The sequence below is a fragment of the Streptomyces sp. CY-1 genome (genome assembly GCF_047218265.1).
Taxonomy (GTDB): Bacteria; Actinomycetota; Actinomycetes; order Streptomycetales; family Streptomycetaceae; genus Streptomyces; species Streptomyces niphimycinicus.
This window is the reverse complement of sequence record NZ_CP178393.1, coordinates 9,366,621-9,424,291: the sequence shown is the minus strand read 5'-3', so window position 1 is coordinate 9,424,291 and position 57,671 is coordinate 9,366,621. Positions and strand designations below refer to the sequence as shown.

At 71.8% G+C, this 57,671-nt stretch carries 38 protein-coding genes (2 of these 38 cut by a window edge); 14 read left to right on the top strand and 24 right to left on the bottom strand.

Features of this window, described 5'->3' with window-relative positions; translation table 11 throughout:
* The 3 genes from ACK1X7_RS40520 to ACK1X7_RS40510 form a co-directional block, all read right to left on the bottom strand.
* Nucleotides 1-1,194: the beginning of a sensor histidine kinase gene (locus ACK1X7_RS40520; protein ID WP_390793419.1), read on the bottom strand. The gene continues 1,653 nt to the left of window position 1, outside the view; the window shows 1,194 of its 2,847 coding nt (coding positions 1-1,194); the start codon lies at nucleotides 1,192-1,194; its stop codon lies beyond the left edge, outside the window.
* Between the two features lie 144 nt (nucleotides 1,195-1,338).
* A complete protein-coding gene (locus tag ACK1X7_RS40515; protein WP_413116947.1) occupies nucleotides 1,339-1,425 on the bottom strand; it encodes an MFS transporter small subunit in 87 nt (28 codons plus the stop codon).
* A 61-nt stretch (nucleotides 1,426-1,486) separates the two neighbouring features.
* Complete coding sequence (locus ACK1X7_RS40510; protein WP_385152104.1) at nucleotides 1,487-2,872, bottom strand: L-lactate MFS transporter; 1,386 nt, start codon at nucleotides 2,870-2,872, stop codon at nucleotides 1,487-1,489.
* Nucleotides 2,873-3,432: 560 nt separating this feature from the next.
* On the opposite strand from ACK1X7_RS40510, the gene ACK1X7_RS40505 reads away from it, so the two are divergent.
* Both ACK1X7_RS40505 and ACK1X7_RS40500 read left to right on the top strand, forming a co-directional pair.
* Entirely contained in the window at nucleotides 3,433-3,828 is a 396-nt protein-coding gene (locus ACK1X7_RS40505; protein ID WP_216347570.1) for a DUF485 domain-containing protein, read from the top strand.
* Nucleotides 3,825-5,420: a solute symporter family protein gene (locus ACK1X7_RS40500; protein ID WP_385152107.1), complete on the top strand. Its 1,596-nt coding sequence runs from the start codon at nucleotides 3,825-3,827 to the stop codon at nucleotides 5,418-5,420. Before ACK1X7_RS40505 ends, ACK1X7_RS40500 begins: the two co-directional genes overlap by 4 nt.
* Nucleotides 5,421-5,457: 37 nt before the next feature.
* Here the strand turns inward: ACK1X7_RS40500 and ACK1X7_RS40495 are convergent, their stop codons facing one another.
* The 10 genes from ACK1X7_RS40495 to ACK1X7_RS40450 all read right to left on the bottom strand — a co-directional run bounded on the left by ACK1X7_RS40495 (nucleotide 5,458) and on the right by ACK1X7_RS40450 (nucleotide 15,879).
* On the bottom strand, nucleotides 5,458-5,970 hold the full coding sequence (locus tag ACK1X7_RS40495; protein ID WP_385152110.1) for a hypothetical protein: 513 nt from the start codon (nucleotides 5,968-5,970) through the stop codon (nucleotides 5,458-5,460).
* Nucleotides 5,954-6,445, bottom strand: coding sequence for an RNA polymerase sigma factor (locus ACK1X7_RS40490; RefSeq protein WP_385152113.1), 492 nt, complete (start codon nucleotides 6,443-6,445; stop codon nucleotides 5,954-5,956). Before ACK1X7_RS40490 ends, ACK1X7_RS40495 begins: the two co-directional genes overlap by 17 nt.
* Nucleotides 6,446-6,529: 84 nt before the next feature.
* Nucleotides 6,530-7,144 (bottom strand): class F sortase, encoded by a 615-nt coding sequence (locus ACK1X7_RS40485; protein ID WP_413116442.1) that lies wholly within the window; start codon nucleotides 7,142-7,144, stop codon nucleotides 6,530-6,532.
* Nucleotides 7,141-7,551, bottom strand: a complete 411-nt coding sequence (locus ACK1X7_RS40480; RefSeq protein WP_383144970.1) for a sortase-dependent protein — start codon at nucleotides 7,549-7,551, stop codon at nucleotides 7,141-7,143. The genes ACK1X7_RS40485 and ACK1X7_RS40480 overlap by 4 nt, the downstream gene beginning before the upstream one ends.
* Nucleotides 7,552-7,770: 219 nt before the next feature.
* On the bottom strand, nucleotides 7,771-9,999 hold the full coding sequence (gene katG / locus ACK1X7_RS40475; protein WP_390793421.1) for a catalase/peroxidase HPI: 2,229 nt from the start codon (nucleotides 9,997-9,999) through the stop codon (nucleotides 7,771-7,773).
* Between the two features lie 33 nt (nucleotides 10,000-10,032).
* Complete coding sequence (locus ACK1X7_RS40470) at nucleotides 10,033-10,470, bottom strand: Fur family transcriptional regulator (protein WP_059143305.1); 438 nt, start codon at nucleotides 10,468-10,470, stop codon at nucleotides 10,033-10,035.
* A gap of 114 nt (nucleotides 10,471-10,584) precedes the next feature.
* Nucleotides 10,585-11,646 (bottom strand): NlpC/P60 family protein, encoded by a 1,062-nt coding sequence (locus ACK1X7_RS40465; RefSeq protein ID WP_413116441.1) that lies wholly within the window; start codon nucleotides 11,644-11,646, stop codon nucleotides 10,585-10,587.
* Between the two features lie 21 nt (nucleotides 11,647-11,667).
* The gene (locus ACK1X7_RS40460; protein ID WP_014056460.1) at nucleotides 11,668-12,150 is read right to left on the bottom strand and encodes a poly-gamma-glutamate biosynthesis protein PgsC/CapC; all 483 of its coding nucleotides are present in this window, start codon (nucleotides 12,148-12,150) and stop codon (nucleotides 11,668-11,670) included.
* Nucleotides 12,147-13,697, bottom strand: a complete 1,551-nt coding sequence (gene pgsB / locus ACK1X7_RS40455) for a poly-gamma-glutamate synthase PgsB (RefSeq protein ID WP_385152125.1) — start codon at nucleotides 13,695-13,697, stop codon at nucleotides 12,147-12,149. The genes ACK1X7_RS40460 and pgsB overlap by 4 nt, the downstream gene beginning before the upstream one ends.
* Nucleotides 13,698-13,707: 10 nt before the next feature.
* Entirely contained in the window at nucleotides 13,708-15,879 is a 2,172-nt protein-coding gene (locus ACK1X7_RS40450; protein ID WP_385152128.1) for a HAMP domain-containing protein, read from the bottom strand.
* A gap of 298 nt (nucleotides 15,880-16,177) precedes the next feature.
* On the opposite strand from ACK1X7_RS40450, the gene ACK1X7_RS40445 reads away from it, so the two are divergent.
* Nucleotides 16,178-17,140 carry a hypothetical protein gene (locus ACK1X7_RS40445; protein ID WP_390793423.1) on the top strand — a complete coding sequence of 321 codons (963 nt, stop codon included), beginning with the start codon at nucleotides 16,178-16,180 and terminating at the stop codon, nucleotides 17,138-17,140.
* Nucleotides 17,141-17,636: 496 nt separating this feature from the next.
* Here ACK1X7_RS40445 and ACK1X7_RS40440 read toward each other — a convergent pair whose 3' ends face one another.
* Complete coding sequence (locus tag ACK1X7_RS40440) at nucleotides 17,637-19,910, bottom strand: hypothetical protein (RefSeq protein WP_413116440.1); 2,274 nt, start codon at nucleotides 19,908-19,910, stop codon at nucleotides 17,637-17,639.
* Between the two features lie 418 nt (nucleotides 19,911-20,328).
* Between ACK1X7_RS40440 and ACK1X7_RS40435 the strand changes: the two genes are divergently transcribed.
* From ACK1X7_RS40435 to ACK1X7_RS40425, 3 genes are read left to right on the top strand one after another with little or no spacing between them, the layout of a single operon-like run.
* On the top strand, nucleotides 20,329-21,477 hold the full coding sequence (locus ACK1X7_RS40435) for a hypothetical protein (protein WP_413116439.1): 1,149 nt from the start codon (nucleotides 20,329-20,331) through the stop codon (nucleotides 21,475-21,477).
* Nucleotides 21,477-23,057 carry a substrate-binding and vWA domain-containing protein gene (locus ACK1X7_RS40430; RefSeq protein ID WP_413116438.1) on the top strand — a complete coding sequence of 527 codons (1,581 nt, stop codon included), beginning with the start codon at nucleotides 21,477-21,479 and terminating at the stop codon, nucleotides 23,055-23,057. The genes ACK1X7_RS40435 and ACK1X7_RS40430 overlap by 1 nt, the downstream gene beginning before the upstream one ends.
* A complete protein-coding gene (locus ACK1X7_RS40425; protein ID WP_385139062.1) occupies nucleotides 23,047-23,835 on the top strand; it encodes a hypothetical protein in 789 nt (262 codons plus the stop codon). The genes ACK1X7_RS40430 and ACK1X7_RS40425 overlap by 11 nt, the downstream gene beginning before the upstream one ends.
* Nucleotides 23,836-23,917: 82 nt before the next feature.
* Here ACK1X7_RS40425 and ACK1X7_RS40420 read toward each other — a convergent pair whose 3' ends face one another.
* Together ACK1X7_RS40420 and ACK1X7_RS40415 are read right to left on the bottom strand one after the other, a co-directional pair.
* Nucleotides 23,918-24,805 carry an AurF N-oxygenase family protein gene (locus ACK1X7_RS40420; protein ID WP_413116437.1) on the bottom strand — a complete coding sequence of 296 codons (888 nt, stop codon included), beginning with the start codon at nucleotides 24,803-24,805 and terminating at the stop codon, nucleotides 23,918-23,920.
* Between the two features lie 47 nt (nucleotides 24,806-24,852).
* Nucleotides 24,853-32,748 carry an SDR family NAD(P)-dependent oxidoreductase gene (locus ACK1X7_RS40415; protein WP_413116436.1) on the bottom strand — a complete coding sequence of 2,632 codons (7,896 nt, stop codon included), beginning with the start codon at nucleotides 32,746-32,748 and terminating at the stop codon, nucleotides 24,853-24,855.
* A 452-nt stretch (nucleotides 32,749-33,200) separates the two neighbouring features.
* On the opposite strand from ACK1X7_RS40415, the gene ACK1X7_RS40410 reads away from it, so the two are divergent.
* A complete protein-coding gene (locus ACK1X7_RS40410; protein WP_413116435.1) occupies nucleotides 33,201-34,358 on the top strand; it encodes an SDR family oxidoreductase in 1,158 nt (385 codons plus the stop codon).
* 103 nt (nucleotides 34,359-34,461) lie between these two features.
* Here ACK1X7_RS40410 and ACK1X7_RS40405 read toward each other — a convergent pair whose 3' ends face one another.
* Complete coding sequence (locus tag ACK1X7_RS40405) at nucleotides 34,462-36,057, bottom strand: WS/DGAT domain-containing protein (protein WP_413116434.1); 1,596 nt, start codon at nucleotides 36,055-36,057, stop codon at nucleotides 34,462-34,464.
* 248 nt (nucleotides 36,058-36,305) lie between these two features.
* Here ACK1X7_RS40405 and ACK1X7_RS40400 point away from each other — a divergent pair, with 248 nt between their 5' ends.
* Entirely contained in the window at nucleotides 36,306-36,902 is a 597-nt protein-coding gene (locus ACK1X7_RS40400; protein WP_413116433.1) for a hypothetical protein, read from the top strand.
* Here the strand turns inward: ACK1X7_RS40400 and ACK1X7_RS40395 are convergent.
* Nucleotides 36,879-39,173 carry an MMPL family transporter gene (locus ACK1X7_RS40395; protein WP_413116432.1) on the bottom strand — a complete coding sequence of 765 codons (2,295 nt, stop codon included), beginning with the start codon at nucleotides 39,171-39,173 and terminating at the stop codon, nucleotides 36,879-36,881. The two genes, ACK1X7_RS40400 and ACK1X7_RS40395, sit on opposite strands and share 24 nt — an antisense overlap.
* A 420-nt stretch (nucleotides 39,174-39,593) precedes the next feature.
* Between ACK1X7_RS40395 and ACK1X7_RS40390 the strand changes: the two genes are divergently transcribed.
* Both ACK1X7_RS40390 and ACK1X7_RS40385 read left to right on the top strand, forming a co-directional pair.
* On the top strand, nucleotides 39,594-40,451 hold the full coding sequence (locus ACK1X7_RS40390) for a VC0807 family protein (protein ID WP_385139036.1): 858 nt from the start codon (nucleotides 39,594-39,596) through the stop codon (nucleotides 40,449-40,451).
* A gap of 118 nt (nucleotides 40,452-40,569) precedes the next feature.
* Nucleotides 40,570-41,367, top strand: coding sequence for an SAM-dependent methyltransferase (locus ACK1X7_RS40385; protein WP_385139033.1), 798 nt, complete (start codon nucleotides 40,570-40,572; stop codon nucleotides 41,365-41,367).
* 20 nt (nucleotides 41,368-41,387) lie between these two features.
* Here ACK1X7_RS40385 and ACK1X7_RS40380 read toward each other — a convergent pair whose 3' ends face one another.
* The 3 genes from ACK1X7_RS40380 to ACK1X7_RS40370 all read right to left on the bottom strand — a co-directional run bounded on the left by ACK1X7_RS40380 (nucleotide 41,388) and on the right by ACK1X7_RS40370 (nucleotide 48,458).
* Complete coding sequence (locus tag ACK1X7_RS40380; RefSeq protein ID WP_385139030.1) at nucleotides 41,388-42,977, bottom strand: ABC transporter substrate-binding protein; 1,590 nt, start codon at nucleotides 42,975-42,977, stop codon at nucleotides 41,388-41,390.
* A gap of 6 nt (nucleotides 42,978-42,983) precedes the next feature.
* Nucleotides 42,984-45,044 (bottom strand): ATP-binding protein, encoded by a 2,061-nt coding sequence (locus ACK1X7_RS40375; protein ID WP_390793429.1) that lies wholly within the window; start codon nucleotides 45,042-45,044, stop codon nucleotides 42,984-42,986.
* A 195-nt stretch (nucleotides 45,045-45,239) separates the two neighbouring features.
* Nucleotides 45,240-48,458, bottom strand: a complete 3,219-nt coding sequence (locus tag ACK1X7_RS40370) for an NACHT domain-containing protein (protein ID WP_385139024.1) — start codon at nucleotides 48,456-48,458, stop codon at nucleotides 45,240-45,242.
* A gap of 146 nt (nucleotides 48,459-48,604) precedes the next feature.
* Between ACK1X7_RS40370 and ACK1X7_RS40365 the strand changes: the two genes are divergently transcribed.
* The 4 genes from ACK1X7_RS40365 to ACK1X7_RS40350 all read left to right on the top strand — a co-directional run bounded on the left by ACK1X7_RS40365 (nucleotide 48,605) and on the right by ACK1X7_RS40350 (nucleotide 51,864).
* Nucleotides 48,605-49,333, top strand: coding sequence for a WHG domain-containing protein (locus tag ACK1X7_RS40365; RefSeq protein WP_390793430.1), 729 nt, complete (start codon nucleotides 48,605-48,607; stop codon nucleotides 49,331-49,333).
* Nucleotides 49,334-49,363: 30 nt separating this feature from the next.
* Nucleotides 49,364-50,518, top strand: coding sequence for an MAB_1171c family putative transporter (locus ACK1X7_RS40360; protein ID WP_390793431.1), 1,155 nt, complete (start codon nucleotides 49,364-49,366; stop codon nucleotides 50,516-50,518).
* A gap of 322 nt (nucleotides 50,519-50,840) precedes the next feature.
* Nucleotides 50,841-51,281 carry a helix-turn-helix domain-containing protein gene (locus ACK1X7_RS40355; RefSeq protein WP_014056442.1) on the top strand — a complete coding sequence of 147 codons (441 nt, stop codon included), beginning with the start codon at nucleotides 50,841-50,843 and terminating at the stop codon, nucleotides 51,279-51,281.
* Between the two features lie 13 nt (nucleotides 51,282-51,294).
* Nucleotides 51,295-51,864: a toxin gene (locus tag ACK1X7_RS40350; protein WP_216345503.1), complete on the top strand. Its 570-nt coding sequence runs from the start codon at nucleotides 51,295-51,297 to the stop codon at nucleotides 51,862-51,864.
* 22 nt (nucleotides 51,865-51,886) lie between these two features.
* Here the strand turns inward: ACK1X7_RS40350 and ACK1X7_RS40345 are convergent, their stop codons facing one another.
* The 3 genes from ACK1X7_RS40345 to ACK1X7_RS40335 all read right to left on the bottom strand — a co-directional run.
* Complete coding sequence (locus ACK1X7_RS40345; protein WP_385139013.1) at nucleotides 51,887-55,288, bottom strand: aminotransferase class I/II-fold pyridoxal phosphate-dependent enzyme; 3,402 nt, start codon at nucleotides 55,286-55,288, stop codon at nucleotides 51,887-51,889.
* Between the two features lie 71 nt (nucleotides 55,289-55,359).
* A complete protein-coding gene (locus ACK1X7_RS40340) occupies nucleotides 55,360-56,301 on the bottom strand; it encodes an NAD-dependent epimerase/dehydratase family protein (RefSeq protein WP_385139010.1) in 942 nt (313 codons plus the stop codon).
* Nucleotides 56,302-56,445: 144 nt separating this feature from the next.
* Nucleotides 56,446-57,671: the 3' portion of an amidase family protein gene (locus ACK1X7_RS40335; RefSeq protein WP_390793516.1), read on the bottom strand. Its footprint extends 355 nt past the window's final position; only the last 1,226 of its 1,581 coding nucleotides appear in the window; the start codon falls outside the window, past its right edge; the stop codon is at nucleotides 56,446-56,448.

The following is a 57,671-nucleotide window of genomic DNA, read 5'->3' as shown; positions in this document are numbered from 1 at the left end:
GATCGACGTGGTGGCCATCTCGCCCTCGCGGATGCTCGACACCGCCTCGGGCAGCCGGCGCTCGGCCACGTCGAGCGCGGTGGAGCGCAGCACGGTCAGCGACCGCAGCAGATGCCGGGCGATGGCGATGCCGATGGCGAAGGCGAGCAGGAGCACGGCGAAGAGCAGCACGGACTCGGCACCGGCCCGGTCGCTCGTCTCGTCCTGGAGCTTGGCGGAGGTCACCCGGAGCCGGTCGGCAAGCCGCTTCTCCACGGTGTTGATGAGCGTTCCGGTCGCCTCCGAACTGCGGTTCCAGTCGCGGACGGAGAACTGCGCGGCATCGGCGCCGCTCCGTCCGGAGCTCTGCGAACCCGCCTGGGACAGCACGGTGTCCAGCAGCCGGGTGCGTCGCTCGACCTCGGGGCCGGTGACCGTCCGCTGGTAGGCGCGCTGGTCCCCCGCGGTGGCCACGGCCCGGAAGTCGCCCAGCTTGTCCCGCAGACGGATGTCGGACTCCTGGAGCGCCCTGATGAGCTTGGGGTCCTTCAGCGTGCCGGGGTCGGGCGCGCCCATGACGATCACATGCTGGAGGTGGACCTGTTCCTGGACCAGCTCCAGGTCGTACAGCGCGGTGGCCGGTCCGGAGAGCTGGGGTTCACCGAACCGGCTGCCCAGCGCCTGGTCCAGGTCGAGCAGACTGTTGATGATCTTGCTGTACTCGGTCACCGCGGTCCACGAGCCGATGTCCGTGGACGTCACCTTCTTGCGCAGCTCGGGCAGCCCGTCCAGCAGCTTGAACGCGTCGCGGTAGCGGTTCGCCGTAACCCCTTCGAGCCCCTGTGCCCGCTTGGTGGTGCGGGCGACGGCGGCCTGTGCGCGGTCGACGCGCTGATTCTGCTGCCGGAGCATGGCCGGATCGGCGGCCGCGCGGTCTCTCAGCCGCGCGGCCGACATCGTCCGTTCCATCTGTAGATCGCCGATCAACGGCATCAGCCCACCGCGCAGTCTGACCAGCCGCTGCACGTCCGCGTAGGTGTTCGCGCGCGCGACGTCGCGCTGGATCTGCACGACGCCCAAGGCGACGGCGAGCAGGGCGGGCACCACCAGAACGGCACCCAGCTTCACGGGCAGCCGCCAGTTGCGCCACTCCACGACGCCGGCCCACCACGACGGTGAGCGATCGCGCGCGGCCGCATGCCTGCCCGGGGTCATGAGGCGCGCTCCGCGCTCGGACCGGCTTGCCCACAGGGATGTATCACGATGCCGTTTCTCCTGGGATTTCCCCGGCTGGGGAAAGTCGAACGCCCGGCAGCGCGCCGCCACATCGCTTTCGGCGATGCGTCGGCGCGCCTGCCTTTACTCGAACAACTTGCTGCTCTTCTCCGCCAGTTGGTATAGACCGTACAGAAACGGCACAGCCACCCACAGCCATGCCACGACCATGACCACGGGAGAGCCCGCCTTGGCCACGTCCGGCGAAGGGCTGTCTGCGTCAGTCACCGGCTTACCGCCTCTCTGCCGGAAGGGGGTCGGGGGTGTCCTCCGGGGACGCCGACTCCGCCTGGACCGGCTCGGGTTCATGGAACTTCGGATTCACCGGCCGCACCAGTTCGTTCGCGATGAAGCCGATGACAAGGAGCCCCATCATGAGGGTGAACGAAAAGGTGTAGAGGGCCGGGCCGGTGTCCCCGGACTCATGCGCGGAATCCGCGATGGAGTCCACGATGAGCGGTCCGGCGACTCCGGCGACCGACCACGCGGTCAGCAGCCGGCCGTGGATCGCGCCGACCTGGTAGGTGCCGAACAGATCCTTGAGGTAGGCCGGAACGGTGGCGAATCCACCGCCGTAGAACGACAGGATCACCATGGTCGAGGCGACGAACAGCGCGGTGCTGCTGTCCTTCTCGAGCATGATCGTGAGGTAGAGCAGGGCACCGGCGCCCAGGTACAGGCGGTAGATGTTCTTCCGGCCGACCAGGTCGGAGACCGAGGACCAGACGAAGCGACCTGCCATGTTGGCCAGGGAGAGCAGCGCGACGAAGCCGGTGGCGGCGCTCGCGCTCACCGGACTGTCCGTGTCCTGGAAGAAGTCCTGGATCATCGGGGCGGCCTTCTCCAGGATCCCGATACCAGCAGTAACGTTCATGCACAGCACGATCCAGAGCAGCCAGAACTGGGGCGTGCGCACCGCGTTCTTCGCCGACACGTTCGCGGTGGTGACCAGCGGCTTGGCCGCGTCGTCGCTCGGCGTCCAGCCGGCCGGCCGCCAGCCCTCGGGTGGCACCCGCACCAGCACCACGCCCAGCGACATGAAGGCGGCGTAGGCCAGGCCGTGCACCAAGAAGGTCTTCGCGATGCCGCTGGTGTCGCTGCCGAACGCCTTGAGCATCTCCGTCGACCAGGGAGAGGCGATCAGCGCACCGCCGCCGAACCCCATGATCGCCGTACCGGTGGCCATGCCCGGCCGGTCGGGGAACCACTTCATCAAGGTGGACACCGGCGCGATGTAGCCGATGCCGAGCCCGACCCCGCCGATGCCGCCGTATCCGAGAACGACCAGCCAGTAATTGCGCGTGGCGACGCCGAGGGCGGCGACCAGGAAACCGGTGGAGAAGGCCACCAGCGAGACGAACATGGCCCAGCGCGGGCCTTTTCTCTCGACCAGCGTTCCCCCGAACGCGGCAGAGAGCCCCAGCACCAGAATGCCGATCTGGAAGGGGAGGGCGCTAGCCGTCCCCGAGATGTCTAGGGAATCTTCCAGAGGTATCTTAAAGACGCTCCAGGCATACGCCTGGCCGATGGAGAAGTGGATCGCAAGCGCCGCCGGTGGAATCAGCCAACGATTCCACCCCGCCCCTGCGATGATGCGAGAGCGATCGAGGAAACCCACAGATCAACCTACCTCCGGCTTCTTGAGAGCACCCCCGCAGACTGCATTCTTGAACCTATCCAAACACCTCGGGGGAGGCAGTGGCGAGCACCGGGCTGCCGTCATATGCCAGTGGCAGACTCACTGCACAGCGGCACGCTCGCAGCACTCATGCTCGCGCACGATGGGACGTTCTACCCGAGGTGAGGTTCTACCAGTGGCGACACTTGGGACACAACGCCGGGTGCCGAAATGTCCTCAAGGCGCAACCCTCGGCGGCCATAAGGCGCAACCCTCAGCGGCCATCGCCAACCTGACACTGCGTCAAAATGGACAACACGGGAAGGAGAGACAAAGTGTAGGTTCAGCGACCACTCCTGCCATATTCGATTGTGCGCCGACGCCCGACGTCCACCCTGACGCCCGCCCACCTGCACCGGTGAGAGCCGGGGGCGACGTTGACTGCGCCCGGCACCTCACTACACTTGCGGCGTCAAGGGCCCGCCGGTCGCCCCTCCTTCCACCGCTCGAGCGCGGGCGCTCCGAACCGACGCCTCGTCAGAAACACCCCGGAGAAGACCATGAATAAATCGGTGCGACCGCCCGCTTCCTTGCCATCCGAGCGGGCCACCGGACCGGGGTTCACCGATCGCGGTGCCGACATCGGGGAGCCCGATTTCGAGGCGATTCAGCAGAGCCCGGAGTTCAAACTTCTCCGTAAGAGACTGCTCTGGTTCATCTTCCCGATGAGCGCCTTCTTCTTGTGCTGGTACATGACCTTCGTGCTCTTCTCGGCCTATGACCACGAGTTCATGAGCCGCAAGCTGTTCGGCGCGGTCAACACCGGCACCGTCTTCGGTCTGCTTCAGTTCGTATCGACGATGGCGATCGTCCTGACGTACCGGCGCTTCGCGCGCAAGAAACTTGACCCGCAGGTGGACACGGTCCACGAGCTGGCGGGAGTCGGCAAGGAATGACATTGCAGATCGCAGCCCGCACGACCGGCAGCCCGATAATCAACCTGAGCGTCTTCTTCGCTTTCGTCATCATCACGCTGTTCGTCGTCTACAAGGCCACCAACAGAAATTCGACGACCTCCGACTACTACGCCGCGGGCAGCGCCTTCACCGGCGTCCAGAACGGCATCGCCCTGTCCGGCGACTTCCTCTCCGCGGCCTCGTTCCTCGGCATCTCGGGGGCCATCGCGGTCCATGGCTACGACGGGTTCCTCTACTCCGTGGGGTGGCTCGTGGCGTGGCTGGTCGCCCTTCTGCTCGTCGGGGAGCGGCTGCGCAACACCGGCCGGTTCACGGTCGGCGATGTGATGGCCTACCGCATGAAGCAGCGCCCGGTGCGCGCGGCGGCGGCCAACTCCACGCTGGTCATCACGTTCTTCTACATGCTCGCCCAGATGGCCGGCGCGGGTGGTCTGATCGCCCTGCTGCTCAATGTGAACAGCAAGGGCGGGCAGGCCCTCATCATCACCGGCGTCGGCCTCGTCATGGTCTTCTACGTCCTGGTGGGCGGCATGAAGGGCACGACCTGGGTGCAGATCATCAAGGCGGGCCTGCTGCTGATCTGCGTGACCTTCATGAGCGTGTTCCTGCTCGGCAAGTTCGGATTCAGCTTCTCGGCGATCCTCGACCAGGCGGCGCAGAACAGCTCGCTGGGCGCGGATCTGCTCAACCCCGGTGGCTGGTACGGCGAGAACTCGATGACCAAGCTCGACTTCGTCTCGCTGTCGCTGTCACTGGTCCTCGGCATCTCCAGCCTGCCGCATGTGCTGATGCGCTTCTACACCGTGCCCGACGCCAAGGAGGCCCGGCGTTCGGTGGTCTGGTGCTCCTGGTCGATGTTCATCTTCTATCTGTCGATCCTGATCGTCGGGTACGGCGCCACCGCGCTGGTCGGCTCGGACCGGATCGTGAGCGCCCCCGGCGGCGAGAACTCCGCCGCTCCCCTGCTCGCCTTCGAGATCGGCGGCGCGATGCTGCTGGGCGTCGTCTCCGCGGTGGCCTTCGCGACGATCCTCGCGGTGGTGGCCGGACTGACCCTGGCCGCCTCGGCCTCGTTCGCCCATGACGTGTACGCCAACGTGATCCGCAACGGCAAGGCCGACCCGCGCTCGGAGATCCGGGTCGCGCGGCTCACGGCGCTCGTGATCGGTTTCATGGCCATCCTCGGCGGCATCGTCACCAACGGCCAGAACGTGGCGTTCCTGGTGTCGCTGGCGCTGGCGCTCGCCGCGTCGGCCAATCTGCCGACGATCCTCTACACGCTGTTCTGGAGGCGGTTCAACACGACCGGGACGCTGTGGAGCATCTACGGCGGTCTGGGATCCGGCCTGATCCTCATCATCTTCTCGCCGGCGATCTCGGGCAGCTCCACGTCGATCATCAAGGGCGTGGACTTCCACTGGTTCCCCCTCACCAACCCCGGCCTGGTGTCGATTCCGCTCTCCTTCCTCTGCGGATTCCTCGGCACGGTCCTCAGCAAGGACCCCTCGGACCGCAAGAAGCAGGCGGAGATGGAGGTCCGGTCGCTGACCGGCATCGGTTCGAAGGCGTAGGCCGGACCCCGCTCCGGGCGGCCCCGAGCGGGGCCGCCTACGGCCGGCGAATGGCGTCGGGGAGGGCGTCCCTGCGACTCTCCGACGGCTCGGCCCGCGCCGAGGAGCTTGGTGCCGTCGACCGCCCGGGGAAGGGGACATCCCCGCTGTCCCGGGGGCCCGTCGTCTCGCCTCGGGGCCCACGGGTGGCACGCTGCTCCGGGGCCTTGGACGGCGCCAACGGGGTGGGTGACGCCGAGGGACGACCGGTGGGCGCCGAAGGGAGCGGGGGCGTCGTACGGCCCGTCGGGGGCGGCGGGGCGAGCGGCACGGTCGGGCGCGCGGGTGTCTCGTGCGCGGTCAGCCGGAGCGGCAGCGCGATGAGGGCGGCGACGGCGCAGGACACGCCGACCCCGGCCGCGGTGCGCAGCAGCCGACGGCGGGCCGCGGCGCGGCGGATCGCCTCGTACCGGCCGGGGGGCGGGCCGAGGTAGTCGGAGGTGGGCCGCAGGATCACCGCGAGGGGGTCGTCGGGTTCCAGCTCCGGGCCGTCGTCAGAGTGTCGGGTCAAGGCTTCTCCTCAGGTGGACGCGGAGCAGTTCTCTGGCCGCGTGGAGGTCGGCCTTGACGGTTCCTTCCTTGCGCCCGGTCAGTACGGACACCTCCCGGATCGGCATATCAGCGTAGTAGTGCAGCAGGATCGGAACGCGCAGTCGTTCCGGCAGCGACTGTACGAGCAGCCGTACCGACGGGTCGGACTGTTCGGCGTGGGGGCGGAGGGCGGCTTCGGAGGTGGCCCGGCGCATGGCCTTGCGCTCGCGCTCCATCTTGCGCCAGTGGTCCCGGACGATATTGGCCGCGGTGACGTAGAGGAAACCACGGGGCTCCTCCACGGACGTCCAGCGGGCCCAGAGCCGGGTGAACGCCTCGGAGGCGATCTCATGGGCCGTCTCGTCGTCGTCGACGAGCCGGCGGCACCAGCCGGCGAGGCGTGGGTAGAGGGCGGCGAACAGCTCGGACGCCGCCCTGTCACGGGACCGTTTCAACGCACTCCATGGTCGTGATGGCACTCGGAGGGGAAGACCCCGGGCCGCCGGTGTGGGTTCCGTCGGCCCGGGATCCAGGGGTGGTCAGGAGCCGGCGGAGGTCAGCGCGGCGAAGACAATCACGTTGTCGAGGTAGCCGTCGCCGGAGCGGGGGCCGCCACAGGTGATCAGCCGCAACTCCGGACGGCCCACGTCCCCGTAGACGTCGTCCGCCGGGAAGTCCGCCTTGGCCACCGTCCGTACGGCGGTGATGGCGAACACCGCCGCCGTGCCGTTCTCCAGGCGCGCCACGATCCGGTCGCCCCGGCGCAGCCGGGCGAGGTGGCGGAAGACCCCGTCACCGTATTCGCCGACCGTGACATGGCCGAGGATGACGGATGGGCCCCTCTGCCCCGGTGTCGGCGAGTGCCGGTACCAGCCCGCCTGGTCGTGCTCCGTGACCGGCGGCACCCGCACACTTCCGTCCGGCGCCAGCCCCAGCCGCATGACCGGGGTGTCGACGCCGATGGCCGGGATCTGGATCCGGACCGGGACCGAACGCCCCAGGGGACGCGTCGCCTTCACGGGGGTCGGGTAAAGCGGTGACGTCGTCCCGGAGCCTGACGCGGCCGTGGTCCGCCGGGCCGGGTGGCCGCCGCAGCCCACGAGCAGCGAGGCCATCGCCGCGGTGGCGAACGCGCGCCTGGAGAACGGGGTCATGCCCCGGTCGCCCGCCGGCGACGGACGACGAAGACCGCCGCGCCGCCCGCGACGAGCGCCGCGGCGGCGCCCCCGCCGATCAGTTGGCCCTCGGCGTCGGAGCCGGAGGACTCGGCCGTCACGCCGGTGTTCGGCGCGCCCCTCGGGATGACGCCGACCTGGCCGCGGTCCCGCGTCTTGGTCGGCTCCTCCTTCGGGACCGGGGTGGCGGCGCCCGGCCGGGTCCGCTGCTGGCTGGGGACCGGGCTGGCGGCCGGGCCGCGGGTGGGTTCCGCGCTCTGGGCCGGGGTCGCGGCGGACGAGGGGTCGCGGGGGGCCGGAGTCTTCCCGTCGGCGAACGCGGGCGCGGTGCTCACCAGGACGGCGGTACACGCGAGTGTCATCGCGCTGAGGACAGTTCGGCGCATGGATCGCTCTCTTTCGTCGGTCCGCCCGCTGTGCGGCGGGCGGGTTACGGATCGAGCGGAGAGACGAGGCAGCGGCGCGGTGCGTTGTAAAGAGCCGGCAAAGTGTGTCGGTCGGCCCTGTCCGGGCCGGAGTTCGGGCTGACCAACAAGGTGAACGCCGGGCGCAAAAACGTCCAGGCCGGCCCGTGCGGGCCGGCCTGGACGTCGTGCCCAGATGGGTCAGACGAGGTCGAACCGGTCGAGGTTGGAGACCTTGACCCAGGCGGCGACGAAGTCCTTCACGAACTTCTCCTTCGCGTCATCGCTCGCGTAGACCTCGGCGAGCGCCCGCAGCTCGGAGTTGGACCCGAAGACCAGGTCGGCCCGGGTGCCGGTCCACTTGACCGCACCGGTGGCGCCGTCGCGGCCCTCGAAGGTGCTCTGGTCCTCCGAGGTGGCCTTCCACGTCGTGCCCATGTCGAGCAGGTTGACGAAGAAGTCGTTGGTGAGCACCCCGGGCGTCTCGGTGAGGACACCGGCCGCCGACTGCTGGTAGTTGGCGCCCAGCACCCGCAGGCCACCGACGAGGGCGGTCATCTCCGGAGCGCTCAGGGTCAGCAGGTTGGCCCGGTCGAGCAGCAGGTACTCGGCCGGGAGGCGGTTGCCCTTGCCCACGTAGTTGCGGAACCCGTCGGAGGCCGGCTCCAGCGCGACGAAGGACTCCGCGTCGGTCTGCTCCTCGGTCGCGTCGACACGGCCCGGGGTGAAGGGCACCTCGATGTCGTATCCGGCGTCCTTGGCGGCCTTCTCCACGGCGGCCGCGCCGCCGAGCACGATCAGGTCGGCCAGCGACACCTTCTTGGCACCGGAACCGGCGTTGAACGCCTGCTGGACGCCCTCGAGGGCGCGCAGCACGGTGGCCAGCTCACCGGGCTCGTTGACCTCCCAGTCGCGCTGCGGCTCGAGGCGGATGCGCGCGCCGTTGGCGCCGCCGCGCTTGTCGCTGCCGCGGTAGGTGGAGGCCGACGCCCATGCCGTGGAGACGAGCTGGGCGACGCTGAGGCCCGCGTCCAGGAGCTTGGCCTTGAGGGCCGTGATGTCCGCGGCGTCGATGACCTCGCCCTCGGCCTCCGGCAGCGGGTCCTGCCACAGCAGGGTCTCCGCCGGGACCTCCGGGCCCAGGTACAGCGACTTGGGGCCCATGTCGCGGTGGGTCAGCTTGAACCAGGCGCGGGCGAAGGCGTCCGCGAACTGGTCGGGGTGCTCGTAGAACCGGCGGGAGATCGGCTCGTAGACCGGGTCGAAGCGCAGCGCCAGGTCGGTGGTGAGCATGTTCGGGGCGATCTTCTTCGAGGAGTCGTGGGCGTGCGGCACCGTGCCCTCGCCCGCGCCCTCCTTCGGCCGCCACTGGTGGGCGCCGGCCGGGCTCTTGGTCAGCTCCCACTCGTAGCCGAAGAGGTTCTCGAAGAAGTTGTTGCTCCACCGGGTGGGCGTGGTGGTCCAGGTGACCTCCAGGCCCGAGGTGATGGCGTCCGCGCCCTTGCCGGTGCCATAGGTGCTCCGCCAGCCCAGGCCCTGCTCTTCGATGGAGGCGGCCTCGGGGTCCGCGCCGACGTTGTCGGCCGGGCCCGCGCCGTGGGTCTTGCCGAAGGTGTGGCCGCCCGCGATCAGCGCGACCGTCTCCTCGTCGTTCATCGCCATCCGGCGGAAGGTCTCACGGATGTCGCGGGCCGCCGCGATCGGGTCCGGGTTTCCGTTCGGGCCCTCCGGGTTGACGTAGATCAGACCCATCTGGACGGCGCCGAGCGGGTTCTCCAGCTCGCGGTCACCGGTGTAGCGCTCGTCCCCGAGCCAGGTGCTCTCCGGGCCCCAGTAGACGTCCTCCTCGGACTCCCAGACGTCCTCGCGGCCGCCGCCGAAGCCGAAGGTGGTGAAGCCCATGGACTCCAGGGCGACATTGCCGGTGAGGATCATCAGGTCGGCCCAGGACAGCGCCTGGCCGTACTTCTTCTTCACCGGCCACAGCAGACGGCGCGCCTTGTCCAGGTTGCCGTTGTCCGGCCAACTGTTGAGCGGGGCGAAGCGCTGCTGACCGGCGCCCGCCCCACCGCGGCCGTCGCTGATCCGGTAGGTGCCGGCGCTGTGCCACGCCATACGGATCATGAACGGGCCGTAGTGGCCGAAGTCGGCCGGCCACCAGTCCTGCGAGGTGGTCAGCACCTCGGCGATGTCCTGCTTCACCGCCGCGAGGTCGAGCCCCTGGAACGCCTCCGCGTAGTCGAACCCCTCATCCAGCGGGTTCGCCACGGCGGGGTTCTTGGCCAGGATCTTCAGATTGAGCCGCTCCGGCCACCACTGACGGTTGCCGCCCCCCTGAGTCGGATGCGGAGCGCGCTCGTGCGCGACCGGGCAGCCCCCCGCCTCCTCCGTCTTCGCGTCTACGACGATTGCCTCATGGTTCTCGGACATGGGAATCCTTCCAAGCTGGGCGGATCATGGTGCTCAGGAACTCGTGGCGGTGGAACAGTCGGAGCACAGGCCCCAGTAGATGACCTCGGCCTCGTCGATCGAGAAGCCGTGGTCGTCGGACGCGGTCAGGCAGGGCGCCTCACCGGCGGCACAGTCGACATCGGCGACGGCACCACACGACCGGCACACGACGTGGTGGTGGTTGTCCCCGACGCGTCCTTCGAACCGGACGGGGTTGCCGGCCGGTTCGATGCGGCGTACGAGGCCCGCCGCGGTCATCGCGTGGAGGGCCTCGTACACGGCCTGAAGGGAGATGTGGCCGACGCGATCGCGTACCCCGGAGGCGATCGCCTCGACACCGAGATGGTCACCGTCCCGGACGGTTTCGAGCAGCGCGACACGGGCGGCCGTCACCCGCAGGCCGGCACCGCGCAGCTCCTCGGCAGTGGTCGGAGTCTGGGATGCGGTCATGGCGCTAGAACCTACCCGCATAAACGCGAACGCTACAAGGAAACGAGGCGTTAAAGTCTGCTGCGACGCGGAAAAGTTTTGCCCGTTTTTCGCGTATTTTCTCCTCGCGGGTCCTCAGAGCCGCTTGGCGCTGCGGAAGAGCCCGGCGTAGAAGCCGTTGCCGTCGATACGGGAGACACCGCCGTTGTCGCCGATGGTGGGGCCGTTCTGCTCCTTGCGGCTGGAGACGAAGACCCGGTGGCCGTCGGTGTCCAGCCCCAGGTACAACGCGACATGGTCCATATGGTTGCCGGTGCGGTGATCCATCTTGAAGAACAGCAGGTCACCGGGTTGCAGAACGTCGATGTTGGTGGGCCGGGTGTACCAGGGGGCGGGGCCCCGCATCTTGATGACGTCGACCCCGGTCTTGGAGCGGGCCATGCCGTCGGCGGTGCGCGGCAGCCCGTCGCCGAGGGCGTTGGTCGCCATCAGGGGGAAGCGGGCGCGATAGCCCATCACCATGCGGATGAAGCCGGAGCAGTCCAGCGCCCGGTAGCGGTCCTGGCGCGGGGCCAGCGTGGTGCCGTCGCGGAAGGTGTAGGAGATGCCGAGGTAGTCGTAGAAGTCGTTCTGCTCCAGACGGTCCACGCCGTCCGCCTTGAACGGTCCGAAGACCGCGTCGCCCGCGTACGGGATGCCCTGGGCGTCCTTCTTGACCGGCGCGCCCTGCACATACTGGAAGGCGATCGCGAAGAGGTCCTCCTTCTCGCTGCCGTAGTTCTCCTTGAACCAGCTCTTGAACCACTGCTCCTTCTCGGCGCCCGCGGTCCACGCCTCCGGCATCAGCCGCACCCAGTCCTCGGTGATCACCTTGGACTTGGTGTTGGCGGGCTCGCTGAAGGTGCGGGAGGGGCCACGCAGGGTGGCGGTGCGGGCGCGGTCGGTGAAGGTGGCGAGGATCTGGCCGTTCTCCCCGCGCAGGATGGTGCGCGCGGGGTTCTTCAGCCGCTCCCAGGTCTGCTTGCCGCCCGGCCGCCCGGTGCCGCCTTCCTGGTTCAGCTCGTCGATGACCGCCTGGGTGGCGGGCGCCTTGGCCTGCTCGTCCTTCCTCAGCTCCACGGTCAGATAGCCGCTGGCGCCGAGCAGCGCGAGCACGGTGGCGGCGTGCAGGACGGGGCGTTTCTTCTTGGGTGGCATGGGATCGGCTCCGGTCGTGGGTCAGGCGGACGGCATGACGCCGAGGAGGATTCCGGCGGTGAGGACGACATAGGCCATCAGCGTCACCGACCCGGTGGACAGCAGGGTGGCCCCCCGGGGCTGGCGGACCAACTGGTAGGCGATCAGTCCGGGGACGATGAAGCCGAGGGTCTGGTTCGCGTACATCAGCGGGAACTCCAGCGACAGGATGATCATCACGGTCGCCTGGAGCGTCACGCCGAGCAGCACGACCGCGGCGAACAGCCGCTTGCCGTAGAGGATCACGAACTTCTGCATCAGCAGCGTGCCCACATAGGTGAGCACGGTCACGCCGACCACCATCGCGGCCCGCTGGAGATCCTCGACGAGGGTCAGCGCCAGCCAGCCCGGGGTGATCATGCCGCCGGGCGAGAGGTTGGTGGTCAGATAGCAGACCAGCGAGAAGAGCAGCCCGATCGCGATGCCGATGGCGGCGATCTCAGGGGTGAGGACGGCGGGGATCAACGGTGCTGCTCTCCTGGGTTCTGCCCCTGCTGGGAGTCGTCGGCGGGCGGGGCGGGCGGGACACGCGGCTCGAACAGGCCACGGGGCTGCGGGGATTCGCGGGTGGGTGCCACCGCCGCGGATCCGGGGGTGGGCAGCACCGCGGGCCAGGGCTCCCGGGAGTCCTGGTCGTACGGGTGCTCGGAGGTGCGCTGGTGCGGCACCTGCGCCTGGGGCGCGTACCGGCTCTCGTACGCCTCCGGGTACCGCTGGTAGGGGTCCAGACGGGGCGCGTAGAGCTGCATCGTGTCCACGTGCTCGACATGGCGCTCGTCGGCCGCCGGTGCCGACGCGGCCGCCACTGCCGCCGGTACCTCGTCGGCGCTGTCGTCGGCCGGCAGCTCGGCGAGGTGTTCCAGGAGCAGCTCGCCCTGGCCGTGGATGTTGCCGATGGCCACCAGGGAGGAGTCGGGGCCGAGCCGGCCGAGCAGCTCGGCCATGAACTCCTCGGGGTCCCGACGGTCGCCGCCGAGGTCCACCGCCCGGCCCCGGTACTCGGCCGGGATGGCGTCGATGGCGGACTTGGCCGGATGCCCGATGACGAAGACCTGCTCGGGGTCGAGATCGGGGATGATCTCGCCCATCTGGCCGTTGCGCTCGACACGGTCGGGGCGGCAGTTGATGACGACGTTGAGCGGGCGGTGGATGGCGCCGAGGTCGAGCAACTGGTTGATGTTCATCAGCGTCGACTCGGGGTCGTTGGCCGCGAAGACGTTGGCGAACCGCAGCTTCTTGCCGTCCTCGGTGGCGTACCGCTCGACGGAGAGGACACCGGGGTCCGGCGGGGCGTCGTACATGCCCTTGAGGGCGGTCTCGCGGTCGACACCCACCAGCTCGGCGACGGTGAGCGCGATGGCCACGTTCTCCTTGAAGGTGAACCAACTGAAGCCGCGCAGCTCCTCGTCGCTGACCGTCTTGGGGTCTGCGTAGATCAACTGGCAGTTCCGGGCGTCCGCCTCCTCCTGGAGGATGTCGAAACGGTCCTGCTCGGCGGTGACGCAGATGCCGTTCTCGGGCATGGACCGGCACAGGGAGCGCGCCACGTCGTCCAGCGTGGGGCCCATTTCGGCCAGGTGGTCCTCGCGGACGTTGCACAGCACGCCGATCGTGGAGCGGATCAGCTTGGACTGGTTGATCTCCTGGAGGGCCGGCATGACCGCCATGCACTCGATGACGAGCGCCTCCGGGTTGTAGGCGGCGGCGCGGCGCACGATGCCGATCTGCTCGACGACGTTGGCGATGCCGAACTTACGGTAGACGGGTTCCTCGGTGGCGTCCGGGTGGATGAAGCGGGCCGCCGTACCGGTGGTCTTGGCGACGGTGGTCAGCCCGCCGCCGCGCAGGGCGCCCGCGCACAGCCGGGTGATGGAGGACTTGCCGCGGATGCCGTTGACCAGGACCCGGGTGGGGATCATGTCGAGGTTGGTCTGGTGCCGCCGCTGTTCGACGATGCCGGCGATCAGCAGGACGGCCTCGCACACCACGAGCACGGTGTAGAGGAAGAGCACGGTGAGAGCCTCAGTTCCTTCCGACTCCGGCGGGGGTCCGGCTGCCGCCGTCCCGTTTGCGGGGCTGCTCCTGGAGCTGCTGCCGGATCAGCTCCAGGCTGCGGACGACGGCGCCGACCTCGTCGTGGTGGCGCGGGAACAGCACGGTCTTGCGGTCGCCCGCGGCCAGCGCCTCGGCCAGCCCGGCCAGGGCGCGCAGCGGCCGTACGACGACGATGTGCAGCCAGCCCAGGCAGGCGGCCGCGGCGGTCAGCCCCAGCAGCCCGGCCAGTACGGTCCGGTTCTGGAGGCTGTACTCGGGGATCGCCAGGCTGGAGGCGGGCTGCCAGCTCGCCAGGGACCACTGGAGCGACTTGGCCGCGCCGCCGCCGCTGAACGGCGCGACGGCCGCGACCCGCACCGTGCCACCGCGCTGGACGGTGGCGTGCGCCTGCTTGGTGGCGAGCAGCGAGTTCAGATGCGAGGGCGCCTTCTCGAAGGCGATATAGCCGGAGTCGCCGCCGATGACCCGGCCCTTGGCGTCCACGACACGGACCTCGCCCATGCCCTGGCGGCCCAGCAGCGCGTTGACGAACTCGATGCGGAACTCGCCGACGACGGCGGCGCCGCCCCGGCCGGGTGCCTTGGCGGTGGCGGTGACGACGGGCTTCTTGCCGCCCTCGCCGGTCACCTCGAGGGCCTGCTTCGAGGGGCCCTTGCCGTCCGCGTGGTGCGGGGAGCGACCGGCCCGCGCGAGGATCTCGCCGTCGGCGCCGAGGACGTACACCGACTCATAGCGGTCGTGGTCCTGCATGGTGCGCTCCAGCACCTCCTTCATGTCCTCGGGCGTGGTGCGGTCCCCGATCAGGGCCGCGACCGCGGACAGATCCGCGTGGCCCTCGTTGAGCGCGCGGCGGACCCGGTCGCTGAGGGTGATGGTGCGGGAGTTCTGGTCGTGGACGATCTGGACCGGCACCTTGACGGCGGAGTCGGCGCGGTTGAGCAGCAGCATCAGCGGGACCGACCAGAGAAGCAGCAGGACGGCGCAGACGGCGAGCAGGGCGCGGGCGCCCAGGCCCTTGCGCACGGCCGGGCCCTCGACGTCCGCGGGCTCGCCCTGGAGTTGCCGGCGCAGCCGCTCCAGGGCGGCGCCCACCCGGGCGGCCTCCCCGGCCCTCGGCACGCTCACCGGGCGGGCCAGATCGCCGCGGGTGAGGCGGCGGCTCTCCAGGAACAGCCGGATCAGCGGGCGCTGCACGGTGCCCAGCAGCACGATCACCGCGAGCCCGCCGATGACCAGCAGGGCACCGGCGGCGGCCACGCCGAAGGCGGGGCGGGTGATCTGGGAGACCTTGGCGGAGACGTCGACCTCGGTGACGACGGTCAGGCCGAGGCTGCTGGCGGTGGTGGCGCCACCCGCCTGGGGGGCGGCGAGCGTGGCATAGCCGCCGACGGTACGGACCTCCTTGGCGGCGCCACCGGTGAGATGGCCGCTGACGCCGGTGTAGCCGCCCGCGCCGGGCTCCTTGGCCTTGACGGGGTGCTGCCGGCCCTTGCGCGCGGCGGTCTTGGCGAACGAGGTGAGCTGCTTCCGCGCCCGCTCGCTGTCCAGGGCGCCATGGCTGGAGAGCAGATGGCCGGTGGAGTCGACGACGCCGATGGCGCGGCCGGGGCCGAGGTCGACACCGGGGAAGCTGAGGGTGCTGGAGGCGACCAGCAGTTGCTGCGGCTGGCCCTTCCAGGACAGCAGGGCGACGATGATCAGCCGGGTCTGGCCGTTCTCCAGGCGCACCATGCGCGGGTCCAGCCCGTCGCTGCGGGAGAGCTTGGTGAGATCGATCGCGGTCAGCGGGACGTTCTCGCCGCGGGCGGCGAGCATCTTGCCCGATTTGATCTCGATGACGGCGGTGCCGCGCCACTTCTGGTAGACGTTGCCGACCTTGTCCAGGACGGTGTCGGCGGAGACCGGCCGGCCCTCGTTGAAGAGGGTCGCGGTGCTGGTGAGATCGGTGACGGACTCGTCCAGTGATGCCCGCAGCGCGATGGCGCCGTCTTCGGCGACGTACTGCTGTGAGGTCAGGACCGCCTTGGGGACCAGGGCGTTGTCCGGTTTGCCCAGGGTGAGGGCGGTGATTCCCGCGAGGGAGAGGAGCAGAACCGACAGCACCGCTATGGGGGGCCGGATACCTCCCAGAAGCGACATGTCGGCCCTTCGGCGGACCTTGTGCCGCCGCTTCGAACGCGAAGCGGCCACGGATGGGCTCCTCTCATGCAACTCACACCACACAGAGCGCACTCGAGTGCGATCCGGACCGTCAGACAGCCAGACGGATCAAAGGGTTGCACATCCTAAAGAAAAAACGAGAAAACGTGTTTGTCATTGACCAAGGCCGGGCAAACGACGGTCTTCCGCCCTTTGCCGGGCGTTCATCTGGACGTCACTCTTCGCCAGCATCCTCCCGATATGCCCCCGTAAGAGGGGTCGTTACGATGAGACGGTCATGGCGGAGATACGAGCGAAGTCGATCATCGCGGCGGCTGTCACGGTCGCGTTCGGTCTGCTTCTGGCGGGGTTGAGCGCGTATACGATCGGGCGGTCGGGTGGTGGCGCCGCCTCGGACGGTGCGGATGCCCCCGAGGTCGCGCTGGAGCGCAGGATCACCGACTTCACCGCCGGGTTCGGCCCCGACTCCGGCTACCGGGAGCCGCGCCGCGCCGAACGCCGGGCCGTCGCCGACGCGGTGGGCCTGATCCTCGACGGCCACCCGGACCGCGCCCGCCCACGGCTGTCCGACGCCGGATTCCGGCTCCGTACCCTCACCGACAGCGGCACCGGCCGCCGCTACGCCGAACTGTCCGACCGCACCGAGGACGGACCCGCCCCGCGCGGCTGGGGCCGGGTCTATGTGGATCTGTCCGCATCCGCGCGCTGGTCGGTCCAGGTGCCGCACCCGGTCTCCGACGCGGACACCGAACGGCTCGGCGCCCGCGTACTCCTGGACTCCCCCGGCGGCGTCCTGGTGCTCGCGGGCGCCCACCGCAGAGCCGGGGACGGCGACGCGGCCGACGCCGCCCACCGCACGGACTCCGTCTTCGACGCGGTCTGCGACGAGCTGGCCCGGCGCGGTCTGCCCGGCGTCCAGGTCCACGGCTTCGCCGACGACTCGGTGCCGGGCCGGGACGCCGTCGCCTCCACCGGCACGGGCTCGGCGGGCCGCGCGGACGCCCGCCGCCTCGCCGCCGCGCTCACCGCACGGCACTTCTCCGTCTGCCGTGCCTGGGTCCGCGCCTGTCCCCTGGAGGGCCGCGACAACGTCCAGGGGCGCAGGGCCGCCGCCGACGACGTGCCGTTCCTGCATGTCGAGTTCGCGCGGTCGGTGCGCGCGAGCGACACGGGGATCCGGCACGCGGCGGCGGCCATCGGCACGGTCACCTCGCGGTGGGCGAAGGACGACGCGGACTGACCACCCGGTGGACCTTTCCCCTCCCCGCCCCTTCCCACTACCAGGGGCTCCGCCCCTGGACCCCGAAGTCCGGTGCGGAGCCCCGCCACGCGGCGAAGCCGCATGGCTGCGGCAGGGAGGGTCGGAGCCCGGGCCCGGGGTGGAGGGCAGAACCCCCGGGCCGGGGCCTGGGGCGGAGCCCTGGGCCGGGGGCAGGGGCGGAGCCCTGGGCCGGGGCCTGGGGCGGAGCCCTGGGCCGGGGCCTGGGGCGGAGCCCTGGGCCGGGGCCTGGGGCGAAGCCCCGATCCGGGGCCTGGGGCGGAGCCCTGGGCCGGGGCCTGGAGCGAAGCCCTGGGCCGGGGCCTGGGGCGAAGCCCCGATCCGGGGGCAGGGGCGAAGCCCCGATCCGGGGGCAGGGGCGAAGCCCTAGGCCGGGGTCAGGGGCGAAGCCCCAGTTTCGGGAAGGGGCGGGGAGGGGAACGGCGCGCCGCAGGCGTCACGACCCGCCGGACACGGGCTAACCGCGGGCCGCGGCCACCGTGAACGCGCTCTTCACCGTCTGCGTCACCGTGTTGCCCCCCGCGTCGGTCCCGGTGACGCGCAGGGAGGCGTCCCGGCCCGCCGCCTCGTCCGGAGTGGTCCAATCCGCGCGGAACCGGCCCTTGCCGAGCGCGGTGGTGGCCGCCGCGGTCCACCGTTCGCCGTCGTCGAAGGACACCTCGACCCTCGCCTTGGTGACCGCCGGCGGGGCCACCACGCCCGGCACATGCCCGAAGCCGACGACGAGATGGCCGTCACCGGCCGGGCTCGTGCCGTCCAGCCCGGCATCGAGCCGGTAGTGCGGGACCACGACTGGCAGCGCCGAGCATTCCCCGGGCCCGTCGTACTCGCCCGCCTCCGACACACACGTCCAGTTGTCCGGCACGGTCTGGGCGCCCGAGTGCCCCGAGGCGAAGCTCCACTCGGTGTGCGTGGTCAGCGACTGCCGGAAGTCGCCGTTCGTCCTGGTCTGGTCGTACACCACCGTGTACGGGGCCCGCTTGGGCGGCACGGTCAGGATGCCGCCGGGGACGCCGTCGCCCTCGTACAGGGTCGTGTCACCGGAGACCACCGCGAAATGCGAGGAGGTGATGTCGGACGGGACCGCGAGGACGTGGTGTCCGGCGGAGTCCATGACCGTGGCCGAGGCCAGGGAGAAGATGAGGGCGTCGCCCTTGCGGCAGGCCGCGCAGTACCACGTCTCGTCCGCGGCGGCGCCCCGCGCGGGCTCGGTGAAGCCCGGCACCAGCGGGCCGCGCAGCCAGTCGACGGTGGTGGTCCGGCCGGGCACGAGGGCCTGCCGCTGGGACACGAAGCGCCGCTCCCCGGCCTTGAGCCAGTCCGCGTAGGAGGCACCGGCGGAGCCGCCGACGTATTCGGTGCGCCGCGCCGGAGCCTTGAAGGGCTCGGACAGCGCCTCGCCGCTCGTCTCGTACGGCAGGTACATCAGCCGCGCCACCTCTTCGGCCCGGCCCGGCGTATCGCTGTGGTAATTGCTGCGCACCGTGGCCAGTTGGCGTCCGGTGACCTTGTAGTGCTGGTCCTTGGCGATCGTGCCGGCGGGGTTGGCCAGCTTGAGGTCGTAGGAGTAGGGCGTGGCCGCGTCCGCGGGCGCCGTACGGTGGGTGTACACGTTGAAGCGCAGGTCGCCGGTGGCGACGGGGCGGCCTGAGGGCTGCACCTGGACGGGCGAGCCGCCGGAGACGCCGACGCCGCCGCCCACCGCCACCGCGCCCTTCGCGTCCTGGCGCAGGTAGTGGAGGATGAGCTGGTGTTCCTCCGCGGGCCTCGGGGTCGAGAAGGTGACCCGCTCGGTCGCCTTGCGCAGGTCGAGCACGGCCTCGGTGCCGGCGCCGCCGTCGGGGACGGTGAACTCGGCGGTGGCCATGCGCACACCGGCGGGCTCACCGGCGCTGTCGAAGGCCGGGGCGGACACCATGGCGGTGTAGTGGCCCGCGGGGACCTCGACCCGCGCCTCGCCGTCCACGGCATCGAGGAACGGCTCCTGGTAGCGGGCGGCGTCGTCGGCATTGGCCAGGGCGAACGAGGTGGTGCCGGGGAGCGGCTTGCCGTCCGTACCGAGCACGGTGACCTTCACCGGGTGGTCCGCCCGCGCGGACGGGCGCGGGGTGTCCCGTATGCCGACGGTGGCGACCGCCGGTGCGACGGAGGTGACGCCGCCGAACAGCGGGCCCTCGCCCACGGATCCCTTCGCCGCCTCGGCGCCGATCTGCTTGGCCAGTGCCGCGCCGAAGGCGGGGCCCGAGGGCGGGGCCGTGGCGCCCGCGGTGGCCCGGGCCCGCACCGGGGTGGTGGTGACACCGGCCTCGGCGAGGGCGGAGACGTTGAACAGCGCGGGGTCCAGGGTGCGGCCCAGGTAGGGCAGCGCGGTCAGCGGAATGACGAAGACATCGTTGTCCAACCGCCGGGTGACATAGTCCGCTTCGGCACCCGGCCGCGGCGCCACGACGACGCTCCCGTCCGCGCGGAGCGTGACCCGCTCGCCGGTGACCAGGGTGACGGTGTGGGCCGTCGTCCCGGCCGAGACCGGCACGGTGGACGCGGCCGTGGCGGAGCCCGGCAGCGGGGCGGCCGTGGCGGCGCCTCGCACCGGGGCGGGGGCGGCCAGGGCGCCGGGCGCGGGGCCCGCCGTCAGCCCGAGGGCGGCCAGGACACAGCCGGACGCGAGGGCGCGGGCGCCGCGCCTTCCGGCGCGGTGCGCTGCGGTCTGTCCGATCCGTCGGTACCACATGAGGCGGATCCTTCCTTGACGGTGGATCAATGTGACGTGGGCAATATGAAGAAGATGGCGGGGTCGATGTGACGGAGGATCAGTGGGCACTCTTACGCCCACAGGTTCGCCACCGGAAGAGATCACTGCCAGGTACGAACCAAAGGTGGCCGAAAAGCGCCGCTTTGAGGCGTTAACCGAGCGTGCGAAGTGCGGCGCGAGGGCCGGGCAGCCCTCAACATGGGGACCACCACAGCGAATTCGGCCCATATCTCTGTGGAATTCACCGCTCCGCCAAGGCCAAGGGAAATGATCTTTCCCCTTTCTCAGGCAGGAGGAGCCGGTGACCGCGGAAAGACCCCATGCGGAGGAGCCACGCTTAGCCATCCGTGGCCCCTCCCGACGCCTCCCCCTGCGGGGCCGCACCCTCCGTTCGCTTGTGACCGCGCTCGCCATTCCGGTGGCCGGGCTGCTGGCACTCACCGCTGGAGGGCACCTGCTGCTCCCCTTCGACGGGGTCACCACACTCGAAGGCAAGATCGCCTCCAAGTCGGAGTTCTTCGAGGACGAGAAGGTCCGGCGCATCCTGATGAAGCACGGCATCAAGGTGCACATCACCCGCATGGGTTCCCGGGACATCGCCACCACCGGCTTCGACGGATACGACTTCGCCTTTCCGTCCGGCCAGCCCGCGGCCGACTTGATCAAGAACGACCGCAAGAGGCAGAACGCTTACGCGAAGGGGCACTCCGCCTTCGTCAGCCCCATCGTCCTCGCCACCTACCGCGAATACGCCGAAACCCTGCGGGACAACGGACTCGCCACGCCCCGGCAGGGCGTCGGCGAGGACGGCCGCAGCACGCTCTACTACACGCTCAATATGAAGCGGTTCATCGAGCTGAGCGCGGGCGGGAAGAAATGGAGCGATATCGGCATCAGGAAGCACCGGACGGAGAACGGCAACACGATTCTGGCCCAGACGTCGAACGTCTGCGAGGCGAATCACGCCGGTACGTATCTGGGGCTGGTCGCCTTCGTCGAGAACGGCAACACCGTCCCGACGGACAACGCGGCGGCGGACCGCGTGGCCCGGAAGATCAAGCCGACGCTGGTATCCCAGGGGCTGCCCTCGGAGCAGATGTTCCAGACCTACGAGGTGCCCGAGGGAAAGGGTCTCGCCCCGATCGTGGTGGTCTATGAGCACCAGTACTTCGCGTACCAGCTCCGGCAGCGGGAGCAGACCGGAAAGCCCGATTCGCAGCGGGTGCTGCTCTATCCGTCGACCCAATTCCTGACCGAGCCCGAGTACATCGCGCTGACCCCCAAGGGCGACCGGCTCGGGGAACTGCTCGCCGGTGATGAACAGCTCCAGCGCCGCGCGATGGAACTGGGCTTCCGCGTCCTGGACTCCAGCGGCAGGGCGACCAGCACCGAGCTGTACCGGTTCCTGGAAGACCACGGCATTCCGGCGCCCGCCTCGGCCGCCGATGACACCAAGGCGACGCTGCCGAGACTGCCGCTGCTGGAGCGGATGATCACCTCCGTCGGCGACTGCCCGCCGCCCAACCAGACCCCGGAGTCGCCCTGATGAGGCCGCGCACCCCCCGCCGCGGGATCGTCCTCGCGCTCTGTCTGGCCCTGCTCGGCACGGCCACCGCCTGTAGCTCCGGTGACCAGAAGTCCACCACTCTGCGGGTGCTGGCGAGTTCGGAGCTGAGGGACATGGAGCCGCTGCTCGACGACCTCCGCCGGGACACGGGGGTGGATCTGGAGATGGAGTACGAGTCCACCGTGGACGCCGGGAACGGGCTGACGCCCGGTGCGTACCACCATGACCTCGCCTGGCTCTCCTCCGACCGCTACTTCCAGCTCCGGCTCAAGGAGTCCAGGTCCACCGCCAAACCGCTCGCCACCACGACCATGCTCTCCCCCGTGGTCGTCGGCGTGAAGCCGGAGACGGCGAAGGCCCTGCGGGCCAGGGCCAAGGGCGGTCAGGTGTCCTGGGCGGACATCGCCGACGCCGCCGCCGCGGGCTCGGTGCGCTTCGGCATGGCCGATCCGAAGCGCACCAACAGTGGCCTCTCCGCGCTCGTCGGCGTCGCGACCGCCGCGGCCGGGACCGGCAGCGCGCTGCGCGCCAAGGACATCTCCTGCGACCGACTGCGCGGCTTCCGCACCGGCCAGAAGCTCACCGCGGACAGCAGCGCGGACCTGCGCGAGCGGTACATCGCCCACCAGGACCGGCTCGACGCCCTGATCACCTATGAATCGGAGCTGCTCTCGCTCAACGCGGGCGGCAAGCTCCACCAGAAGCTGGAGATCGTCTACCCGAAGGACGGCATGGTGCTGTCCGACTACCCGCTGCTCCTCCTCGACCCGGCCAAGCGCGAGGCGTACGACAAGGTGGCGGACTGGCTCAAGAGCCCGTCGACACAGAAGAAGATCATGGAACACACGCTGCGCCGGCCGCTCGGCGCGCAGGTGCGCAGGGACCCCCGGCTGCGGGCGGACATCGGCAACGCGCTGTACTTCCCGGACCAGCGGGCGGTGGTGGACCAACTGGTGGAGGACTACGGCGATCCCCGGCTGCCCACCGCCCACCACGTGATCTTCCTCCTCGACTTCTCCACCTCGATGCGGGGCGCCCGGGTGGCCTCGCTGCGCTCGACCTTCAACGGACTCAGCGGTGCCGACACCTCCGCCACGGGGAAGTTCGTGCGCTTCTACCAGGGCGAGAAGATCACCGTCATGCGCTTCGGCGGCAGCGTGCTCGCCGAGCGCGATGTCACCGTCGACGGGCGGCGGGCCCTGGACTCCGTGAAGTCCTTTGTGGCGGCGGACGACTTCGACAACTCCACCGCCATCTGGTCCGCGCTCGACCACGCCTACCGTAAGGCGTCCCGCATCACCCGCGACCACCCCGGACAGCCCATTTCCATCGTCCTCATGACCGATGGCGAGAACACCTCCGGCATCAGGCTGGGGGAGTTCCAGCGCCGGTACGCGGCGCGGCCGGAGGCGGTCCGCGACGTCCCCACCTTCCCGCTCCGGTTCGGCGAGGCGGACACCGCGGAGCTGACCCGGGCGGCGCGGACGACCGGCGGGCGCATGGTGGACGCGGGCGCCCATTCCCTTCCCGACGCCTTCAAGGAGATCCGTGGCTGTTGACAACGGGATGTGGTGGAGCGTCTGGTGGCCCTGGATGCTCGTGTGGACGGCGACCGCCGTGAGCCTGATCGCCGTCGTGGTCTGGCTGGCGGTCCGGGTGCGGCGGTATCGCAGACGCCTCAGGCCGAACCCCGAGAAGCCGACCGAGGGCATCTGCCTCTACCTCCATGACCGGGCCATCATGAACCTGTACGAGATGGGCCGTTACGAGAAGGCGCTGGAGCGGGAGGTCGAGCAGCGGATCACCCGCACCACGGACGGATCGCTGCGGGCCCGGCTCTTCGGCGTGGGCGTCAGCGGCGGCAGGAACGTCAGCCGCGAGGAAATCAGCATGTACATTGAGAGCGCCCGGCCCATCACGGCGATCGGCCTCATCGTGGACACGCTGGAGCGGACCGACGCCATCGTCCACGGCGATCTCAGGACCGGCACCATCACCTGGAACCACGCGCTGGCCCGGGCCCTGGACACGGTCGACCGCCCCGGTCCGGGGGCGGCGGACAGCGTCCGGCTGCGCGACATCGAGGACTTCGTCTCCATCCGGGGCCGGTTCCGCAAGGCCGGGCAGACCCCCGAGCGCACCGACTTCCTCGCCCCGTACGGCGACCCGGAGGATCCGGCCGAGGGGCCACAGGTCCGTGTCCTGTGCACCACGGACGGGCTGCGCAACGACGACAGCCACGAGGGCACGTTCCCGGCGCGCTGCCTGGGCAAGGTGCGGGACTGGAACCCGGGGACCGGTGAGCTGACCATCGAGGCCATCGCGATCTTCAGTTGAAGTGCCGTGCGCCCGAAGTTCCCTGCGTCCGGGGGGTGTTCAGCGCGTCCCGGGGGTGTTCAGCGCCTCCCGGGTGGCCGGTTCAGCCGAGCAGCAGGCTCCGGCGCCACAGGGGGCGCTGGAGCGTGGTGATCATTCCGGCGTCGGTGAGGAAGGCGACCAGGCGCTCGCCCGCCCAGCGCATGGTCCGCCGGAAGTGCGGATTGGCGCGGGCCTCGCGGGCGGCGCGGCGCGGGTCGAGGCCCACGGCGCGGTAGATCGGGGCGTTGGTGTACGTGGTCATGGCCAGCATCGCGCACCAGGCGGTGAGCTGCCGGTGGAACTCCAGGACGGCTCCCGATCTGCCGCGCCGGGCGTCCAGGAGTTCGGAGTGGGCGAAGCGGATATGCCGTGACTCCTCCATCACATGCAGCCGCGACACCTGCCGTACGAGGGGCTGCACCCGCTCGTCGCCCATGGCCTCGCGCTGGAAGCGGTCGTAGACCTCCTCGATCAGCAGGGCGGCGGCGAACAGGCTCGCGCCGCGTAGTTGCGGGAGCACCGCCCGGCCCAGATGCCGGACGAGGGCGGGCGGCCGGTAGGCCGGGCAGCCGAGGGTGCCGAGTGCCCGGCCGAACATGGCGACGTGGCGCGTCTCGTCGGCCACCTCGCTCAGCGCGTAGTGGGTGCGTGGCGACGCCGGGTCGCGGGCGGTGAGCTGGCCGGTGAGCATCTGCATCAAGGTCAGCTCGAACCAGGTGGCCATGCTGATCATGTTGGTCCACTCGCTGCGGGAGAGCGCGAGGCGCCGCTCCTCGCTCAGCCGGTGCCAGGTGGGGGTGGCGTACAGCGACATCCGCTCCGGCTGGAGATACCAGTGACCGGGCTCGGGCGGGGCGTCCCAGTCGATGGCGAGGGCCGGGTCGTAGGTGTGCTTGGCCGCGGTACGCAGCAGGCGTCCGGCCACTTCGGCCGGTGTCTGGCGTGGCATGCCCGTGGGGGTGGGCGCGGACCGGCCCCTCCGCGGCTGTGGTTCGCTCACCGCGCACCACCTGCCGTGAGCGGGCGGTCCGGTCCGGCCTGGAGTGGGACGGGCGGCGCGGGGGATGCCGTGGCAGCGGGCGATTCCGTTGCGGGGCCGGGGGGAGCCGTGACCTGCAACCCCAGCCGGAGCTGCACGATCCTGGCGAACTCGGCGATGGTGCCGTTGCTGCGCAGCAGTTCCATGGGCGGGATGTCGAGGTCGTAGCGCTGGTTGAGCGAGACGAGCACCTGAGCCGCCATCAGCGAGTCCATGCCGTAGGAGTCCAGGCGCCGGTGCGGGTCGAGTGTTTCGTGGTCCATCTGGAGGACCTCCGCGAGCAGGCGGGTGAGCTGGTCCACGAGGTGGGCGAGGGCGGTCTCCTCGTCCATGAGGGAGAGCCTGCGCAGGAGTTCCTCGCGGGTGGCCTCCCCGTCCCCCACCTGGGGCGGTACGAGGTCGCCGAGGCGCGGGGCGCGCAGCAGGGGCAGCAGAACGGCGGCGCGCGACCAGTCCGTCCGGGAGACGCCCACCACGGCGGGGGTGTCCGGCCGGTCGTCGCCGAGCAGCCGTCGGCCGTGGTCGAGGGCGGTGTGCGGGGCGAGGGGCTCGATGCCCAGGCCGTGGAGGGAGTCGAGCAGATCGTTGCGGGCCGCGTAGCCGATCTCGTCGATGGCGCCCCAGGCGAGGGTGAGCGCCGGTTCGCCGTGCCTGCGGCGCAGCCGGGCCAGGCCCTCCAGGTAGAGGTTGCCAGCCGTATAGGCCGACTGCTTGAAGTTGCCCACCATGGCGGTCGTGGAGGAGTAGCACAGGAAGAAGTCCAGCGGACGCCCGCGGGTCAGGGTGTCCAGGACCTGGGCTCCGGCGATCTTGGGTCGCAGGACGGCACTCATCCGCTCGGCGGTCAGCTCGGCGAGGGGCGCGTCGTCCAGTGCCATGGCCGCGTGGACCACACCGCGCAGCGGATGGCCACTCTCCTCGATGTCCTTCAGTACCCGGCGCATCGCCTCCGCGTCGGCGGCGTCCGCGGCATACGCGGTGACCCGTACCCCGTCCGGGGCGAGCGCGTCGCCTACGGCGGCGGCCTCCGGACCGCGGGCCCCGCTGCGGCTCACCAGGGCGAGATGCCGGGCGCCGAGCCCGGCGAGCCACTGTGCGGTGGCCGCGCCGAAGCCACTGGTGCCGCCCGTGACCAGATAGGAGGCGTTGGGGTCGAGGCGGGGTGCCGTGGACGTCGTACGCGCGGGCGGAGCGGCGAGCGAGGCGGCGGGTTCGACGGCGCAGGGCTCGTCCAGCGGGTCGAACGCGACGACGACCTTGCCGATGTGGCGTGAGTGGCGCATCAGCAGGAAGGCGTCCGCCACGCGGGCGGCGGGGAAGACGGTGTGCGGCAGCGGCGGGAACTCCGGGCCCTTCTCCGGCGCCCGGCCGTCCCCCAGGGTCCGTCCCACGTCCTCCAGGAGGTCCCCCAGCAGCCGGGGGTCGCGCAGCACGGTGGTCAGATCCACGCCGTGGAAGGAGATATGGGAGCCGAAGGGGCGCAGCGGCAGGGTCCGGTCCTCGTAGAAGTCGCGCTTGCCGAGTTCGATGAAGCGGCCGCCGGGGCGGAGCACCTCCAGGCCCCGCGCCAGGGCCGGTCCGGAGAGGGAGTTGAGGACGATGTCCACTCCCCTGCCGCCGGTGAGATCCATGACCTCGACGGTGAAGTCCAGCGAGCGCGAGTCGAGGACGTGTGCCACACCGAGTGCGCGCAGCAGGTCGCGTTTGGGCTCGCTGCCCGCCGTGGCGATGACCGTGGCGCCGTGTGCCCGTGCGTAGTGGAGGGCCGCGAGGCCGACGCCACCGGCCGCGCCGTGCACGAGCACGGTCTCCCCCGCCCGCATCCGGGCGGTGTACAGCAGGCTGTAGTGGACGGTGCACAAGGCTACGGGCACGCTCGCGGCCTCCGCGAAGGTGACTCCCGCGGGGATCGGCCACAGATTGCGGGCCGGGCTGACCACGTGGGACGAGAGACCCCCGGTCAGCAGTCCGACGACCCGGTCCCCGGGCGCGAAGCGGTCCACGCCGGGCCCGCGGGCGGTGACCACGCCCGCGCATTCGAGCCCGAGGTTCTCCTCGCGTGGGCTGCCCGCCAGTGCCTCCGTGGGCAGCAGCCCGACCGTCTGCATGATGTCCCGGTAGTTCAGGGCGGCCGCGCGCACCTCGACGACCACCTCTCCGGGACCCGCGACCGGCGGGGCGGTCTCCTGCCAGGCGAGGCGGTAGGAGAGACCGGGCCTGCGCACCCGCAGGGCGAACGGCGGCGGGGCCGCGCCGTCGGCGAGGGGGACGGCGGGCGGCATGGCGCGCTCGCGCGGGACGAAGCGGTCGTGCGCGGTGAGCACGATCTCGTCCTCGTCCTCAGCGGTTTGGGGGGTGTCGGTCTCGAGCAGTTCGCGGATCAGCCGGGCGGCGTCCGCGGCCGGGTCGTCGCCCCGGCACAGGCTCAGGCGGCGCCCGCGCAGGTCCGGTTCCTCGTTGGCCAGGCAGCGTGCCACGCCCCAGGCGGCGGCGTCGGTGGGGTGGGTGATCGGTCCGGGGGTGGCCTCGGCGCCGTGCGGCCGGGTGACGAGCCATAGCCGGACCCCGGCCGGTGAACCGAGGGACCGGTGCGCCTCGGCGACGGCCCGCAGCGTCTGGCCGGCGTGGGTGGCGCGGGCGACGGCCTCCTCGGGGTCGTCGGGTTCGGCGCCGCCCAGGATCAGGACGACGGTCGTCTCGCCGGTGCCCGCCTCGGTCAGTGCCCGGGTCCACGCCGCGGCGTCGGTGTGGGCGTCGGTCAGGACGCTGTGCCCGGCGCCGTGGGCGGTCAGCGCCTCCGTGACGGCGTGGGGCAGCGGGTCGTCGGCCGTGTCACCGCAGACGATGTACGCGGCGGACGGGGCGGGGGGTGGCGGTGCGACGGCGGGGGCGGGGGCGCCTTCGGCCGCGGCGAGGAAGACGGAGGCGTGGTCGCGGCCGGGCGGCTCGGTGTCGCCGGTGCGGGCACAGGAGGTGAAGCCGCATCGGCGCAGGAGCGCGGGCCACTGCTCGCGGGTCGGCAGCGGGGAGCCGGGCCGCAGGCCGGTGTCGGTGCGGTGGTGGAAGCTGTCGAGGGCGCCGAAGACGGGGAGCAGGATCTCCGGCTCATGGCATTCGAAGGCCAGCAGGTGTCCGCCGGGGGCGAGGAGCGAGGCCACGCGGCGCAGGGCGGGCTCCAGGTCCTTGGCCGTGTGCAGGGCGTTGGCGGCGACGACGAGGTCGAAGCCCTGTGGGTGGTAGCCCTGTTCGGCCAGGTCCCGGTCCAGGTCGAAGGTGCCGTACTCGACGAAGTCGTAGTCGCCGAAGCGGTTGCGGGCGCGGGCCGGGTGGGCCGGTGAGACATCGGTGTAGCGGTAGCGGGTGCGGTCGGCGGGCAGCAGGGGCAGCAGCGCCGCCGTCATGCCGCCGGTACCGGCGCCGATCTCCAGGACGCGCAGCGCGCGGTCGGCGGGCCAGTGGGCCAGCAGAGCGCGGAGCAGGGCCTGGGCGAGGCGGTTGTGGAAGCGGGAGACCGGCGCGGTGTCGTAGTACTGCTCCAGGAGGTGGGCGGCCGGTTCGGCGCTGAGCAGTGCCAGGGCGCTCGCGCGGCCGGTGAGGACGTCCGCCAGATGCCGGGTCAGATGTGTCGCCAGGGCGATCCGGTGCACATCCCCGGGGGCCCGGACGAGGGCCTCGCGCACCGGCGGCGGGGTGTGGCGGGCGTCGGGCGTCAGCCACCGGCCGCCGGGGGTCTCGCACCGCCCGCCGGGGGTCTCGCATCGGCCGCCGGGGGTCTCGGTGAGCAGGCCGTGACGGAGCAGGAGGGGTTCGAGCAGGGCGATCAGGGGGCGGTGGCGCTCCTCCATACCGGCCGCCACGAGGGCGTCGGCGGTGAACGGCGTGGCGGGGTCGGGCAGCAGCCGGGCCAGCGCGGCGGCGGCCGAGCGCGCGGTCAGCTCCTCGTCATGACGCGAGGTCAGGTCGTAGCGTGCCGCGCGCCACCGCTCGCGTACGGCGTCCAGGCGCGGGGCGGCGTCCCGGAGGATGGCCTCGGGGGGCGGCAGGGGTGAGGGCGCGGCCGGGAGGTGGGCCCGGGGAGCGGCCCGCGGAACGGTGTGGTGGAGGGTGACGGGGGTGGTGCGGGCGATCGGGAACAGGCGCAGCCTGCACTCCTCCAGGCGTGCCGTGACGGTGCCGTCGGCGTCCGCGACCGTGATGTCCCAGCAGACCTCGCTGTGGGTGGCGTCGCGTTCGGTGACCCACATGATCCCGGTGGGCGACGGCGTCGACCACACCCGCACCGCGCCGATGGACGCGGGCAGATAGGCGCCCCGCTCCCGCAGCCGGTCGTGGAGGAGGGCGACACCGGTCTGGAGGGCTCCGTCTAGCAGCGCCGGATGCGCGGTGTACGGGGCGCCGCCGGGGGTCTCGTACCGGTAGGTCGCGACCGAGGTCCGGGTCCCCACGCGCACCTCGTCCAGCGTCCGGAACGCGGGCCCGTAGCCGAGCCCCACCTCGGCGCAGGCGGCGTAGTGTTCCTCGCCGCTGAGGCGCGTCGCGCACCGGGCGCGCAGCCGCTCCGGGTCCACCGGCTCGGGCCGCGGGCTCAGCAGCGGGCGCACCCGGGCCCGCGCGTGCGCCCGTGGCTCCGGGCCGCGCTCGTCGGTGCTGGTGACCGTGGCGAGCGTGGTGTTGGGGTCGAGGCCGACCCGCAGCCGTACGGCGGAGGCGTCCGCCCAGGGCACCACGAGGCTGGCGCTGACGTCGAGGTGTGCCACCTCGACCGGCCGCCCGTGCACGGCGCGCCCCGCGGCGAGCAGCGCTTCGACGTATCCGGTGGCCGGCATGACGACGGATCCGCCGAGCCGGTGGTCGGCGAGCCAGGGCACGAGGACGGGCTCGATCGCGCCCTCCCAACTGGGGACGGCGGTGGGCATGCGTTCGCCGAGCAGGGGGTGGACGATGACACCGTCCCCGCTGGAGTTGGCCCACGAGCGGGGGGTGCCGGACCAGTGGCGCTCGTACTGCCACGGGTAGGCGGGGAGCCGGGTGACCCGGCCCGGCACCGGGAAGTGCCGGGCGAGGTCGGCTAAGGCCCCGGCCGCGAGCGCTCCGGCCGCCGCGGCGCCGAGGGCGGCGGGACCGTCCACCCCGCGGCGCAGGGTGGGCAGGACGACGGTGCGGCCGGTGCGGGTGCCGGTGCCGATGCCGGTCCCGGTGCCGGTCCCGGTGCCGGTCCCGATGGCGGCGGTTGCGCGCCGGGACGCCACGCGCCGGAGGTAGGCGCGCAGGACGGGGTGGGGCCCGATCTCCAGGAGGATTCCGGCCCCGTCCGCGACGGCGCGCCGCACCGCGTCCGCGAAGAGCACCAGGCGGCGTACGTTCTGCCACCAGTACGCCGCGTCGAGATCGGTGCCGCGGGCGCGGAAACCGGTGACGGTCGAGTAGAACGGCACGCCGACCGGCGACGGCGTCACATCGGCCAAGCGGGCGCGGAGTTCATCCTCGACGGTATCCATGTGGCGGCTGTGGAAGGCGTAGTCGAGGCCCAGATCCCGGAAGAAGACGCCCTCGGCGGCGAGTTCCGCGCCGAGCTGCGCCAGGGCCTCGGCGTCACCGGCCACCGTGACGTCCTCGGCGCTGTTGACACCGGCGATCTCCAGCGTCTCCCCGTACCCGGCGAGGGCCTTCGCGGCCCGGTCGACGGACAGCCCGACGGCGGCCATCCGGCCACTGCCGGCGGTGGCCCCCTGCACCCGGCCACGCTCGGCGATCACCCGCGCGGCGTCCGGTAAGGACAGCGCTCCGCAAGTGTGGGCGGCGGCCACCTCCCCGACACTGTGGCCGACGACCATGGCGGGCTCGATCCCCCGGGCGCGCAGCACCGCGCCGATGCCCAACTGCACGGCGAACAGCAGAGGCTGGGCCACCTCCGTCGCGGCCAGGTCCACCTCCCCGGCGGGCGCGCTGAGGCGATCGGCCACCGACCAGCCCAGACGCGGCGCGAGCTCGGCGTCGGCCTCGCACACCGCACGACGAAAGACGCCATCGACGTCGAAGAGATCCGCCCCCATACCGGCCCACTGCGAGCCGTTCCCACAGAACACGAAGGCGACGCGCCCAGTGTCGGCGGCAACACTCACCGCACCGGGGGCGGCCGGCGCTCGGGTGGGGGCGGTCGGATTGCCGCCGGGCGGAGTCGGTTCACCGGTGGGCGCGGACGGCTCCGCAGTCGGCGAGGCCAACCCTCCAGCGGGCACGGCCACCTCACCACCGGGCACAACCGACTCCCCACCAGGGCCGTCTGCGCCATGCCGCCCCGGCTCCGGTGCCGTCAAGGTGCGCAGTGCGTGGGCCGCTTCCGCCGGGGTGGTGGCCCAGACGACGGCGCGGTGCTCGTGGCGGCCGCGGCGGAGGCAGGAGGTGTGGGCCAGGTCGTAGAGGTCGTCGGGGGTCGTTTCGTCCAGGTGGGTGGCCGTGGCCTCGGCCGCCGCCGACAGTGCCTTGGCGGTGCGGGCCGAGACGAGCAGGGGCACCGGTGAGCGCGGGGGTCGCGGGCGGTCCGGCGCGGGCGGGGGGTCGGCCACGATGGCGTGGGCGTTGGCGCCGCCGAAGCCGAAGGAGTTGACCCCGGCGACGGCGCGCCCGCCGACGGTGGCGGGGGCGAGGGCCGTGGGCCGGGTGGTGAGCCGTAGCCCGAGGCCCTCGAAGTCGATGTCGGGGTGCGGCGGTTCGGCGTGGAGGGAGACCGGTGCGGTGCGGTGCCGCAGTACCAGGAGGGCCTTGAGCAGACCGGCCATGCCGGACGCCGGCTCCAGATGGCCGAGGTTGGTCTTCACCGAGCCGAGCGGGAGGGCGCCGGAGATCCGGCGTACGCCGAGGGCCCGGCCGATGGCGAGGGCCTCGAGCGGGTCGCCGACCGGGGTGCCGGTGCCGTGCGCCTCGAAGTACACCAGCTCGTCGGGGTGCACCCCGGCGCGGTCGTAGACCTCGCGCAGCAGCCGTTCCTGCGCCTCGGGGCTGGGCAGCGCAAGACCCATGGTCCTGCCGTCGCTGTTGCTGCCGGTGCCCAGGACGAGTCCGTGGATCCGGTCGCCGTCGGCCACCGCGTCCGACAGCCGTTTCAGCAGCACCACGCCGCCGCCCTCGGCCCGCACGAACCCGTCCGCCTGTGCCGAGAAGGAGGCACACCGGCCCCGCTGGGAGAGCATCGACGCCTGCGAGAACCCCACGTAGTGGAACGGGCTGAGCAGCACGTTGACCCCGCCGCAGACGGCGGCCCGGCCGCCGCCCTCCCACAGGGTGCGGCAGGCGCGGTCGAGGGCCACGAGGGAGGAGGAGCACGCGGTGTCGATCGCCATGCTGGGGCCGCGCAGATCGAAGGCGTGCGAGACCCGGTTGGCGGCGATCGACGAGGCGGCGCCCGACATGGTGTAGGCGCCCACGGTGCGCAGCGCGGACATCTGGAGCGCGCCGTAGGAGGCGTCGGAGATGCCGACGAAGACCGCGGTGTCCGAACCGGCCAGCGTGGCCGGGTCCACGGCGGCGTCGTCCAGCGCCTCGGCGGTCAGTTCCAGCAGCAGCCGGTGCTGGGGGTCCATGTGGGCCGCTTCCTTGGGGGAGATCCCGAAGTACGCGGCGTCGAACCCGGCCACGTCGTCGAGGAAACCCCCGGCCGCGGTGTACGACTTGCCCCGGCGCGGTGCGGCGGGATCGGTGAACAGGCGGGCGTCGAACCGGTCCGCGGGCACCTCCCCCACCAGGTCCCTGCCCTGCTCCAGGGCCTCCCAGAGCCCGTCCAGGTCCCGGATGCCACCGGGAAGCCGGCAGGCCGCCCCCACCACCGCGATCGGTTCGGCCTCGTCCTGACGCATACCGGGGCCTTTCTCAAGTCACTTCGCGACACCGGCGGGAAGCCCGCGTCACGCTCTCGGCAGCGACGCACACTAGGCCAGACGGGGCACCGTCGAGGCCGCCTGTACACCCGTTGGAGGGAACGGCGGCGAAGTGCACTCGGTGAGGTGAACGGAGCCGACCCGGGCCGCTTAGCCCATTCGGGTGATGTGCGTCGACGGGGCCCGTACGGAGCGCGTGTACAGGGCGTGCGTACGGAGCGCGTGTACGGCGGGCCGGGCGGCGCGGCGGGGTGCGGTCGTGTGGTGTCCTCGGCACGCGCCCCGGCGGCGGTCCTGGTGTGGACCCGGCACGGTCCCAACTCGGTGGGATCCGCCACCGGATCGCGTGGCCCCTCGGATCCGCCGCCGGATCGCGCCGCCGGATCCCCATGCCCTCGCCCTCACCCGCCCTTCGACGTCTGGAGCCCGCCATGGCCCTACTCTTCACCGGCGCGACCGGTTTCCTCGGCAGCCGCATCCTGCGCCATCTGCTCGCCGAGGACGGCGACGACCGGCCCATCACCGTCCTCGGCCGGGGCGGGGAAGAGAGTCTGCGGGCGCGGGTCGAGACGGCGCTCGACGGGCTCGACGGCCTGGCCGGCACCGCGACGCCGCGCGGGCACCTGCGGTACGTGTCCGCCGACCTCACCCTGCCCGGCCTCGGCCTGATCGACGGCGAGCGCCGCGCCCTAACCGACGCGTGCTCGGTGGTCTGGCACTGTGCCGCGCACCTCGCGCTGCACGACGACCCGGTGCCGCTGTTCAAGGCGAACGTCCTCGGCACCCGGCGCGTCCTCGACCTGGCCACCGAGGCGGCCGGGGCGCGGGTCGTCCACCTGAGCACCGCGTACGTCGCCGGGGGACGCGCCGAGGGGCACATCCGCGAGGACGACCTGGACGGCGGCCACGGCTTCCTGACGCCGTACGAGGAGAGCAAGTACACCGCCGAACGCGCGGTGCACGCCTGGAGCGCCCGCACCGGCCGGGGCGCCACGATCCTGCGGCCGTCGCTGCTCGTCTCGGACCGGCCCGCCCAGGGCAGCGGACAGCGCCAGCCGCTGGCGGTGCTGGCGTTCCTCATCCACGAGGCGCTGCGCCGCAGGGCCGAGGACGACCCGGCGCTCGCCTCCCTCCTCGACGGTGGCGACGCCCACGGCAGCGGTCTGCGAGTGCGGGTCCGCGCGGGGGGCGGCGGGGCGCTCAACCTGGTCCCGGTGGAGTACGCGGCCCGCGCGGCGGTGTGCGCCGCGCGTGTGGCGGCGGCCCGTCCGGGCGCCCCGGCGGGGGTGCGCACGGTGCACCTGACCCATCCGCACAACACACCCTTCGCGACGGCCGTGAAGGTCCTGGAGCGGCTGTACCCGGGGCTGTCCCTGGACCTGGTGGACGACCTGGACGACCCGGACCCGTACGAGTCGCTGTTCGCGCACCACCTGGCCTCGCTACTGGTCTTCACCGCGCAACGCCGGACGTACGACCGGCGCAACCTGCTCCAGGACACGGCGGGCCTGCCGGACCCCAGGCCCCTGGACGCCACCTACCTCGCCGACGCGGCCGGAGAGGCGGTCGCACCCGCCCCGGCAGCCTGACCAGTCCCCCACGACTCGGCAGCCCGCCGGGGCGCCGGGTGGCGAAGCCAACGCTGCTCCAGGACACCGATGGATCGTCCGGCCCCAAGTCCCCGGACGCCGCCTATCTCGCCGACGCCGCCGGAGAGGCGATCGCGCCCGCCCCGGCCGCCTGGCCCCTGCCCCACGGCCCGGTCGCGGCGAGCACCCGCAACTCCCCCAGCCAGGCGGCCGCGAACGACTCGGCGGCCCGGCGGGGCTCGGTGGTGGTGAAGCCGACCGCGGCCTGGTCCTGGGCGGTGGCCAGGACGGTGGACAGGTGGTGTCCGGCCGGGAGGAAGTTCAGCGGCAGTACGCGCCGGATCCGCCGCCCGGCCACCACCAGCGGGGACGAGGGGCCCCGCACATTGCTGGCGAGGAGGGTGGCGCGGGCCGGGTCGAAGTACCGCTCGAAACACCATCCTCCGGCCACGGCGGGGACGGACCGGAACACCGCGCGCACCAGCGGATGGCGCAGCGCGCGGGCCCGGTCCGCCGTGCGGGCGGCGACGAGGGCGAGGCGGCGTCCGGCGTCGGGTTCCGCCACGGGGAGCGCGATCCGGAGCGGGATATGGCGGTTGCGCAGCACGGCCGCGTCTCCCGGGCCACGGACGTTCACCGGGATCAGGGCGCGCATCTGCCCGTCGGGGCCGAGGAGTTCGGGCCGGGCGCGCAGCGCCCCGGTCAGCGCGGCCAGGTATACGTCGTTGACGGTCGTGCCGTGGCGGCGGGCGATGCCACGCAGCAGACCGAGGTCCGTTTCCGCGCAGGCGTAGGAGAGGGTGGCGGGCGGGCCACCGTCCGCTTCCGCCGCGCTGCTCCGGCGCCGCCCCAGCAGGGGCGTCCCGCACAGCCAGGCCGCGCGCAGCGGATCGGTGACGGCACGGTGCAGGGCGCCACGCGCCCGCCAGGGTTCGGCCCGCGCGGGGGACGTAATGGCGGCGACAGGTCCATCGGCGCCCGGGCCATGGGCGGCCGGGCCGTGGGCGGCCGGGCCGTGGGCTGCCAGGCCGTGGGCTGCCAGGCCGTGGGCTGCCAGGCCATCGACGGCCAGGCCAGCGACGCCCGAGCCATGGGCATCCGAGCCATCGGCGGCCAGGCCGTGGGCGCCCGAGCCATCGGCATCCGAGCCATGGGCTGCCAGGCCAGCGACGCCCGAGCCCTCGGCCGCCAGGCCAGCGACGCCCGAGCCCTCGGCATCCGAGCCATCGGCCGCCAGGCCATTCGCTCCCGTCCAGGCGGCCAGTACGCCGACCACTCCCGCACCGTCGAGCAGCCGGTGATCCGCCCGCCACACCAGGGCCGACGTGTCGCCCGGCAGCCCCGCCACCGTGGAGCAGGACCAGCGGTGCGGCTCCAGTGGCCTGGCCAGCGCCTCCTGCGCCACGTCGGACAGGCCCCGCTCCAAAGCGGCCTCGGCGTAATCGGCGTACTCGGCGTACTCATCCGCGTCACGCCACGGGCCGCCGTCCGAGGGCCCGGTGCCCAGCAGTTCCGCCACCGGCCTTAGCGAGGCCACGAGTTGGTGCCGGTCGGGAGGAGGACCCTCCAGCTCCAGCACCACGCCGATGGTCAGTCCGGTGCCGGGATGCGCCTTCCCGTACGCCACGAGAGCCGCGTCCGGAAACGGCAGTTTCCCCGTCGGCTTCCCGGCCGGTTTCCCGATTCGCTTCCCCGTCATCCTCCACCACCCCTCCGCCGGTGACACCGACCGGCAGCCGGAACAACGCCCGGGCGGCGCCCAAGTCACCACCCCGGGCTGGCGCGTCAGCGGCCGACGAGCGCGTTCACGACAACGGGTACACCTTGCTTACCGTGCGGGTGAATCACCCGCACGGACCAACGGCCACCGCTCCCCCGGCCGCCATCATCGGACGGATCAATCATCGGAAGCGGCCCCCTTCGGGTGGCCCGACCTGGGAGAAGTGCGTGACTTCAGCGAACGGGCGCAGGCGCGCCCTCGTCCATACGGCGGCCCTCGGGCTGCTGGCGGCCGCGGCGGGCGCCGTGGCCTTACTGGGGCAGCAGCCCCCGGCCCGCGCGGCCACCGAAGCACCGGCCGTGCCCCTGCCGGTGACCTGTAAGGGCACGGCCACAGTGGAGCCCACCAACCCCGACCTGGTGCTCGTACGCGACCAAAGCGGTGTCGCGGGCTACCGGGCCACCATCACCGGAAACTGCCTCGGTTCCGCCGTGTTCTCCAAGGTGCGGGTCACCCTGGAGGGCATGGCCGAGGGCACCTGCGGCGCGGCCATCGGCACCGGCACGGGCACGGCGGAGTGGATCGGGCCGGGCGGTGCGCGGGTCGGCACCAGCACCGGTGGCGGCAAGCTCCGCTTCACCAACGACGCCGACGGCAACGTCACCTTCAGGGCCGAGAACGTGCAGATCGCCAGGGGCCTCTTCGCGGGCTCCGTGGGCGTCGACATCACGGTGGACGACCGCGGCGTGGGCCGGGACTGCTGGACGCAGGGCAGGCTGGCCGGTGGCTCGGGCAGCGGCTCAGGGCGGCTGACGTTCGGCTGACGCCTCGGCGGGGGCCGGAAGCCGTGCCGCGTGTTCCGGGGCGGCCTCCGGTCGCCCGCCCTTGCCGGTAGGCGACTTCCGCCCGCCCTTGCCCAAGCGGGGCTTCCGCCCGCCCTTGCCCGAGCGGGGCTTCCGCCCGCCCTTGCCCGAGCGGGGCTTCCCGGACTTGCCGAAGGCCCAGGAGGCGCCGGGCCACCACCAGTTCGCCGCGCCCAGCAGCCGCATGACGGCGGGTACCAGCACCGCCCGTACGAGCACCGCGTCGATCAGCACCGCCAGGAAGACACCGACGCAGATCTCCTTCACCATGACCACGCTGCTGGTCGCGAAGCAGGCCGTCACCACCAGAACGGCCGCCGCCGCGGCGCTGATCACCCGTCCCGAGCGCTCGATCCCCACCGCCACCGACTCCCGGTCGTCCCCGAGCAGGCGGTACTGCTCACGGATGCGCAGCAGCAGGAACAGCTCGTAGTCCATGGACACCGCGATGAGGAGGAACAGCATGACGATGGGTGCCAGCGCGTCCACATAGCCCGTCGGTTCGGCTCCGAGCAGCCTGCTGGCGTGTCCGTCCTGGAAGATCCAGGTGAGGGCGCCGAAGGAGGCGCCGATGGACAGGCCGTTCATCACCAGCGCCTTGAGGGGAAGCACGAGCGAGCGCAGGGCGACGGTGAGCAGCACGAAGCTCGTGACCACCATGAAGGCGAGCACCCGGGGCAGCAGCCGGTAGAAGGTGTCCATGGTGTCCACGGCGAGGGCCGACGCGCCGCCCACCAGCACACCGCTGCCGCCGGGTACGGGCAGCGTGCGCACGTCCCGTACCAGTGACTTGGCGGAGTCGCTCTCCACCCGGTGGTCCTGGCCTACGTAGATGACGGCCTTGTGCCCGGTGGTCCCGGCCACCAGCACGCCCCGGGCGCCGGGCAGTTCGGAGACATTCCGTGTCCAGGTCAGCAGGTCGGCGTGGCCCCGGCCGCGGTCCACGGGGTGGTCGAAGGTGGCGATGGCCTGCAAGGTGCCGAGGCCGGAGACGGCGAAGTCGTGTTCCATGCGTTCGGCCGCCACCCGGGCCGGTGCCCCGGCGGGCAGCATCCGCTGGTCGGGGAAGCCGATGACGGTGTGCAGGAACGGCACCGCGAGGGCGAGCAGCAGCGCGGAGACGGCGCAGGTGTAGGCGATGGGCTTCTGCATCACCGCACGGGCCACCCGGCCCCACAGCGCGCCGTCCCGGCGGCCGCCCTGGCGCCGCAGCCAGGCCGGTGAGAGCGCGTCCACGCGCTCGCCCAGACAGAACAGCAGCGCGGGCAGCACCGTCACCGTCACCAGGGCCCCGACCAGCAGCCCGGCCGCCGCGCCGATGCCCAGCGCGCGGACGAAACCGAGCGGGAAGAAGGCGAGGCCCACGGCGATGAAGGTCATGACGACGCCGGACAGCGCCACCGTCCGCCCGGCGGTGTCGACGGTGATGGCGACGGCCTCCGCCGGGGTACGTCCCGCCCGCAGCTCCTCCCGGAATCTGCTGACGATGAGCAGACCGGCGTCGACGCCCGCCGCAAGGCCGATGGCCACCACGAGGTTGACCGTCACATACGGGACCTCGATGACATCGGCCACCGCGCGCAGCGCGGCGAGGGCCGCGGCCGTCGCCAGGACTCCGGTGACCACCGGCAGCAGCGCGGCGACCACACCCCGGAAGACGAACACCATCAGCAGCATCATCAGCGGCAGCACCATCAACTCGGTGCGTACGAGGTCGCGTTGGGACCGTTGGACGATCTCCGAGATGATGGCGCTCGGCCCGGTCCAGGTGACCTCGAACCCCGGTGCGCGCAGGGCGTCCCGCAGCGCCAGATAGCTCTGGGTGCGGCCGGTCTCCCCATCGCCCTTCAGCAGGATCGGCACCACGGTCGCGTGCTGGTCGAGGGAGACCAGCAGCGGATTGGCCGAGGACCAGGCCGTCGTCGCCCGGTCCACCGTGCCCTTGGGCGCCCGGCGCAGCGCGTCCTCGACCGCCTCCCGGAAGGCGGGCCGGGCGGCGGTCAACTCCTCGCTGCGGAAGGTGACCAGGACATCCGCGCCACCCTCCCCCACCTCGTTCCGGATCGCGTCCGCCGCCCGGCTCGCCTCGGCGGCCGGTGCCATGAAGCCGCCGTAGCTGAGCCGCCCGGACAGCCCGGAACACGCCCAGCAGGAGACCACCAGCACCAGCACCGCCCCCGCGAGCACCCAGACCCTGCGCGCGACGTCGAAACGCCCCAGCCGGACGAACATGCCACCCTCCCTGGCTCACCGCGCCGGCGCCCACAGTGGGACGGCCCGCGCAGGACGCCCAACGAACGACACTCCTCCAGGTCACCCAGGTGTGCATAGAAGCCCCGCAATGACCCGCTATCAGGGGTAGCGACCGGATTTTCCGGGTGCGCCCTTACACAACGGAAACTGTCGTTTACCGGATCGTGTTCACAAAGGGCTTTTCTCGGGGCCTCTCACCGCAATGGCCTTTGACGCCCCAAAACACCGGAGAGGGCCACGGAATACCGCTCCGAGCAGCCACTTGACCGATACCGGCCCCTTGAAACAACCTTCTGCCGAGATTTTGGCGACATTTGATGTCCCGGCACTGTCCTCTTACGACATGGCTGCTTTACGTTTCTCTTTTCTCGCACTACCGGAAACACTTACAGGGGAACCGTGCTCACTCAGGACACCACCGCGCAAGGCGCTTCGAGCGCACCCGATCCACAAGCGCCACCGATCAGCGACCGACCGGCCGCACCCGCCCGGTCCAGGGGCGCCGCCATTCTCGGCTGGGTCGTCACTCTCACCCTCAACGTCGCCGCGCCGATCCTCACCTACAACGCGCTGCGCGACCACGGCTGGAGCGAATTCGCCGCGCTGCTGCTGAGCAGCGCCTGGCCGGTGGTCGACGGCGCGGTCCACATCGTCTGGCGCCGCCGTCTCGATGAACTCGCCATCGTCACCCTCGTGTTCATCGTGATCACCGCCGTGGTGTCGACCGTCGGCGCGCACTCGGCCCGCGCCCTGCTGATCAAGGACTCGGCCGTCACCGGGCTCTTCGGGCTGCTGTGCCTGGCGACGCTGCTGACGCCGCGCCCGCTGATGTTCTACTTGGGGCGCAAGTTCGCCACCGACGGCACCGAGGCGAGCACCGCCTGGTGGAACGGCCTGTGGAACGTCGATGGCTTCCGCAAGGCCATGCTGACGATGACGACCGTCTGGGGCGTGGCCTACTGCATGGAGTCCGCGGTCCGGATCGTGCTGTCGTACACGCTGAGAACCGACACCATGGTGGTCCTGAGCCCGGTCCTGATCTACGCCGTGCTCGCCTCCCTCGGCGTGTGGACGGGCGTGTACGGCAAGCGGTCACGCCGCAAGGGCCAGGCCCGCGCAGCCGCGGCAGCGGCGGCGGCGGCCGAGTCCGAGACCGAGACAGTGGCCAAGGCCGAGACCGAGACCGAGGCAGCGCCCACCGAAGCAGAGGCCACTGACGCGACGCCCGCCGAGGCAAAGGCGGCCGAGCCCGCCTGACACCGGATAGCCGGCCGCGGGTGAACTCCGGCGGCCGGGCGCGGCGTCGATATGGGAAGCTGTTCGACAGCCGGACACGCATGCGGGGGCCGTGACGGCCGTCGAGAGGAGCAACAGCGTGACGGAGAACGGCTTCCGCGCCGAGGAGATCGATACCAGCAGGCCGCACCCTGCCCGGATCTACGACTACCTGCTGGGCGGCAAGAACAACTACGAGGTGGACCGCGAGGCGGGTGACCGGCTCGCCGCCGCGGCGCCCGAGGTGTGGAGCGGCGTACGGGCCAACCGCGACTTCCTGCGGCGCGCCGTGCGCCATGTGGTCGGCGGCGGCATCCGGCAGATCCTCGACATCGGCACCGGACTGCCCAGCTCCCCCAATGTGCATGAGATCGCCCGGGAGTTGGCGCCGGACGTGCGCGTCGCGTACGTCGACAACGACCCGATCGTCAACACCTACGCCAATGTGCTTCTCCGCGGCTCCGCCGCCACCAGCATCGCGCTGGCCGACCTGCGCGACCCGCGGGCCATCCTGGAGCACCCCGAGGTCCGCCAGGTCATCGACTTCGACGAGCCGGTGGCGTTGCTCCTCGTCGCCATCGTCCACTTCCTCACCGAGGCTGAGGAGCCCGGGCGGGTGCTCGCCACCCTGCGCGACGCGCTGCCGGCCGGGAGCTTTCTGGTGCTCTCCCACGCCACGGGCGACTTCGCCGACCGCAGCGCCGCCCAGGCGGTGTACAACAACGCCTCCGCCACCCTGAACCTGCGGTCCCGCGCCGAGGTCGAGCGGCTCTTCGACGGCTTCACCCTGGTCGAGCCCGGTCTGACCGAGGTCCCGTTCTGGCGCCCGGACGCCCCGCCGCCGACCGGGCCCGGCGAGATCGGCTACTACGGCGGCGTGGCGCACAAGACGGACTGAGCCGCCACTGTCGCGTCGCGTCAGGAGGGGCAGGCGCTCTTGGAGCCGCTGCGGTAGGTGCGGTAGAGGGCGGCCGCCCCCGGGGCGCCGGAGCGGGTGCTCGACGGGAACTCGACCACGGGTACGGGCTTGCAGACGGCCCATTGGTCGTTCTTGCCCGGGCCCTCGAAGCCGTATGTCCCTCCGGCGCCGACCAGGCAGGAGCTGCATGAGTTGCCGGCGATGCTCGGGATGATGAGGGTGTTGTACACATCGTCCTTGGTCGGGATGCTCATCGCCTCCGGGGCCTTCTTGCCGCCCTCGTTGATCTCGGCGAAGGTGCGGTCCACTGCGCCCGCGAGCAGCGCGAAGGCGTCGTGGTACATCACGGCGTAGCCGTCGTCCAGCGGCTTGCTGCCCAGCTTGTGCTGCTTCCGTATCTCCTCGAAGCGGTCGAGGAAGCGGCCGAGCGCCTTCTTGGGGTTGCTCTTCCCCGCCCACCAGGCGGGGTCGACGGAGGAGGCGTCCACGATCGTGGCCCGTGCCTCGTCCAGCCATCGGGCGGGCGCGTCCGCGGTGAGGGTGGGCTCCAGGCCGATGCCGACCTTCAGGATGCGCAGCGTCGTGGTGCGCCCGCAGCTTCCCTCCTGCGCCATGCGCTCCATGAACGCGGGCAGGTCCTGGTCGCGGCCGGCGAAGAAGACGGTGTCGGACTTCTCGTTGCAGATCTTCTGCACAGCGTCGGTGAACCGCTGGGGGATGCCCTTGTCGGTTCCGGAGGTGCCGGTGAAGTTCGAGTTGTGGTTGGTCAGGTCGTACGCCGTGCCGAAGTGCCGCTCGAAGACGCTGCGCAGATTCTGGGAGTAGACGTCCTCGCTGCGGTTGTCCCAGACCAGGAAGCCCCGGTGGCCGGCCGGTTTCTTGTCCAGGTAGAGCCCCAGGGCGCGGGCGAACTGGTCGTTGTTGGGCGAGGTCTTGAAGAAGTACGGGGAGTTCATGTTGGCCGCGGTGATGACCGGGCCGACGGTGGGGATGCTGTGCTTGCTGAGCGCGGCGATGGCTCTTCGGGTCTCGGGGGTGCTGCTCGGGATGCCGGTCACGCCGACCAGTGGCGCCCGGGTGTCCTTGGACAGCTCGGCGAGGCGGTCGACGACGGGCTCCCAGCGGTCGAGGTTCCGGCCGTCGGGGGCGAGCAGCAGTTGGTAGTGCGGGCCGCCGAAGCGGTTGGCCTGCCGTTGGGCGGCCAGGGCACCGGCGAGTCCGCGGCGGATCATGTCCACCGTCATGGCGCTGTGGTCGTCCGCGGTGAAGGGCATCATCAGCGCGATCCGCACATACGGGATCTTGGGTCCGCTCGACGGATCCTCCCAGTCCTGCCGCACCCGCGCGTTCTCGTCCGCCACCGCCCCGATGAGGCTTTCGATGCCCGGGTCGGCCTCGAAGGCTTCCGCGGTGACGCCCACGCAGTCGCCGTCGATGTCCCGCAGATCGTCACCGCACCTGCCGGGGCCCTGCACCACGTTGACGACGACGGTGATCGCTACGGCGACCAGGGCGCCGAGTCCGACGACGGCCAGCCATTCGAGCGGCCCCCACTCACGAGGGTGACGGCGGAACAGACGGAACAGCATGCTTCCTCACTGACCGGAGATAGGGAAGGGGCGCTTCTTCCGTGCCGCCGCGGGCCAACTGCGGGCGGCCTGACCCAGGACGGCGTGCCAGGACGGGTGGCGCGGGGAGAGGTAGGCCAGCTCTTCGCCGACCGCCTTGCACATATCGGGGTCCGGCTCGGCGTGCGGCTCGGACACATGCCACAGGGCGTGCAGCAGCCGGTTCACACAGCGCTCGATCTCATGCAGTTCGGCGTACCGGCCGTCGTGCGCGCCGAGGGCGATCTGCATGCGTTCGTCGGTCCACTCCGCGGCCGGTGGGGTGGGCGCGGTGGCGGCGTACCGCAGGCACAGCAGCCAGTGGGCGGCGGCGTGGGCGTCCTTCTCGGACTGGAACTCCTCGGTCAGCATGGCCACCACCGTCTCCGCGTTTCCGGCCGCGAGGGTGTGCCGCAGGGCGTCCGCCTCGCCGCTCTCCCCGCGCTGGGCGTGGTGCATCCGCAGGAAGCGGTGGATGTCCTGCCAACTGCGGCCGTCCTCGGCCCGTGAGGAGGTGCGGCGCGCCTCGTGTACGAGCAGCGTGCGCAGCAGCGCGTCGGTGACCAACGGCTGGTCGGGCGGGGTGAGTTGCTGCCACTGCTGCTCTTCGAGGTAGTCGGTGGCGGAGTTGGCGGGCAGTTGGTCCGGGCCCTGGAGGCGCAGATTCTCGGCCAGCGCCTCCGCGGCGGTGCTGTCGCGGGCGAGCGAGAGCAGGGTCAGCCGGTCGCGCTGGCGCCGGTTGGGGAGCAGCCGCTCCAGGAGTGCTTCGGTGACGGCGCGGCCGTCCTTCGCGTGGAGTTCGAGGAGGTCGCGCGGGCCCACGCCGCGGCCCCGCTTGGTGGCGTCCAGGACCGCCGCGCACAGGACGGTGGTCACCGCGGGATGCCCGCCGGTCAGGGAGTGCACGGCGGAGGCCAGATGGGGGTGGAGCGGCCGGGCGGGCCAGTCCGGCACCAGGAGGGGCAGGATGTCGTCCCGGCTCAGCGGGGTGAGGGGGACGGCGAGCAGTCCGGCGGACGGGGCCAGGCCCTTGCGCTGCCAGCCGGAGGACTTCACCAGATCGGGCAGGTCGCGGCGGATGGCCGCGGACGCGTTCTCCGGTAAGCCGCCGAGGCGGGTGGCCACGACGACGAGTTCCTCGTGGTCGGGGCGCTCGGGGAGCGCCCGGTGCTCGAGGAGGAGGTCGAGGAAGTCCTGCCCCGGCGGGCAGTGGGCGTCGTCGAGCAGGATGAGCGGCCAGGGCTCCCGGTTCCACCGCTGAATCCTGCCGTAGGAGGAGGCGACATCGTGGAGGAAGGCGGCCATCAGGCTCTGCTCGGCGGCGTGCCGGTAGTCGCCGCCGCGCTGGAACCACTCCCCGAGCAGCACCAGCGGATCCTGGCCGTCCGCGCCCCTCGGGAAGCGCCGCCGGTACCACTCCTGTGCCGCGGCCGGCTGATACCGGTCGGTGTACTCCGCCACCACGGCGGCGGTGACCGAATCCCGGCCCCACTCCGCGTCGGTCTGCGCGCCGGTCGTCTCCAGACGGCCTTCGACAGCGGTGGCCCAGGCGTGTCTCAGCGCGTTCTCATCCCCGTCGGCGAGGCGGCAGGCGAGCAGCAGCCGGGCGAACGTCAGGCAGGCCACGTCGCGCTGCTCGCCGTTGCCGCGGTACCAGCCGGAGACGGCGAACAGGCCGGGCACCAGGACGGGGAAGCGGCGGCGCACATCGGGGGCGAGCCCGCACACCAGCTCCGTGAGGATCTCGACGAGGGTCGAGGCGGTGGGGGCGCGGCCGTCGGCCGGGGCGGGCGGGAAGGTCTCGGGTTCGGTGGCCACGGCGCGGACGTGGGCCAGCGGCAGCCGGTCCCGGTAGCGCGCGGCCAGTTCCTCGAGCACCGCGCTGCGCCCCATGCCGTGGTATCCCGTCACCAGCACCACGGGCAGATCGCCCTGGTGCTCGCGGCCCACCCGGGACCGCTCGTCGTAGGCCAGGCCGGTCAGCCGGGGGACGAGCGAGCGCAGCAGAGGGTCCCGGCCATAGAGCGGTGACCCTTCCGATACGCGCATCCTGCTGCGTCCCGCCTCAGTCGTCCTCTGCTGCCCGGCAGCCGTGACCTCGGAGACGGGCGGCACCGCTCCCCCGAGACATCAGCCGCTGACATCCGTACCAACTACGCCTACATCCATGAACTTACCCGTTGGGTAAACATCCCACCAGGTAATCGCGACACCGGGTGTGAGCCGGGTATGCGGCGGTGCCGGTCAGGGGTGCGGGTAGATGTCGAGTTCCACGCTGTCGGGGAGCGAGTCCGCGCCGCGGATCTCGCCCGGGTAGACCAGCCGCACCCGGCGCAGCCGGGGCAGTCCGGCGAGGGAGGCGAGATCGAGCTCCGCGACCTGCGACAGATGGATCTCCTCGAGCCCCGGAAGGCGCCTGGCTATCCGCCGCAGCGGAACCGCGGAACCGGCCCTGGCCCATACGTCCAGGTGCGTGACCTGGGGGATCTCGGTACGGGGGGCGAACAGCAGCATGCTGAGCTGCTGCGGGGAGAGCGTCAGCTTGCGCAGATTGGGCAACTCGGCGATGAGGGAGCCCCATTCGTCCGGCGCCAGGCGCTCGCTGGCGTCCTGTAGACGCAGCTCCTCCAGCTTCCGGCACTCCACGATCCCCGCGAGCTGCGCCGCCGACGACGGCAGGGAGAGCAGCCGCAGCTCGGCGGGGCGCGGAAGGTCGGGCAGACCGCGCCAGGGCACCTCCGGCCCCACCAGGAGCCCCTCCAGCCGGGGGCAGTCGGCCAGCTTCAGGAGGGGCTCGAACTGGGGGAGGTCGCGCAGCTCCAGCCTCCGCAGCCGGGGCAGTCGGGTCAGCGGCGCGGGGTCCTTGACGTTCCGGCATCCCTGCAAGGCGACCGTCTCCAGCTCGGGGTAGGCGGAGAGCAGGGCGAGGTCCTCCAGTTGCAGGGTGTTGCGCAGGCGCAGCTCGCGCAGGTGGCGCGGGTCGAGCGAGGCGCGGATCTCCGCCGGGTCGAAGTCGCCGTGCAGGCCCACGCGCTGATAGCCGGACATGCTGCGCAGCGCCTCCAGCTCGGCTGGCGAGCGCACCGTGACGATCTCCTCGGGGGCGGTGTCGAGGAGCGGCCGTACGATCTCCTCCGCGTACACCTTGGTGTCGAACCGGTCCCAGTGGGCGAGGAGTTGGGCGCGCACCGCGGGCTGGCCGGTGCCCAGGAACTCGCGGAGCCTGGGGATGGCGGCGTCCCCGCCGATCTGGCATATCGCGTGGACGGTGGCGAGCTCCTCGTCGCCCTCCAGGTCCTTGGCGTCGGGCAGCAGGCCCAGGAGCAGCGGGCCCGTCTGCGCCAGTGACCTGGCCTCCCGCAGGCTGCGCGGCGGCAGCAGCCGGGCGGCCCGGTCCTCGATGGCCTCGCGCACCGTCGGCTCCAGGCGGGTGGCCTGTTCGAGGGAGGCGAGGGCGAGGAGCCGCAGCCGCGCCTGGACGGTGGCGTCCTGCTCCCGGTCGCCCCGCTCGCGCAGGCGGGTCAGCAGGTCGGCACGCTCTTGGTGGCGAGCCTGTGCGACGGCCATCTGCACCACGTCCTCCCACTGGTCCAGGTGTGCGTTGTTCACCAGCATGCCCATATCGCGCTCTTCCAGCACGGCCCTGGCGCCCAGGAAGTCCTGGAAGGTGCGGTGGATGAAGTCGACCGCGCCCGGGGCCGGTTCGCGCAGCAGACCGGAGCGCTCCAGCAGATGCTGAAGGGCCTCCTCCGCCGTTCCGACGTCCGCGAGGCGGGGGACGGAGGGCTGGAGCCGCCGCACCACGTTCACCGCGTCGGGGCGGTCGAGCTGTGTCCGCTCGTTGCGGATCAGCCAGTACGCGAGCCTCTGGAGCGGCTCGGTGGCCGACTTCTGGTCCAGTGCCGGACGGCTGCGGCCGTAGACCTCGCGCTCCAGGTCGCGCCGCTCCAGGAGCATGGAGAGCGCTGCCTCGTACAGGGAGGCGCGGCCCTGGGGCAGGAAGCCGCGCCGCTCCCGGTGCAGGGCGCAGATCAGGCCGCACATCAGCGGATTGGTCGCCAGGCGGCTCAGCTCGGGGCTGCTGCGCAGCGACAGCGAGAGCGACTCGCCGAGCTCCTGCGAGGCTCCGGCCGCGGTGTGCCAGCGTCGGATGAACTGCTTCATATCGGCGGGCCGCATCGCGGCGAGCGCGAACTCCTGGAAGCCCTCACGGGCCAGCCAGCCCCGTTCGAGGGCCGAGGGGCGGGAGGTGAGCAGCCACAGATTGCCGGGGAAGACGGCGAGCAGCTTCTTCAGCCAGGCCCGCACGCGGGCCCGGTCGTCCTTCGGGATCTCGTCGGCCCCGTCGATCAGGAGCACCCCGCGCCCGTGCCGCAGCACCCGCGCGGCCCAGCCGTCGGGCTCGGTGCCCACCAGCGGGCAGCCGATCCAGCGCAGGAAGTCGTCGGGCATGGGCAGTTCGGAGTCCCTGCGCGCCAGGGTGCGCAGCGGCAGGACGAAGGGGACGCGTCCGAAGAGCTGCGAGAGCCCGCCCGGCACCCGGTCCTGCTGCGCGGTGGAGAGGGCCAGCCACTGGACGAGGGTGGTCTTGCCGGTGCCGGCGACGCCGCGCAGCAGGACGCGCTCATGGCTGGCGAAGACCGCCTCGGCGGGGCCCGCGGTCCGCTCGGCCTCGGTGTCCCGGTCGGCGCCGGGCTCGCCGCCCAGCACCGGCACCCGGTCGGTGCCGTCGCGGTACGGCCTGGCCTCCAGGCTCAGATAGGCGGTCTCCAGCGGCCAGTCCTGGCCGTCCGGTTCGCGGAGGTCGACGCCGTAGATCGTGAGCCTGCCGTGGCACTCGACGACGTAGCGCGCGTACTCCTCCTCGAACTGGATGTCCTGGTGGCTGATGTCCGGCAGCCGCCGCAGGATTGAGTCCAATTTCTCGCTCTGCTCCCGGATCTCGCGGCTCTGCTCGATCTGGGCTCGGGCCGCGAATCCGGGCCGCTGGCTGAAGAAGCGCATGAGGTGGAGGCAGGCCGTCTCCAGGAGCCGGTCGTGGAAGCGGGCGGCGTCGTCGCTCAGCAGCCTGCGCGTATCGGGGCCCGCGCGCCGGGACAGCTCGGCGGCCAGCCGCTCGGGGCCGAGCGCGAAGGCGTGGACGTCGTCCATGTCGAGATCGCCGAGGGCGTGCAGGGTGCGGGTCAGCGCCTGTCCGACGGAGTCGTGCTCGTCGGCGCCGATCGGCGGATCGTGCGGCCCGGCGGCCCGCACGGCGCGGCGGACCAGCTCGCGGGCGAGCTTGTGCAGATCGTCCTCGGTGAGGGTGCGGTGCTCCCGGGCGAAGGACACCAGCCGGCGGATCGGTACGGGCCGCTCGCCGTACTCCGCCCCCGGCGCGCTCGCGGGCGGCAGCAGCAGCCGTTTGACCACCGGCACGACCACTGCCGATGCGATCCGCAGCCCCACCGTGCCGCCGTCCACAGCAGCCCCTCCCTCGCGGCGTCGGCGCGCGTTCCCCGCCGAGCCCCGTCCAGCCCCTCACCTCCCGCTCACGATAGCCGCGAAGACCCCTGAAGGGTGAGGGTCCACAGGGCGCGAAGCGCGGTCGCACCGGTACGGTTTGGCCCATGGATGTTTCCGGAACAGCTTCCGCCGATGAAAACACCAGGCCGCAGGAGGTCATCAAGGCCACAGCGCGCCAACTGCTGGTGAAACTGGGGGCCGGAGGGCTGACCCTGGACGCCGTCGCCAGCGAGGGCGGACTCTCCGTCAGCGATGTGGAAGCCGTCTTTCCGCATCGGGACGCGCTGCTGACCGCGCTGCTCATCGACGCCTACAACGAGTCCGGCGCCGCGATGGAGCAGGCCGATCAGGCGGCCAGGGAGGCCGGGGCGCCGGCGGGCGGGCGGCTCCTCGCGGCCACCCGCGCGCTGCGGCGCTGGTCGTTCGCCAACCCGGCCGAGTTCACGCTGGTCTACGGCTCGCCCGTGCCGGGCTATCACGCCCCGCAGGACACGGTCCCGCCCGCCTCACGCACCCCCGCGGTGCTGGCCGGCATCGTGCGTTCGGCGCTGGAGGCCGGTGAACTCAGCGCGCCCCGGCGTCAGATGCCGGGGCCGTCGCTGCTTCTGCCGGATGCCGAGGCGCTCTTCGGCGGGGTGCCCGAGGCTCCGTTCTCGGACCTCATCGAGCGCGGCATCGTGCTGTGGAGCAGTCTGGTCGGGCTGCTGGTCTTCCAGGTCTTCAGCCGTACCCATGACAGCGTCCGGGACGAGACCGCGTTCTTCGACTACGCCATCGCGGTGGCGGCCGAGGGGATCGGACTCGTGGTTCCTTTGGGCGAGCACACCGACTGAAACCGTTCGGCACCTGTGGGGGAAAGGGCCGTGACCACCATCAAGACTTTTCTCTTCGCCATCGCGGCGCTCTCGTCGTATGCCGCGCTGATCTACCGGCTGTTCCAGGTCAGGCGCAGTTGGCGGGACACCGCCTACCGCACTCTCGTGATCACCCTGCTGCTCCAGTGCCTCACCTTCACGATGGGTGCCTTCGCGATGGGGAGCGAGCGCTTCCTGGGCGTCGGCAACCTCGCGATCCTGGTGATGCATCTGTCGGCGGTGGCCTTCTGTGTCAGCGCGCAGATCATCCTGCTGCACTGGGCGTCCGCCACCGAGGAGTCGGGGCGCAGGGCCCGTTACTGGCTGTTCATCGGCGTCGCCCTCGACGCGCTGCTGACGGCGCTGTTCTTCATCGCCGACGGCCCCGGGCGGCCGGCCGATGACTTCAACACCGGCAGCGGACAGCCGCTGATCCTCACCTACCTCCTGGTCTTCATGGTCTCCCAGGCGGTTCCGTGTATGACCATCCTGCGCCAGTGCGTGCCCTACGCCCGGATGGCGGGCAGGACCTCGCTGGGGCAGGCGCTGCGGATGCTCTCCGTCGCCGCGGTGATCCTGTTCCTCTACTGCCTGGCCAGGGTGGTCAACATCCTCACGGCCGCGGGCGGGCTCGACATCGGCGGCTGGACCATTGCCGCCAACGTCTTCAGCGCGCTGGGCATCGTCACCCTCTCGCTGGCCCTGACGATCTCCTCCTGGGGGCCCTCGGCCACCAAGCTGCTGGAGTGGGCGCGCGGTTACCGGTCCTACCGGGCCCTGTATCCGCTGTGGCGGGATCTGTACGAGTCCTCCCCGGACATCGTCCTGGAGCCGCCGGGGGCCGCGGTCTCCGACCTCGACTACCGGTTGCACCGGCGGGTGATCGAAATACGGGACGGCTGGCGGGAGTTGCGCCCCTACATCGACCGCACCTCGGGCGGCGACGGCCAGGCGGACCCCAAAGGGAGCGAGGAGTCCCGGCAGGCGTTCGCCGAGGCGGCGCAGATCAGGCAGGCCCTGCACGCCAAGCGCACCGGCACCATTCCCGATGACAACGCGGACACCGGCGACTTCGAGGACCGCGACACGGACAACTTCACCGCCGAGGTCGTCTGGCTCACCAAGGTCGCGTCCGCCTACCGGCGGCTGGCCAAAACGCGCTGAGAAAGAGCGCCGAGAGAGGGATCCCGCCCGGTCTGCCCCCGTCAGGCCGAGCGGGATTTCCCCCGTGATTCCCCCGTTTTCCTCTTCCGGGCCGAGCGGGTGGCCCCCGCCCGGCCCAGCTCGGCACCGCCCTGGAAGGCCGGGCCGAGCTGGGCCGATAGGACTGACAACCCACTCGGCCACCCCCGTGAGCGGAGTTAGCTGGCAGCTATCGGCGAGGTCCACGTTGGCGGAGTTGGGCCAGATTGTCAACTGACCGCTAATCTGCGAAACTGACGATTAGCCGGGGGCAAAGCCGAGGAGGTGAGGGAGGGAGATTCGCATGTCCGAGACTGACGACCGGCCCACGCTGGCAGTGCGTCTGGACAACCTCTTCAAGACGGTTCGTCCCAAGGGCAAGCACTGGACCAACGCCGAGGTGGCGGAGGAGCTGAAGCGGGCCAACCCCGAGCTCAAGGTCGGGGGTGTGTATCTGTCGCAGTTGCGGACGGGCAAGCGCTCCAATCCCTCACCGGACCTGCTGGCCGCCCTGGCGCGCTTCTTCGGCGTGTCGGTGGCCTACTTCTTCGACGACCAGGTGGCCGAGTCGGTGCTCAGCGAGGTCGCCGCCATCGAGGCGCTCCGGCAGGCCGGGGTCCGCGCCGTGGCGATGCGGGCGGCCGGGATGAAGAAGGAGAACCTCGAGGCCATCACGACCATCATGGACCAGTACCGGCAGCTTCAGGGCCTTCCGCCCGTCACCGACACCTCGGACCAGGAATGAGGGGTGCGGCTGGGTGAGGGGCGCCAACAAGGGACGGTCGGCCGACCACGACCGGCGCAGTCAGCTCAAGAAGCTCCGGAAGGCCGGTGCGCGGCGGATCGCCGACCTCGACCTGCCGGAGATGGCCGATGTGGCCGAGCTCTGCCGCTATCTCGGCGAGGTCCGCGGCCGCCCCATCACGCTGGTCCCGATGCAGATGCCCGCGACGCACCCGTGCGGCATGTGGGTCGCCGCCCGCGACGAGGACCTCATCTTCTACGACGCCAACACGACCAGCGCGCATCAGGAGCACATCATCTTGCATGAGCTGGGCCACATCATCTGCTGCCATCGCGGGGCGGGTTGGCTGGACGAGGCGAGCGCCCGCCTCCTCTTCCCCAACCTCGACCCCGACCTCGTGCGTGACATGCTCCTGCGCGCGACCTACGACGACGTCCAGGAGCAGGAGGCGGAGATCATCGCCTATCTGCTCTCCCAGCGGGTGGGCGGCACCGAGGAGCGGCACGGCACCGCCCCGGCCGAGGACTCCGCGGAATCCGGTCAGGACGCCATGCTCAGCCGGATCGAACGCACCCTGATCTGACGTGGATCCGACGGTGTCCCCCTCATCCCCCGGTGGCTGCCACCTCCTCGGCCAGGATGGCCACGGTGCGCCGGATGTCGTCCTCACGGTGCTCGCTGGTGATGAAGAACCGCAGCCTGGCGAGCCCCTCCTCGACGGCCGGGTGGAAGATCGGATCGGCGATGACACCGCGCTCGAACAGCCGGTCCGCGATGCGCAGGGTCCGCGCCGAGTCGCCGAGCACACACGGCACGATCGGCGTGTGGGCGCTGGAGCCGGTGGCCAGACCGGCCGCGCCGGCCAGGCCCAGGAACAGCTCCGCGTTGCGCCGCAGGGCGGCCACCCGGTGCGGTTCCGCGAGGATCAGCTCGGCGGCGGCCAGCGCCGCGGCGGCGTTGGCGGGGGTCAGCCCGACGCTGTAGACGAAGCCGGGCAGCGTATGCCGCAGCCACCGCACCATCCGGGCCGAGCCGCCGAGATAGCCGCCGCAACTGGCGAACGTCTTGGAGAGGGTGCCCATCCACAGATCGACGCCGGACCGGTCGACGCCGAAGAACTCGCCGACGCCACGGCCGCGTTCGCCGACGGTGCCGATGCTGTGCGCCTCATCGACCATCAGCAGGGCACCGTAGCGCCGCTTCAGCTCGATCACGGCGGGCAGGTCGACCAGGTCGCCGTCCATGCTGTAGGCGCCCTCGACGGCGATCAGCACCCGTCTGAACCGGGACCGGTTGCGCCGCAGCGCGTCCTCCAGCCCCTCGATGTCGTTGTGCGGGAACGGGCGCCGCGCCGCCCCGGACAAGGCGCAGCCCTGGAGGATGCTGTCGTGGGCCAGCGCGTCGTGCACCACCAGGTCCCGCGCGCCGACGAGATGCCCTATCGCGGTGACATTGGTGGCGTGGCCGCTGACCAGCGCCAGGCAGTCCGGGACGCCGAGGAAGTCGGCGAGCGCCCGCTCCAGCCGTACGGTCAGCTCCCGTTCGCCGGAGAGCACCCGGCTCGCGGAGACCGAGGTGCCGTACCGGTCCACCGCCTGGTGCACGGCCTCGTTGACCGCCGGATGGCCGGAGAGCCCCAGGTAGTTGTAGCTGCCGAAGGAGAGATACGGCCGTCCGTCGATCATGGTCGTGTCACGGATGTTGCCCTGATGGACCCGGAAGTACGGGAAGTCCGCGCCGCTGCCGGTGATCACGCTCAGGCGCTCCTCGAACTGCCGCACCTCGGGGAAGTCATCGGCGCACGCGGTCGCCGCGTCCCAGTCCGCCCGCGTCTGCCGGGGCAGTGGCGCACCGGCGGCCGGCTCCCGCGTGAGGTGCGGATCGACCAGTGCGACCAGCCGTGCCACGGTGAGGTCGGGCGAGAAGATCTCCTCGGTGCGGAATCCCGGTATCCGCTTGCCGATGTTGACCTCCAGCTCCTGGAGCATCAGGGAGTCGAAGCCGAGGTCGGTCACCAGTTGCATCCGCTCGGTCAGGTCGGCGAGCGGGAAGACACCGGTCCGCGACAGCTCTTCGAGCACGATGGACCCGGCGGAGGCCCCGCCGCCGCGCGCCGCAGCGGGCGAGCCCTCCGGGGTCCGGCCCTCCCCCACGGCTGCGGAGGCGGTGTCGGCTTCCTCGGGAGCGCGTGCCGACTCGTCCACCACCCAGTGGTGGCGGGGGGCGAGCGGGCTCGGCGGCAGGGTGATGGGGGGTATCCGCTCCCGCATCGGGCCAAGGCCCGCGCCGGTGACCGCGCGCTGTGCGAGCCGGGCCAGTGCGGCCGGGCGGGCGTCGGCGGGCAGCGTGCCCGGCTCCGGTACGGCGGCCTCCGGCGGCTCACCGGGTGGCACCGTACCGACCGCCAGCCCCGCCCCGAGATCTCCGGTGCGGCCCGCCGCGACGGCCTCGGCCGCCGCGGTCAGCCGGGCGGCGGCGTCGGCGGCGTCCTCCGCCACCACGGCGAGCCGTTCGGCGAGGGGGGCCCGGCGGGCCAGGGTGTCCGCCACCCCGGCCAGCGGCGGCCGGTCATCGGCGAGGGTATGTGCCAGCTCCCGGGCATAACGGGCCAGCCCGGCCCGGTCGCGGGCGCTGAGCACCAGCAGACGCGGTCCGCCGTCCGGTGCGGGGCGGGCCGGGGCGGTGGCGTACTCCTCCACCACCAGATGGACACCGGTGCCGCCGAAGCCGAAGGCGCTCACCCCCGCCCGGCGCGGCTGCCCGGGCTCGGGCCAGCCGGTCGGCTTGGTCGGGATGGTCAGCCGCGCGGCGTCGAGTCCGGAGCGGTCGGCCAGGTCGAAGTCCGGCTGCGGGGGTATCACCCCCCGGTGCACGGCCAGCACGGTCTTGACGAGTCCGGCGATCCCCGCGGCGTTGAGCGCGTGCCCGACCACCGCCTTCACCGCGCCGAGGAAGGCCGGTGCGCCCCGCTCGCCCCGCAGTTCCCGCAGCACACCCACCTCGACCGGATCGCCGACCGTGGTTCCGGTGCCGTGCGCCTCGAGGTACCCCACCGCCTCGGGGGCCAGGTCCGCGTCGCGGTAGGCCCGGCGCAGGGCCCTGAGCTGACCGGCCGGCTGGGGGTGCATACCGCCCTGCACCGTCCCGTCGTTGGCCGTGCCCACACCCCGGATCACCGCGTAGACCCGGTCACCCGCGGCCAGCGCGTCGGCCAGCGGGCGCAGCGCCAGGACCCCGGCGCCCTCCCCCAGGACGAAGCCGTCGGCCTCCGCGCCGAACGGCAGGCATCTGCCGCTGCGCGAGATGGCGCCGATCCGGCACAGCCCCACCAGCAGGTCCGGGGCGAGGATGAGCTGGGCGCCGCCCGCGAGCGCGATCCGGCAGCGCCCCGCGCGCAGTGCGAAGACGGCGTTGGCCACGGCCATGAGTCCACCGGAGCAGGCGGAGTCCAGCGCATAGCTCTCGCCGTGCAGATCGAAGACCGAACTGACCGTGTTCGGGCCCATGTTGAGCAGCAGCCCGGCCACCGAGGAGCCGTGCAGCCCGTCCACCGCGCGGACCGCCTCCGGCCACCGGGGGTCACTCGCCCGCGCCCCGAACTCGCCGCCGGTGAGCTGGCGCATCCGGATCTGCATGGTGCTGAGTTCGCGGTAGCCGCTCTCGGTGAGCGCCGTGATCACCGAGGTCTCCTCGCGGTCGAAGCCCTCGGCCTCCCATCCGGCGTCCTGGATCGCCTCCCGGGCCAGGTCGATCAGCAGCCGGCCCTGCGGATCCATCGATCTGGCCCGCCGTGGCGGAATGCCGTAGTGCGCCGCGTCGAAGTGACCCACGTCCGGCAGCAGGGCCATGGTGTCCGTATAGGCCGCGGACGAGTCACGTAAGTTGTCGCTGAGGAAGGTGGCGGTGCGCCACCTCGAGTCGGGGACGGCGGCGAACTGCGCCCGCGGCTCGTTGAGGAGCCGCCAGTACTGGTTGACGTTGCGCGCCCCCGGGAACCGGCAGGCCATTCCCACGATCGCGACGTCATCACGCCGCGTTCCCGCTGAACCCACTGGGGATCCCTTCGCTGTCACGGATGTCACCCGGCGGTGGACAGTCGCTCACGCCACCACTCGACCGTCGCCTCGACCTGCTCGTCGACGGGGGTGGCGCGCACGGCGAACGCGGCTTGGTAGGCGCTCGCGTCCATGACGAAGGGAGCGTCGAACTGGTAGCGGACCTCCTTCAGTTCGCGCAGCAGCGGGGAGACCAGCGCCGCGAGACCGAGCACGGCGGACGGCAGCCTGCGCACCGCGACCGGCCCGGTGGCCGCCTGCGTGGCGAGGCGGTCGACCATCTCCCGGGTGGACCGCGCGGGCGCCGTCGGTACGTGCCAGGCCCGGCCCCAGGCCCGCTCCTCGCCCGCGACCTCGGCCAGGGCGGCGGCCACATCGGGGATATAGCTCCAACTGTGCGGGGTGTCCGGGTCCCCGAGCGAGGAGACCGGCTTGCCGCGCAGCACCTTCGGCATGACCCGCGCGGCCAGATGCCCGCCGTCGGTCACTCCGGGCCCGAAGAAGTCCGACGCCCGTACCTCGACCGCCTTGATCCGACCCTGCTCATGGAGGTCCCGCGCCTGCTCCCACACGGCGGCGCGCACCCGCCCCTTGGTGCCGGTGGCCGCGAGCGGCAGCTCCTCGGTCATGGGGCCCTCGACCGGGCCGTAGCCGTAGAGGTTGCCCAGGATGACCAGGACGGCCCCGGTCGCCTCGGCGGTCGCGCAGAGCGACGAGGCCAGCGGGGGCCAGTCGCTCGCCCAGCGGTGGTAGGGCGGTGCGGCACAGTTGTAGATGGCGGCCGCGCCTTGCGCGGCCTCGGTCAGTCGTGCGCTGTCCGTCGCGTCCAGCGCGACATGCTCGATGCCCGGTTCCGGGCTTCGGCCCGATGTGGTGACGACCCGTACCGAATGACCCTTTTCGGCCAGTAACCGAGCGGTGGCCGCTCCGGCGGGCCCGAATCCTATGACGACATGAAGGCTCACGCGCGCACACTAGCGCGAGAATCCATGGCCATTGGGGCAGACTTCCCGACGCCCGTTCGGGTGCGGCGGAAGATGTCCCGATCTCGTTGGTGAACGGTGGCGTCCGGCCGGTGCCACTGGGCCGGACGCCACGGGTTGGACACCTCAGCGGGAGGCGCCGGTCCCCACCGTCGGCAGATAGCGCGGCGCCCGCCAGGCGTGAAGTCGCCGCTCCACCCCGGCACCCAGCGACAGAAGCTCGGTGTCCTCGTGATCACCGGCCATCAGGAGCAGGCCCACCGGCAGCTCGTCCACGAACCCGGCGGGCACGGACAGGGAGGGATATCCGGCCACCGCCGCGGGGGTCGAGGACGGGATCACGTCGTTGTCGCCCCGTGCGCAATCCGTCGTCCAGGCGGGCGGGTTGGTCGGCGAGGCGATGGCGTCCAGGTGATGGGTGGCCATGGTCTCGTCGATGGAACGCCGGGAGAGATCCTTCAACTCGGTGCGCATGGCCCGGTATTCGGGGTCGGTGGTGGCAGGCGCGGCGAGGGCCTGCTCGAACAGCTCCTGACCGGCGAAGCAGGTCCGCTCCGCCGGGTGGGCGCGGTTGAATTCGATCAGCTCGGCGAGGTCGCGCGGCCCCTCGCGGGTGGCGAGGTAGGCGTCGATGTCGCGGTGGAACTCGCTGAGCAGCGCCGGGAATTCGAGCTCGGCCAGCCGCTGCTGATACGGCGGCGTCACCTCGACGACCTCGGCCCCCGCGGTACGCAGTCGCTTCGCGGTCCGGGTCATCACGGCATCCACCTCCGGGCCGAGCGAGGGCAGCCGCCACAGGCCGATCCGTTTGCCGCGCAGCGCGCCGGGGCTGGTCGGCCCGGCCGCGGTGCGGTCGCCGCTGAGCACCGAGAAGGTGAGCGCGGTGTCGATCACATTGCGCGCCATGGGCCCCGCGGTGTCCTGCTCGGCGGAGATCGGGACCACTCCGGCCCGGCTGACGAGGCCGAGGCTGGGCTTATGGCCCACCACCCCGTTCATCCCGGCCGGGCACACGATGGAGCCGTCGGTCTCGGTACCGACCGCCACCTGCGCCAGCGAGGCGGCGAGCGCGGCGCCCGAACCGGCGGATGACCCGCACGGGTTCCGGTCGAGTACATAGGGGTTGTTGGTCTGCCCGCCCACCGCCGACCACCCCGAAGTCGGCTTCGTGGCGCGGAAGTTGGCCCACTCGGACAGATTGGTCTTGCCGAGGATCACCGCCCCCGCCGCGCGCAGCCGTGTCACCAGGGCGGCGTCCGTGTCCGGTGGGCTGCCGGCCAGTGCCAGCGATCCGGCGGTCGTGGGCAGGCCGCGGGTGTTCACATTGTCCTTGAGCAGGACCGGGATGCCGT

Coding starts and splice junctions, on each gene's coding strand:
- ACK1X7_RS40505 (WP_216347570.1), top strand. CDS start 3,433: ATGAATAAATCGGTGCGACCGCCCGCTTCCTTGCCATCCGAGCGGGCC.
- ACK1X7_RS40480 (WP_383144970.1), bottom strand. CDS start 7,551: ATGCGCCGAACTGTCCTCAGCGCGATGACACTCGCGTGTACCGCCGTC.
- ACK1X7_RS40405 (WP_413116434.1), bottom strand. CDS start 36,057: ATGACGGGGAAGCGAATCGGGAAACCGGCCGGGAAGCCGACGGGGAAA.
- ACK1X7_RS40430 (WP_413116438.1), top strand. CDS start 21,477: ATGAGGCCGCGCACCCCCCGCCGCGGGATCGTCCTCGCGCTCTGTCTG.
- ACK1X7_RS40515 (WP_413116947.1), bottom strand. CDS start 1,425: ATGGTCGTGGCATGGCTGTGGGTGGCTGTGCCGTTTCTGTACGGTCTA.
- ACK1X7_RS40465 (WP_413116441.1), bottom strand. CDS start 11,646: ATGCCACCCAAGAAGAAACGCCCCGTCCTGCACGCCGCCACCGTGCTC.
- ACK1X7_RS40410 (WP_413116435.1), top strand. CDS start 33,201: ATGGCCCTACTCTTCACCGGCGCGACCGGTTTCCTCGGCAGCCGCATC.
- ACK1X7_RS40420 (WP_413116437.1), bottom strand. CDS start 24,805: ATGCCACGCCAGACACCGGCCGAAGTGGCCGGACGCCTGCTGCGTACC.
- ACK1X7_RS40445 (WP_390793423.1), top strand. CDS start 16,178: ATGGCGGAGATACGAGCGAAGTCGATCATCGCGGCGGCTGTCACGGTC.
- ACK1X7_RS40365 (WP_390793430.1), top strand. CDS start 48,605: ATGGATGTTTCCGGAACAGCTTCCGCCGATGAAAACACCAGGCCGCAG.
- ACK1X7_RS40470 (WP_059143305.1), bottom strand. CDS start 10,470: ATGACCGCATCCCAGACTCCGACCACTGCCGAGGAGCTGCGCGGTGCC.
- ACK1X7_RS40355 (WP_014056442.1), top strand. CDS start 50,841: ATGTCCGAGACTGACGACCGGCCCACGCTGGCAGTGCGTCTGGACAAC.
- ACK1X7_RS40500 (WP_385152107.1), top strand. CDS start 3,825: ATGACATTGCAGATCGCAGCCCGCACGACCGGCAGCCCGATAATCAAC.
- katG (WP_390793421.1), bottom strand. CDS start 9,999: ATGTCCGAGAACCATGAGGCAATCGTCGTAGACGCGAAGACGGAGGAG.
- ACK1X7_RS40395 (WP_413116432.1), bottom strand. CDS start 39,173: ATGTTCGTCCGGCTGGGGCGTTTCGACGTCGCGCGCAGGGTCTGGGTG.
- ACK1X7_RS40345 (WP_385139013.1), bottom strand. CDS start 55,288: ATGGCCTGCCGGTTCCCGGGGGCGCGCAACGTCAACCAGTACTGGCGG.
- ACK1X7_RS40450 (WP_385152128.1), bottom strand. CDS start 15,879: ATGTCGCTTCTGGGAGGTATCCGGCCCCCCATAGCGGTGCTGTCGGTT.
- ACK1X7_RS40375 (WP_390793429.1), bottom strand. CDS start 45,044: ATGCGCGTATCGGAAGGGTCACCGCTCTATGGCCGGGACCCTCTGCTG.
- ACK1X7_RS40485 (WP_413116442.1), bottom strand. CDS start 7,144: ATGACCCCGTTCTCCAGGCGCGCGTTCGCCACCGCGGCGATGGCCTCG.
- ACK1X7_RS40440 (WP_413116440.1), bottom strand. CDS start 19,910: ATGTGGTACCGACGGATCGGACAGACCGCAGCGCACCGCGCCGGAAGG.
- ACK1X7_RS40380 (WP_385139030.1), bottom strand. CDS start 42,977: ATGCTGTTCCGTCTGTTCCGCCGTCACCCTCGTGAGTGGGGGCCGCTC.
- ACK1X7_RS40415 (WP_413116436.1), bottom strand. CDS start 32,748: ATGCGTCAGGACGAGGCCGAACCGATCGCGGTGGTGGGGGCGGCCTGC.